At 37.3% G+C, this 57,671-nt stretch carries 48 protein-coding genes and 4 riboswitches (1 of these 52 running past the window's edge); of the genes, 11 read left to right on the forward strand and 37 right to left on the reverse strand.

Translation table 11 applies throughout. The annotated features are described in order from the left end of the window. Positions 1-372: 372 nt before the first annotated feature. From ACIQXW_RS22870 to ACIQXW_RS22910, 9 genes are all read right to left on the reverse strand, one after another. Positions 373-1,677: an NCS2 family permease gene (locus ACIQXW_RS22870; RefSeq protein WP_340822202.1), complete on the reverse strand. Its 1,305-nt coding sequence runs from the start codon at positions 1,675-1,677 to the stop codon at positions 373-375. Between the two features lie 131 nt (positions 1,678-1,808). After that, positions 1,809-1,910: riboswitch (purine riboswitch) on the reverse strand. A gap of 366 nt (positions 1,911-2,276) precedes the next feature. Continuing rightward, a complete protein-coding gene (locus ACIQXW_RS22875) occupies positions 2,277-2,945 on the reverse strand; it encodes an MOSC domain-containing protein (RefSeq protein WP_402765845.1) in 669 nt (222 codons plus the stop codon). A 236-nt stretch (positions 2,946-3,181) separates the two neighbouring features. Beyond that, the gene (gene guaA / locus ACIQXW_RS22880) at positions 3,182-4,735 is read right to left on the reverse strand and encodes a glutamine-hydrolyzing GMP synthase (protein WP_340822185.1); all 1,554 of its coding nucleotides are present in this window, start codon (positions 4,733-4,735) and stop codon (positions 3,182-3,184) included. Between the two features lie 155 nt (positions 4,736-4,890). After that, a riboswitch (purine riboswitch) is annotated at positions 4,891-4,992 on the reverse strand. 35 nt (positions 4,993-5,027) lie between these two features. Then, entirely contained in the window at positions 5,028-7,235 is a 2,208-nt protein-coding gene (locus ACIQXW_RS22885) for a transglutaminase TgpA family protein (RefSeq protein ID WP_402765849.1), read from the reverse strand. After that, a complete protein-coding gene (locus ACIQXW_RS22890) occupies positions 7,232-8,413 on the reverse strand; it encodes a DUF58 domain-containing protein (protein WP_340822181.1) in 1,182 nt (393 codons plus the stop codon). The genes ACIQXW_RS22885 and ACIQXW_RS22890 overlap by 4 nt, the downstream gene beginning before the upstream one ends. Further along, positions 8,410-9,354: an AAA family ATPase gene (locus ACIQXW_RS22895; protein WP_340822179.1), complete on the reverse strand. Its 945-nt coding sequence runs from the start codon at positions 9,352-9,354 to the stop codon at positions 8,410-8,412. The genes ACIQXW_RS22890 and ACIQXW_RS22895 overlap by 4 nt, the downstream gene beginning before the upstream one ends. 399 nt (positions 9,355-9,753) lie before the next feature. Further along, positions 9,754-10,074, reverse strand: coding sequence for an NAD synthetase (locus ACIQXW_RS22900; RefSeq protein WP_340822178.1), 321 nt, complete (start codon positions 10,072-10,074; stop codon positions 9,754-9,756). A gap of 157 nt (positions 10,075-10,231) precedes the next feature. Then, positions 10,232-11,056, reverse strand: a complete 825-nt coding sequence (nadE, locus tag ACIQXW_RS22905) for an ammonia-dependent NAD(+) synthetase (protein ID WP_340822176.1) — start codon at positions 11,054-11,056, stop codon at positions 10,232-10,234. Positions 11,057-11,071: 15 nt separating this feature from the next. Further along, a complete protein-coding gene (locus ACIQXW_RS22910; RefSeq protein WP_401022362.1) occupies positions 11,072-12,541 on the reverse strand; it encodes a nicotinate phosphoribosyltransferase in 1,470 nt (489 codons plus the stop codon). A 312-nt stretch (positions 12,542-12,853) separates the two neighbouring features. On the opposite strand from ACIQXW_RS22910, the gene ACIQXW_RS22915 reads away from it, so the two are divergent. Beyond that, positions 12,854-13,195, forward strand: coding sequence for a P-II family nitrogen regulator (locus ACIQXW_RS22915; RefSeq protein ID WP_340822172.1), 342 nt, complete (start codon positions 12,854-12,856; stop codon positions 13,193-13,195). Positions 13,196-13,208: 13 nt separating this feature from the next. Next, positions 13,209-14,504: an ammonium transporter gene (locus tag ACIQXW_RS22920; RefSeq protein ID WP_340822171.1), complete on the forward strand. Its 1,296-nt coding sequence runs from the start codon at positions 13,209-13,211 to the stop codon at positions 14,502-14,504. A gap of 106 nt (positions 14,505-14,610) precedes the next feature. Here the strand turns inward: ACIQXW_RS22920 and ACIQXW_RS22925 are convergent, their stop codons facing one another. Next, complete coding sequence (locus ACIQXW_RS22925; protein WP_402765855.1) at positions 14,611-15,114, reverse strand: methylated-DNA--[protein]-cysteine S-methyltransferase; 504 nt, start codon at positions 15,112-15,114, stop codon at positions 14,611-14,613. A gap of 121 nt (positions 15,115-15,235) precedes the next feature. Between ACIQXW_RS22925 and ACIQXW_RS22930 the strand changes: the two genes are divergently transcribed. The 3 genes from ACIQXW_RS22930 (at position 15,236) to ACIQXW_RS22940 (ending at position 17,766) form a co-directional block, all read left to right on the forward strand. Next, positions 15,236-15,967, forward strand: coding sequence for an ABC transporter ATP-binding protein (locus ACIQXW_RS22930; RefSeq protein WP_340822169.1), 732 nt, complete (start codon positions 15,236-15,238; stop codon positions 15,965-15,967). Next, positions 15,964-16,716, forward strand: coding sequence for an ABC transporter permease (locus ACIQXW_RS22935; protein ID WP_340822167.1), 753 nt, complete (start codon positions 15,964-15,966; stop codon positions 16,714-16,716). The genes ACIQXW_RS22930 and ACIQXW_RS22935 overlap by 4 nt, the downstream gene beginning before the upstream one ends. Before the next feature lie 75 nt (positions 16,717-16,791). Then, on the forward strand, positions 16,792-17,766 hold the full coding sequence (locus ACIQXW_RS22940) for a proline dehydrogenase family protein (RefSeq protein ID WP_340822165.1): 975 nt from the start codon (positions 16,792-16,794) through the stop codon (positions 17,764-17,766). Between the two features lie 233 nt (positions 17,767-17,999). Here ACIQXW_RS22940 and ACIQXW_RS22945 read toward each other — a convergent pair whose 3' ends face one another. From ACIQXW_RS22945 to ACIQXW_RS22995, 11 genes are all read right to left on the reverse strand, one after another. Further along, a complete protein-coding gene (locus ACIQXW_RS22945) occupies positions 18,000-18,716 on the reverse strand; it encodes a 3-ketoacyl-ACP reductase (RefSeq protein WP_402765860.1) in 717 nt (238 codons plus the stop codon). An 86-nt stretch (positions 18,717-18,802) separates the two neighbouring features. Then, positions 18,803-19,408 (reverse strand): response regulator, encoded by a 606-nt coding sequence (locus ACIQXW_RS22950; RefSeq protein WP_340822163.1) that lies wholly within the window; start codon positions 19,406-19,408, stop codon positions 18,803-18,805. A gap of 15 nt (positions 19,409-19,423) precedes the next feature. After that, on the reverse strand, positions 19,424-20,569 hold the full coding sequence (locus ACIQXW_RS22955) for a sensor histidine kinase (RefSeq protein WP_445669072.1): 1,146 nt from the start codon (positions 20,567-20,569) through the stop codon (positions 19,424-19,426). Positions 20,570-20,718: 149 nt separating this feature from the next. After that, positions 20,719-21,750: a Delta(5) desaturase DesA gene (desA, locus tag ACIQXW_RS22960; protein ID WP_340822162.1), complete on the reverse strand. Its 1,032-nt coding sequence runs from the start codon at positions 21,748-21,750 to the stop codon at positions 20,719-20,721. A 175-nt stretch (positions 21,751-21,925) separates the two neighbouring features. Beyond that, positions 21,926-22,426, reverse strand: coding sequence for a GNAT family N-acetyltransferase (locus ACIQXW_RS22965; RefSeq protein ID WP_402765864.1), 501 nt, complete (start codon positions 22,424-22,426; stop codon positions 21,926-21,928). Between the two features lie 226 nt (positions 22,427-22,652). Then, positions 22,653-26,084, reverse strand: coding sequence for a methionine synthase (gene metH / locus ACIQXW_RS22970; protein ID WP_402765867.1), 3,432 nt, complete (start codon positions 26,082-26,084; stop codon positions 22,653-22,655). After that, positions 26,077-27,924, reverse strand: coding sequence for a bifunctional homocysteine S-methyltransferase/methylenetetrahydrofolate reductase (locus tag ACIQXW_RS22975; protein ID WP_340822159.1), 1,848 nt, complete (start codon positions 27,922-27,924; stop codon positions 26,077-26,079). Before ACIQXW_RS22975 ends, metH begins: the two co-directional genes overlap by 8 nt. A gap of 90 nt (positions 27,925-28,014) precedes the next feature. After that, positions 28,015-28,114, reverse strand: a riboswitch (SAM riboswitch). A gap of 125 nt (positions 28,115-28,239) precedes the next feature. After that, positions 28,240-29,628: a protoporphyrinogen oxidase gene (hemG, locus tag ACIQXW_RS22980; RefSeq protein WP_402765870.1), complete on the reverse strand. Its 1,389-nt coding sequence runs from the start codon at positions 29,626-29,628 to the stop codon at positions 28,240-28,242. A gap of 304 nt (positions 29,629-29,932) precedes the next feature. Beyond that, positions 29,933-31,222, reverse strand: a complete 1,290-nt coding sequence (locus ACIQXW_RS22985; RefSeq protein WP_340822155.1) for a protoglobin domain-containing protein — start codon at positions 31,220-31,222, stop codon at positions 29,933-29,935. A gap of 673 nt (positions 31,223-31,895) precedes the next feature. Then, positions 31,896-33,182 (reverse strand): SEL1-like repeat protein, encoded by a 1,287-nt coding sequence (locus ACIQXW_RS22990; protein WP_402765874.1) that lies wholly within the window; start codon positions 33,180-33,182, stop codon positions 31,896-31,898. Positions 33,183-33,255: 73 nt separating this feature from the next. Continuing rightward, the gene (locus ACIQXW_RS22995) at positions 33,256-34,269 is read right to left on the reverse strand and encodes a YdcF family protein (RefSeq protein WP_402765877.1); all 1,014 of its coding nucleotides are present in this window, start codon (positions 34,267-34,269) and stop codon (positions 33,256-33,258) included. Between the two features lie 186 nt (positions 34,270-34,455). Between ACIQXW_RS22995 and ACIQXW_RS23000 the strand changes: the two genes are divergently transcribed. Both ACIQXW_RS23000 and ACIQXW_RS23005 read left to right on the forward strand, forming a co-directional pair. Then, complete coding sequence (locus ACIQXW_RS23000) at positions 34,456-34,929, forward strand: hypothetical protein (protein ID WP_340822152.1); 474 nt, start codon at positions 34,456-34,458, stop codon at positions 34,927-34,929. Further along, entirely contained in the window at positions 34,917-35,204 is a 288-nt protein-coding gene (locus tag ACIQXW_RS23005) for a DUF2653 family protein (RefSeq protein WP_402765880.1), read from the forward strand. Before ACIQXW_RS23000 ends, ACIQXW_RS23005 begins: the two co-directional genes overlap by 13 nt. Before the next feature lie 133 nt (positions 35,205-35,337). On the opposite strand, the gene ACIQXW_RS23010 is transcribed toward ACIQXW_RS23005, so the two are convergent. The 5 genes from ACIQXW_RS23010 to ACIQXW_RS23030 all read right to left on the reverse strand — a co-directional run bounded on the left by ACIQXW_RS23010 (position 35,338) and on the right by ACIQXW_RS23030 (position 40,814). After that, positions 35,338-36,957, reverse strand: coding sequence for an S-layer homology domain-containing protein (locus ACIQXW_RS23010; RefSeq protein WP_402765882.1), 1,620 nt, complete (start codon positions 36,955-36,957; stop codon positions 35,338-35,340). Positions 36,958-37,070: 113 nt separating this feature from the next. Beyond that, positions 37,071-38,240 (reverse strand): endonuclease Q family protein, encoded by a 1,170-nt coding sequence (locus ACIQXW_RS23015; RefSeq protein ID WP_402765885.1) that lies wholly within the window; start codon positions 38,238-38,240, stop codon positions 37,071-37,073. Positions 38,241-38,308: 68 nt separating this feature from the next. Then, the gene (locus tag ACIQXW_RS23020) at positions 38,309-38,479 is read right to left on the reverse strand and encodes a hypothetical protein (RefSeq protein ID WP_340822147.1); all 171 of its coding nucleotides are present in this window, start codon (positions 38,477-38,479) and stop codon (positions 38,309-38,311) included. Positions 38,480-38,980: 501 nt separating this feature from the next. After that, positions 38,981-39,763 (reverse strand): heme ABC transporter ATP-binding protein, encoded by a 783-nt coding sequence (locus ACIQXW_RS23025; RefSeq protein WP_402765888.1) that lies wholly within the window; start codon positions 39,761-39,763, stop codon positions 38,981-38,983. Positions 39,764-39,767: 4 nt separating this feature from the next. Continuing rightward, entirely contained in the window at positions 39,768-40,814 is a 1,047-nt protein-coding gene (locus ACIQXW_RS23030; RefSeq protein WP_402765891.1) for a FecCD family ABC transporter permease, read from the reverse strand. A 148-nt stretch (positions 40,815-40,962) separates the two neighbouring features. Continuing rightward, positions 40,963-41,155, reverse strand: a riboswitch (cobalamin riboswitch). Positions 41,156-41,332: 177 nt separating this feature from the next. Between ACIQXW_RS23030 and ACIQXW_RS23035 the strand changes: the two genes are divergently transcribed. Further along, positions 41,333-41,914 (forward strand): YdhK family protein, encoded by a 582-nt coding sequence (locus tag ACIQXW_RS23035; protein ID WP_340822143.1) that lies wholly within the window; start codon positions 41,333-41,335, stop codon positions 41,912-41,914. A 37-nt stretch (positions 41,915-41,951) separates the two neighbouring features. Here the strand turns inward: ACIQXW_RS23035 and ACIQXW_RS23040 are convergent, their stop codons facing one another. The 11 genes from ACIQXW_RS23040 to ACIQXW_RS23090 all read right to left on the reverse strand — a co-directional run bounded on the left by ACIQXW_RS23040 (position 41,952) and on the right by ACIQXW_RS23090 (position 54,514). Continuing rightward, positions 41,952-42,635, reverse strand: coding sequence for a response regulator transcription factor (locus tag ACIQXW_RS23040; protein WP_401022326.1), 684 nt, complete (start codon positions 42,633-42,635; stop codon positions 41,952-41,954). A 6-nt stretch (positions 42,636-42,641) separates the two neighbouring features. Beyond that, positions 42,642-44,006: a sensor histidine kinase gene (locus tag ACIQXW_RS23045; protein WP_402765896.1), complete on the reverse strand. Its 1,365-nt coding sequence runs from the start codon at positions 44,004-44,006 to the stop codon at positions 42,642-42,644. Positions 44,007-44,828: 822 nt separating this feature from the next. Continuing rightward, positions 44,829-45,371, reverse strand: a complete 543-nt coding sequence (locus tag ACIQXW_RS23050) for an NADPH-dependent FMN reductase (RefSeq protein ID WP_340822139.1) — start codon at positions 45,369-45,371, stop codon at positions 44,829-44,831. A gap of 63 nt (positions 45,372-45,434) precedes the next feature. Next, positions 45,435-46,052 carry a nitroreductase family protein gene (locus tag ACIQXW_RS23055; RefSeq protein ID WP_340822138.1) on the reverse strand — a complete coding sequence of 206 codons (618 nt, stop codon included), beginning with the start codon at positions 46,050-46,052 and terminating at the stop codon, positions 45,435-45,437. A gap of 65 nt (positions 46,053-46,117) precedes the next feature. Next, positions 46,118-47,101: a ring-cleaving dioxygenase gene (locus tag ACIQXW_RS23060; protein WP_402765901.1), complete on the reverse strand. Its 984-nt coding sequence runs from the start codon at positions 47,099-47,101 to the stop codon at positions 46,118-46,120. A 50-nt stretch (positions 47,102-47,151) separates the two neighbouring features. After that, the gene (locus ACIQXW_RS23065) at positions 47,152-47,586 is read right to left on the reverse strand and encodes a MarR family winged helix-turn-helix transcriptional regulator (protein WP_340822136.1); all 435 of its coding nucleotides are present in this window, start codon (positions 47,584-47,586) and stop codon (positions 47,152-47,154) included. Positions 47,587-47,757: 171 nt separating this feature from the next. Continuing rightward, the gene (locus tag ACIQXW_RS23070) at positions 47,758-48,228 is read right to left on the reverse strand and encodes a YusW family protein (protein WP_401022314.1); all 471 of its coding nucleotides are present in this window, start codon (positions 48,226-48,228) and stop codon (positions 47,758-47,760) included. Positions 48,229-48,356: 128 nt separating this feature from the next. Further along, positions 48,357-50,579 carry a YcdB/YcdC domain-containing protein gene (locus ACIQXW_RS23075; RefSeq protein ID WP_402765905.1) on the reverse strand — a complete coding sequence of 741 codons (2,223 nt, stop codon included), beginning with the start codon at positions 50,577-50,579 and terminating at the stop codon, positions 48,357-48,359. 123 nt (positions 50,580-50,702) lie between these two features. Further along, complete coding sequence (locus ACIQXW_RS23080) at positions 50,703-52,025, reverse strand: LysM peptidoglycan-binding domain-containing protein (protein WP_401022311.1); 1,323 nt, start codon at positions 52,023-52,025, stop codon at positions 50,703-50,705. A gap of 424 nt (positions 52,026-52,449) precedes the next feature. Further along, positions 52,450-53,184 carry a hypothetical protein gene (locus tag ACIQXW_RS23085; protein WP_340822130.1) on the reverse strand — a complete coding sequence of 245 codons (735 nt, stop codon included), beginning with the start codon at positions 53,182-53,184 and terminating at the stop codon, positions 52,450-52,452. Beyond that, positions 53,177-54,514, reverse strand: coding sequence for an AAA family ATPase (locus tag ACIQXW_RS23090; RefSeq protein ID WP_402765909.1), 1,338 nt, complete (start codon positions 54,512-54,514; stop codon positions 53,177-53,179). The genes ACIQXW_RS23085 and ACIQXW_RS23090 overlap by 8 nt, the downstream gene beginning before the upstream one ends. A 167-nt stretch (positions 54,515-54,681) precedes the next feature. Between ACIQXW_RS23090 and ACIQXW_RS23095 the strand changes: the two genes are divergently transcribed. The 3 genes from ACIQXW_RS23095 to ACIQXW_RS23105 form a co-directional block, all read left to right on the forward strand. After that, entirely contained in the window at positions 54,682-55,161 is a 480-nt protein-coding gene (locus tag ACIQXW_RS23095; protein WP_402765912.1) for a hypothetical protein, read from the forward strand. 508 nt (positions 55,162-55,669) lie between these two features. After that, positions 55,670-57,418 (forward strand): methyl-accepting chemotaxis protein, encoded by a 1,749-nt coding sequence (locus ACIQXW_RS23100; RefSeq protein WP_401022303.1) that lies wholly within the window; start codon positions 55,670-55,672, stop codon positions 57,416-57,418. Positions 57,419-57,570: 152 nt separating this feature from the next. Continuing rightward, positions 57,571-57,671: the start of an amino acid adenylation domain-containing protein gene (locus ACIQXW_RS23105; RefSeq protein WP_402765916.1), read on the forward strand. Its footprint extends 3,067 nt past the window's final position; only the first 101 of its 3,168 coding nucleotides appear in the window; the start codon lies at positions 57,571-57,573; the stop codon falls past the right edge of the window.

Genomic DNA, 57,671 nt, shown 5'->3' on the forward strand with positions numbered 1-57,671 from the left:
TGATGTCCAAAATTTTGTTTCGTTCACTAACGAAGTTAGCTAGTAAAAACTATATTGATTACGTTTTGCTTGTTCAGTTTTCAAGGTTCATTTTGCTAGCTACTTAATAAGTAACTTTTTATAATTTAACATACATTCAATATGATGTCAACTATTATTTTCTTTCTGTATGTTGTTCGATTGTTTCGTAACAACGTGTTTAAATATATCATCTCACATTATAGTTTGCAAGTGTTTAATTGAAATAAAACTATTCAGTCAATAGTATGATAGTAGTTTCTTCTATATTATTAAGTGCCAGGCACTCAAACAATTTTAAATGAAAAAAGCTCCACTTAGTTTTCACTAAGCAGAGCCCATTTCGGCCTTACATTATCGAACCCAGATAAAGTACGCAAGGAATACGAAGAATAATCCGTACATCATTGGGTGAATTTCTTTTTTACGACCTGCTAAAAGCATTGTTACTGGGTAGAATACGAAACCAATTGCGATCCCTGTTGCAATGGAATAGCCAAGAGGCATCATTAAAACAGTGAAGAACGCCGGAACTGCAATTTCGAATTTATCCCATTCAATTAAACGTAGTGACGAAACCATTAACACACCGACGATAACAAGTGCTGGTGCTGTTACAGCTGAAGTAACAACCGCAAGTAATGGTGAGAAGAATAGTGCTACTATAAATAATACAGCAGTAACAACTGCAGCAAAACCTGAACGAGCACCTGCTGCTACACCAGAAGTTGATTCTACATAAGCAGTAGTTGTTGAAGTACCAAATAAAGAACCAATTGTTGTTGCTAGTGCATCTGCCATAAGTGCACGGCTTGCACGTGGTAATTTATCGTCTTTTACTAATCCAGCTTGTGTTGCCACAGCCATTAATGTGCCGGCTGTATCGAAAAAGTCAACGAATAAAAATGTTAATACAACAACTAAAAATTTAACGTTTATTAACGAACCGAAGTCATGAATAATTGGGTTAAGTGCAACCATAAATGTTGAATCTACACTTGGGATCGATGCTACAACAGCTTCAGGTGGTGCAATAACACCCGTAATCATACCAACGATTGCTGTAATAACCATTCCTAAGAAAATACCGACGCTACGGAATTTAAGGATTAGGATAATTGAAATAATAATGCCGAATACTGCTAAAAGAGTTGAACCTGTAAATGCTCCTAATGTTACTAAAGTTGCTGGACTATCAACTACAATGCCAGCTCCTTGTAACCCTACAAATGTAATAAATAAACCAATACCAGCTGACACAGCATATTTAAGTTGTGCTGGAATTGCATTAATAACTGTTTCACGAATACCTGTTAATGAAAGGATAATAAATATAATCCCCGAGAAGAACACACCTGTTAAACCAGTTTGCCAAGGAATGCCATACGTCCCTACTACCGTGAAGGCAAAGAATGCATTTAACCCCATACCTGGCGCCAATGAGATTGGGAATTTAGCGAAAATACCCATAATCAAAGAACCGACTGCTGCTGCTAATGCTGTTGCCACGAAAACAGCACCTTTATCCATTCCCGCACTTTCCAGAATCCCTGGGTTAACAGCTAAAATGTATGCCATAGCTAGGAATGTTGTAATACCGCCAATTATTTCGCGGCGATAATTAGTACCTAATTCATCGAACATGAAATATTTTTTCATTTTAAAAATATCCTCCGTATTGTCGTCTTCAATATCGAAAACAAAAAAGACACGCTGACTATTCTACTAGTCGCATGTCTACGATACATTTCATCACTAATAATGTGTGAAATAAATTAGTTATTATACATCCGTATAAAAACTAAAATCGTAGTCAAGTTATTTACGGTAACTTGGTAGAAACTCACGGGCCATATTCCCGACATTATACGACGACTTATTTACTTTACAATCGTAATATATCATTTCGTTTTTTAGATTTCAACCCCATTTCCGAACATTTCTTATAAAAAAAATACGAAAGTTCGTGTAAAATACGGTATTATTGTTCTGATTTTGTAAAAACAGCGTAAAAAAACAGGAAAAATACTAACTTATACAAGTTGCTTTTCCTGTTTTTTATTTAAGATTAAAGGCTATAATCGACCATTTTGCATTTGTTTTGAAAAAGTGAGCTTTTCAAATGTATGTAAATATGTCAAAGGCTTTTATATCTAATTACTCACTAACTCCTACACAATAAGAAGTACTTAGGCAATAAATACGAAACCACCGAACATATTACGTAAGAGCTCCGATTCTCATTTCCATCATTATCCTTACTTCACTACTCGACTCTCTAATAATTGAATTCTTTTTTCTAATTTTTGTTTCCAATCCATCGCTAATGCATCTACTGCTTGAATACGTTTCATCGCAAGTGCGTTGTTGTTTTCAAAATATACTTCATTGCAATGTAAAACCGATATACGAGCAGGGTGTCTTTCAACTAGTTCAATTTTTGAGTCTGCACATATTGTTCCCTCACATAGTACACGTGCTAGGAAGCCTGTATAACCTGTTTCAATTAATCGTTTAAGTAATGTGTCAGCCTTTGTATATTTATCAATCGTACTACACGGAATACGTCCTTGCGTAATTTGAATGACTGCATCACCAATTTTATAAATATCTCCAATACAAACATCCGCTTCAAGCATATTTGTTACCGTTAAGTTCTCACCGAATGCTGCTGCTGGCAATGCCTTACCAAGTTCCTTTTCCCATTGTTCGTAATGCTCCGCAGGATATAGACAAACAGCGCGATCAGGTCCACCATGATGCTTTTTATCTGCCACATCATCCCCCTCAAATCCACGAGTAGCTAAATAAACTTCGTGCACTTTCCGTTTTGCAATCCCTGTAATCATTGATCGCCCTTTACTATAGTCCAATTCTTTCGGCATACCAACAGCAAGTGTATAAATCGTCGCTATACTTTTCTCCATTTTAATCCCCCTAAATTAAACAACAGCGTAATCATTTTACATAAATTCAGTTTACTATATCCAACGCTTTGCCAGCAATTTTGCCCTCACTACGTTAGTTTATATCATTTAAATCTTTCCAGTTAAAAATGACCAGAAAAGTTCTATTGTTACGTCACTTGGTGCACATCAGACAACTAAAAAAAGCCCTAAAAACCCTATGTTACTAAGGCTTTTAGGACTCTTGCTATTAGCTATTATTCCCACTCAATTGTTGCTGGTGGCTTAGAAGTAATATCATACAGCACGCGGTTTACGTGTTTTACTTCGTTTACTAGGCGTACAGAAATTTTTTCTAGAACATCCCAAGGGATACGTGCCCAGTCAGAAGTCATACCGTCGATAGACGTTACTGCACGGATACCGATTGCGTAGTCATACGTACGAGCATCGCCCATTACACCTACTGAACGGATATCAGGTAATACCGTGAAGTATTGCCAAACGTCGCGTTCAAGGCCAGCTTTTGCGATTTCTTCACGTAAGATGAAGTCAGATTCACGAACAATTTCAAGTTTTTCTTCTGTTACTTCACCAAGTACACGAATACCTAAACCAGGACCTGGGAATGGTTGACGCCAAACGATTTTTTCGTCAAGACCAAGCTCTAAGCCAAGTGCACGAACTTCGTCTTTAAATAATGTTTTTAATGGCTCAATCAATTTGAACTGCATGTCTTCTGGAAGACCACCTACGTTATGGTGAGATTTAATTGTTTGAGCAGTAGAAGTACCAGATTCAATGATGTCTGTATATAAAGTTCCTTGTGCAAGGAAATCCATACCTTCTAGTTTTGAAGCTTCTTCATCGAACACGTAAATAAACTCGTTACCGATAATTTTACGTTTTTTCTCTGGATCAGACACACCTGCAAGTTTGTCCATGAAGCGTTGACGTGCATCAATCTTAATTAGGTTCATATCGAAATCTTCCGTGAAAGTTTTCATAACCTGTTCAACTTCACCTTTACGGTTTAAGTTGTGGTCTACGAACATACATGTAAGTTGATCACCAATTGCTTTGTGAATAAGTACTGCAACAACAGAAGAGTCTACTCCGCCTGAAAGTGCACATAATACTTTTTTATCGCCAACAATTTCGCGAATTTTTGCGATTTCAATTTCGATAAAGTTTGCCATTGACCAATCGCCTTTAGCACCACAAATATCGAATACGAATTGACGTAGTAAATCATTACCGTATACAGAGTGACGAACTTCTGGGTGGAATTGTACTGCATATAATTTACGTTCTACGTTTGCCATAGCAGCAATAGGGCATGATGCACTTGTTGCGATGATTTCAAAGCCAGCAGGTACTTCTGTTACGTGGTCGCCATGGCTCATCCAGACGATTTGTTCTGTTGGTAATTCACCGAATAATTTATTTGTAGCAGTCACTTGAATTTCCGCTTTACCGTATTCACGTGTTTCAGCGCCTTCAACTTTACCGCCTTGAGTATAAGCCATTAATTGCATACCATAGCAAATACCTAGGATTGGTAAGCCTAATTCAAAAATGGCTTGATCTACATGGAAAGCATTCTCATCATAAACTGAGTTAGGACCGCCAGAAAAGATGATACCTGTTGCGTTCATTTCTTTAATTTCTTCTGCTGTAATCGTATGTGGATGTAATTCACTGAAGACACCGAACTCACGAATACGACGCGTAATTAATTGGTTAAATTGGCTACCGAAGTCTAGAACGACGATTTTTTCTTGCTCTTTTAATAAAGGGCTTGCTGACAATATTTCCACCTCTTCTTGTATTTTTAAAGGACGTTTTCATAGGTTCAAAGAAAAACGCGTATGAAAGTAAAAAAACTTCCTACGCGTCCATAAGTTCATGATTTATAAAGGGGAATGCGTAACAAAGAAAAGTGATTTATAAAAACTCCTCACCTAACCAAAACATTCACCTTCATAGAGAAATCATTTACGGTGATTTCGTAGAAACATCCGAACCCTATTTTCGAACTTATATGAAAGCCATCCTAATCATATATAATTTTTTTCATTTTACTCTTTGTGCCCATTAAAATCAACTGATAGTGCGATTGATTAAATATTCCCAACTTTCTCTCAGTTTAACGTAGTCAACATTCTGCGTATTCTTGCTATAAATATGTTGCTCGTATATCGCTGTTAACTTCCGCATTTCTTCCGTTTCTAAAGCGGCATCCACCCGTTCAGCAAACACTCGTAATGTCTCGCCATCTTTTCGACGTAAGCCAATACGTACTAATTGTTTCGTTAATGCCTGATAAGATGAATCAAAGCTCGTCCAATCCGCTTCTCTTTTACGATAGGCACGCACATGCATTTTAGGAATCCATGTTTTTCGTTGTACAAATAATGTCACACCAATAATTATTAGCAGAACAATGAGTGCCAACCAAACATATTTTAATGTTTTTATCCACGTCCATACACTATCAAAACTAAATGCTGACTGGGTAGTTGTTTTCTTAGTTGGTTGGTCTTTCTTTTGTTGTTGCTCTGTTTTTTCTTCTGGTTGCAGTTCCTGTTCTTGCTGAGGAACATCTCGTTGCAAATCATAATTGATATTAACATTCCCAGAAAATCCAATTGTAGGTTCAAATTCTATCCAGCCTGTACCTGGAACATACGCCTCTACCCATGAATGCGCATTATCATTTGTTATCGTATATTTACGATAACCATCAGATACTCCACCTGCATTACCTGGTGCAAAACCCTTCACCCAACGGGCAGGAATACCAATAGTCCGAAGCATTACGACCATTGATGTAGAGAAATTATCACAGTACCCTACTTTCGTATCGAACAGAAATTGATCTACATAATCTTGATTTTCCGAAGGGTAGGCGGCAGCTGTTTTATCATAACTAAAGTCACCTTTTGAAAAATACCCTTCTATCGCCTTTATTTTTTCATATATCGATGTTTTATTGCGCGTAATATCAATTGCTAAATCTTGTACTCGCTGCGGAAGCGTATCTGGTAATTGTAAGAAACGATTATAGGAACTATCTAATGTTTCTAACATAGCTGGCTCTGACGTCTGAAGTTGTTGCAAGCTATAATTTGGTTCACTATAAGATATCGTGTAACTTGACAGTAATTTATTACTACCATTACTCATAGTTACTAATTCACCACTTGGTTGTTTCGTTACTATTTTTTCCGTTTGTCCATCCTGTACATATAATGTTGGCTCCTCTGCAGAAACGGACAGCATACCATACGTTTGAATTAAAAATGGCATAGGTACAGCCATTTCCATCTGTATTTGGCGTTCATTCTGCGTTGGTCCAACAGGCAGAGAAGTAAAGATCGGGGTATCATTTTCAAAAACTGCTTCCCCTATATATTCACCAGACAATACCCAACCTTTTGATGTATACGTATCTTTTGTATCTATACGCCAATAATGACGGTCGCGGGAAGTTGCAGTGAAAATTAATGTATTATCGCCTTTATACGGGCCACCTAATCTACTATCATCATCACTATAGCCAACTGTTTTTTGACCATCTCCCACGCCACCTTGTCCTGTAACACCTTTAATAAACGGCACTGGATCGACCCACGTAGGCCCTGCTTTTGGTAAAAAGAATGCTACCATACTAACGAGTGCCACCGAAATTAACATCGGTAATATAATTTTCCACTTTCTAACTAAATCACTTGGCGCATCAACTTGGAGTCTTAATCGTTTTAAGAAAAGTACACCAGTCATAATAAGACCCAGTACTACTACTTTAATAATAGCCGGTTTTCCATTATATTCGCTGAAAGTATCAAGAGTAGCGATGAAAAATACAGTTAGTACGAAGAAATAGAAAATATTATGATGCACCGTAATCCAATGGTGAATTAAATATATTAACATCCAGATCAATGCCAAAAACAGTACTGTTCTAAATGCATCTGATACTTGTCCGAAATTCCCTGAAAAAATATTCACCATATTCAATGTCACTTCATTCACTAAAAATGGAATAGTGTGACCTGAGAAAAATGGGTTCTCGCTATAAACAAATATAACGAACCATGTAATGTAGCCTAACTTGACAAGCCCCGACAATAACGGCCGAACTTTAAATAGGCACAGTACTAGTGCTAAGCCAATAAAAATTAAAAACAAATGACTTACACCTGTATTTGTTAATTGCATTACTGGTATTAACCACTCACGTAATATAAAGAAAATAATGAGATAAGCTATAGCCAATTCAATAAAACTTTCTAGTGATTTTTTCACGGCTTCATCACCTCCGTGAACAAGTGGTAATAATCTGTTGGGTCTACATACACGACTTGAATATGTTTATAACGCTTTATTACATCAGACTGTGTTTCTGTCTGTTGTGTCACAACAAAACAAATACAGCTTTTCACCGAATTACCTAAAGTATGTAATAGTTCATCTGATATATCACTCGTAACATATAAAAGTGTTGCAACACGCTGAAAAACTTGTTGATCGCGTAATTGGAATTGTGCATTTTCAAGAGGTTTTACACTAGCTAAATGTTGCATCACTCGATCTAGTTGCTTTTCCCCTTGAATGGAAGTGAACACTTTCGTCTTCGTGCCTGTTGACACAAAAGAAATTTCTCCACGACCTTGCACTATTGCTTTAAACATCGAAGCTACCAACTCAATTTTCTCTTCAAATAATGGAGAAGCACCTTCATCAAGCATTAACAGAAGTTCCTGAGATTGACGATCCTCAAACTCCTTCGACTGTAGCGTTTGCGTTTTTGCAAAAGACTTCCAATGAATCCACGAAAAGCGGTCCCCTGGTACATATTCGCGTAAACCAATAGCCATTGATGTGTCTTTCACAATGGAATAAGGAGCCATCATAGACCCAACATCTAATTTCGCTTGCAATGTAGCATATTTCATATCATGCACTCTTGGATAGACAAGAACTGTTTGTTCTTTTTCTATCTGAATGCGTTTTTTTGCCCATCCGAAAAAATCATAGAAGATTATATTTGCACCTAAATATTGATGTTCACCGCGCGGTAAGCTTTCAAGAGTATAACTCCAATTAAAAACCTTTTTAAAGCCTACAAATTTGATAGCGTCTTTCTCCTGTACCTTTGACTGAACTAGCATCGTGCTGCCAACAAGCTCTTCTACTAGCATATATGCAAATGGAAATCGTGTTTTTCTTTCAACACTAATTGTTACGTTAACGGATTGTCCGCTTTCAACACGGGAAGGCTCAATTTTCCGCTCTATACGGTAAATGTCCTCCCTAACAAGTTGAAAAATAAAGGCGTATAGCAAAAATGGACTCACTGTGAAAAATACAAACCAGCTTACAAAACCGCCTTGAAACATTGCATAGCAAAACGTAATAAGCATTAGAAAGCTCACTAATAGAAAATGTTTACTTTTCTCAAAAAGAGCACGCCACTTCTTCATTTCTCTGCAAACCTCTTTGTTGGCACAGGGGTTTTCGCCAAAATACGCTCAATAATTTCCTCTGCTGTTACATCATCATAGCGTGCATCTGGCTTAAGTACTAATCGGTGACTAAAAACATATGGCGCCAAATGTTGAACATCATCTGGTATTACATAGCTACGCCCTTTCATAAACGCATACGCCTGCGATGCCTTCATCAAAGCAATTGTTGCGCGAGGACTAACCCCTAAATACACATAGTTATTCTCTCTCGTTTGAGAAGCCAGCTCAACCATGTAGTTTTTTACGGAGTCTTCGACATACACACCTTGCACAAGCTCCTGTAATTCAATTAATTGCGCAAGCGTAAGTACAGCATCAATTTTTTCAATGGACTTACCGTTTTCTGCACGTCGTAATATTTCTACTTCCTGTCCTCTAGTTGGATAGCCCATTTTTATTTTCAGTAAAAAACGATCGAGCTGCGCCTCTGGCAGTGGATACGTCCCCTCATGTTCAATCGGATTTTGCGTAGCCATAACGAAAAATGGCTGGTTAATTTCAAGTGTATTGCCGTCTATTGTAATTGACGCTTCCTCCATTGCCTCAAGTAACGCTGATTGTGTTTTAGGTGATGTTCTATTAATTTCATCAGCTAATACTACATCACCCATAATTGGTCCTGGTCGAAATTCAAATTCCATTGTTTTAGGGTTATAAATAGAAACACCTACAACATCTGATGGCAGTAAATCTGGTGTAAACTGAATACGTTTAAACTGAGCATCGAATGATTTGGCAAGTGCACGCACCATCATTGTCTTACCCACTCCAGGCACATCTTCAAGTAATACATGACCTTGGGCAAGCAAAGCGACGATACTAAGTTCAGCAACCTCCCTCTTCCCAATCATTACTTTTTCTATATTTTCTAATACCATTTGTATTTGTAAATTCATAAAACAAAATCCCTCCCATTTCCACAAACCAATTATTTGAATTGCACGATAATTTTAGTTTAAGCATATCGAAAACTGCAATGTAACACAATCAATGTGCCATTAGCCGTCGCATACACGAATTATATATTAAATCTACGAGAGTATTCCCCTTGTATTTACCTCAAAAAATAGCTTATTTGAAGTTTTTTATAAAACAAGCCTATCTAGTAGTATAACGGTTCATTTACAAAAAAGTTACAAATTTTAATTTTTTAGCCATGAATTTAATGAGTCAAAAGAACTAATTACATTACTGATGACTTACCGATAACTTAAAGGGAATCAATAGAGCAATGTTTAGTAATATCCAGTAGCAAAAAACCCTATACCAAGTTTGGTATAGGGTTTAATTTTACTTTATATGGAAGTTCGGTAACTATTGTGGCGCTTCTTTAGCTTGCTAAGACGGCTCAGCTTTCCAGCTGTTTCATTTAGTTCATTATGAATTTGTACGTTGCCTTCACTATCAACAAAAGTAGCCTCAATTTTATTGTGACGTTGTTGTTGAATTTGTCTCTTCTTATTTAGTAGTTTTTTATCTTTAATTTTTTGAATACTTTTTTTAAATCGTTGCTGTGCGTTATGGCTAAAGTCATGACTAAGATCACCAGCATGTAAATACTGTTGTTCATTACGAAAAGTACTATTTGTCGTCGCACTTACACTAGAAGTCCTCATAATTAGTTACCCTCCTTTTTATTTTACTACGTTTATAGGTATTTATATCGACATTATATGCAAAAAATTAAGCAAACAGAACCAAAATACATAAAAAAGAATAGAATTGTTAAAAAAGTTTCTATCACTTTTTTGTACAACTCTATTCTCACAGGCTTTATTTCCAAAAATCATCAAAAATTGTGATAGGCATATGACGTTTATGTTGAGATCGCAAATAGTGCTGCTCTAGTGTTTCACGAGCATCCTTGGGAATTTCCTTCCCTTCTAAATAATCATCAATTTGCTCATATGTTAAACCAAGTGCCACTTCGTCTGGTAGAGACGGGCGGTTTTCCTCCAAGTCTGCTGTCGGCACTTTCAAATACAGATGCTCAGGGCAATCAAGCGCAGCTAACAATTGTTTTCCCTGACGCTTGTTAAGACGGAAAATAGGCATTAAATCTGCCCCACCATCACCAAACTTTGTATAGAAACCTGTAATTGCCTCTGCTGCATGGTCTGTTCCTAAAACGACTGCACTATTCATAGCAGCAATAGAAAATTGCACTTTCATGCGCTCACGTGCTTTTTCATTCCCTTTTACAAAATCGCTAAGTGTAACACCGGCATTTTCTAAAGCACGTACACTGGCATCGACTGCTTCCTTAATATTCACTGTGTAAGTATTCGTAGGCTTAATAAAATCAATAGCGTCCTGACAGTCCTGTTCATCCATTTGAACACCATATGGCAAACGCACTGCCCAAAATGAATATTTCTCCTCGCCCGCTTCAGCATTTAACTCATCAATAGCTAGTTGTGCTAATTTCCCAGTTAAAGTAGAATCTTGTCCACCAGATATACCAAGCACAAATCCTTTTACAAAGCTATATCGACGTGCATATGCCTTTAAAAAATCAATGGATTTACGAATTTCTTCCTGTGCATCAATTGTTGGCAAAACGCTTAATTCTTTAATTATTTGTTGTTGTAATGCCATAACATTCTCCACTCCTTAACCTTTCACAATTCGATTAACCATTTCGCGCACTTCTTCTATATTGCGCATTTTATTGTCCCAGCATTTTTGACTTAAATCGACTGGATATTCTTCTGGATTCATCGCACGTTTGTATTCATCCCATAACAATTCTAAATTTTCAGCTGCATAATTGCGCATGTCTACCAACGACGGGTTTTGATAAATTATTTCCCCTTTATTAATCACATGCTGATGTAAGTTTTTCGCCTCAAAATTCGTCACGAATTTTGACACAAATGTATGCACAGGGTGGAACATTTTTATGCGTTCTTCGGATTGAGGGTCTTCATCGTGCATTGTAATGTAATCGCCCTCTGATTTACCATTTTTTAAGTCGATAATACGATAAACATTTTTCAAACCTGGTGTTGAAACCTTTTCCGCATTCGCAGATATTTTAATCGTATCTTCCAACTGACCTTCTTCATTTTCAATAGCTACCATTTTATAGACAGCTCCTAATGCAGGCTGATCATAAGCTGTAATGACCTTTGTTCCAATTCCCCACATATCTACGCGCGCGCCTTGTGCCTTTAAGTTCAAAATTGTGTATTCATCTAAATCATTCGAAACAACAATTTTCGCATCAGGGAAGCCCGCTTCATCGAGCATACGACGTGCTTCTTTTGATAAGAAAGCAATATCTCCACTATCTAGACGAATACCTATAAAATTAATTTTATCCCCTAGTTCTTTTGCCACTTTGATCGCTGTCGGTACACCAGATTTCAACGTGTTATAAGTGTCCACTAAAAACACACAATTACGATGACGTTTAGCATAGGCGTGGAATGCATCATAATCATTTTTATATGCTTGCACAAGCGCATGAGCATGCGTACCAGCTACTGGTATGTTAAATAGTTTACCCGCACGAACATTACTTGTGGAAGCAAATCCGCCTATAAAGGCTGCACGAGTTCCCCAAATTGCTGCATCCATTTCATGGGCACGGCGTGTACCAAATTCCATAGCCATTTCATCTTTTACGATTTGCTTAATACGACTTGCCTTAGTAGCAATTAGCGTTTGGTAATTCACAATATTCAAAAGAGCTGTCTCAATTAGCTGAGCTTCCACTAAAGGTGCCTCAATGCGTACAATTGGTTCGTTTGCAAAAACGAGTTCCCCTTCCACCATTGAATACATATCACCTGTAAAGCGAATATTTTTTAAATAATCAATGAAATCTTCTTTATAGCCAACTTCTTCACGTAAATATTCAATATCTGACTCACTAAAACGAAAGTCTCGTAAAAACTCAAGCATGCGTTCCAATCCGGCAAATATGGCATAGCCATTACCAAATGGTAATTTTCTGAAATATAACTCAAAAACCGCTTTTCTATTATGTATACCATCAGCCCAATAAGACTCTGCCATATTGATTTGGTATAAATCTGTGTGTAGCGCTAGGCTATCATCAGCATAGTTTGATCTCATAGGAAATCCCTTCTTCCACTATCATTGTTAGTCTTAGTATACACTATATACCCAAAATCTTGCGTTTTACACGTTTTCCTTCCTATGTTAGGTTTTCTAACATGAATATTCAGAAAATTTAGAACCGTTCATAATTTAGACACAAATTTTAGTACCGCTTTCATTCCTTTAATAATTAGCTTTTTAGTAATCTATTACGGAAAATGAAATATATGATGTCATAAAACCTAACATGTAATTCAAAAAAACAATTGCGCCGTTTAACAGCTCCCTATAGTATGTAAATTAAATTTACGCAAGGAGCTGGTGTGAGTGAAAAAAATCGAGGCAATTATTCGTCCAGAGGTATTTGGGGTTGTACGAGACGGACTTGCAAAGGTTGGTATTGCAGGTTTAAGTATTTCTGAAATCGCTGGCTGTGGTCGTCAATTAGGTCATACAGGTTTGTTTCGTGGAAATGCTTACGAAATTGAGTTTTTACCAAAATTAAAACTTGAAATGATTATCGACGACGAAAAAGTAGAACCGATTGTGGAGGTTTTATTACGTGATGCTGCAACTGGTAAGGTTGGAGACGGAAAAATATTTATTTATCCAGTAGAACAGGCAATTCGTATCCGTACTAAAGAAGTCGGATCAATTGCTGTAGATTAAGGGGGAGATAGCTATGGAAGACGTTATATTATCTGTAAATTTAGTTTGGGTTATGCTTGGTACAATTTTAGTTTTCTTCATGCATGCAGGATTTGCAATGGTAGAAGCAGGTTTCACACGTTCTAAAAATGCCGTAAACATTATTATGAAAAACTTCTTAACTATATCGCTTGGAGGAATTGTTTATTTTCTATGTGGCTATGCAATAATGTTTGGCGACACAGCTGGGGGCATCTTCGGAACGAGTGGATTCGCTTTAAACGGTGTAGATGACCTCTCCTTCTTTATTTTCCAAACGATGTTTGCTGCAACAGGTGCGACAATCTTATCTGGTGCCGTAGCAGAACGAACAAATATTTTTGCTTATATCGGTGTAATTATACTTATGACATTACTCGTTTATCCTGTTGTTGGGCATTGGATTTGGAGCGGTCAAGGCTGGTTAACTGATTTAGGCTTTATCGATTTTGCCGGTTCTACAGTTGTCCATTTAACAGGTGCTGTAGCTGCCTTTGTAGCTGCAATAATGATTGGGCCACGTCTAGGTAAATACGAAAATGGCCGCGTCAACGTTATTACTGGTCATAGCATTCCACTTGGCGCATTAGGCGTGTTTCTACTGTGGTTTGGCTGGTTCGGTTTTAATGGTGCCTCTACGTTAGCTGCAGATCCTACCCTCGTTCCAAAGGTAATTGCCAATACATTTTTCGCAGCTTCTGCAGGCGTTGTTGCTACTGCATTTTATACAAAATTCCGCTATGGTCACATTGATGGCTCACTAACTCTCAACGGTGCGTTAGCAGGGCTCGTAGGTATTACAGCCGGTGCAGCGAACGTCAGCATTATCGGTTCACTCATTATTGGTTTAATTGCAGCACCCTTATTAGTAGAAGGTGTCCGCTTTATTGAATGGAAATTAAAAGTAGATGATCCTGTAGGCGCAATTGCAGTTCATGGTATTTGTGGCATTTGGGGCACACTTGCGGTCGGTTTATTTGACATTAGCGGTCAAGGGCTATTCTACGGTGGTGGCCTAAGTTTACTAGGCATTCAAGCAATAGGTGTAATTGCGACAATCGCTTGGGTTGGCGTTTCCGTCTCAGCGGGTCTATTTATCATTAAAGCATTTATCCCTTTACGTGTGTCAGTAGAAGAAGAAATCACAGGCCTAGATGTTATCGAACATGGTACACCCGCTTATGAATATCAAGAAGTTTTTAAAAGCTCTGCTATTAATGGTGAAACATTTGCACACCGTCTAACTCACTTTGGTAAAACTCAAACGAGTGTCACAGAAGAACATGTCTAGATATTAAAATGATTGCACCTATGAAAAAATTACAAAAATCTGCTGGATGTCCCTAGTGAAGTTATGGGAATCCAGCAGTTTTTTTGTTGCAGCACTGCTTAAATATTTATTCAGCTCTTTCTAATTCAAGTAAAAATTCTTTCATTGTTAGCCCACTACGGAAACCTGTCAGCTTACCGTTTTTTCCGATGACACGATGACACGGAATAATTGCCAATATAGGGTTGGCACCTATTGCACTGCCTACAGCTCTTACCGCCTTTGGATTACCAATTCGCTCCGCAATTGCAGAATACGTTGTCGTCGTTCCATACGGCAACTCTTTCAACGCATCCCATACAGCTAGCTGAAATGATGTTCCTTTCACATGTATAGGTAAATTAAATTCAGTAAGCTCTCCATTAAAATAAGCTGTAAATTGCTCAACATACGGCGTTAATTTTTCTTTATTTTCTTCAAAACTGTAGCCCTTAAACGGCTTTTGAGCCCATTTTTCCACTTCTTCAAACGCTGTATTCGGTGTTCCTATATATACAAGACCTTCATCTGAAGCAATAATATACATATCACCTTGTGCGTATGTTAGTGTATCTACATATAAAACATTCATTATTCCATTCTCCTTACTTGTTTTCATTAGAAGTTTTCTTTAAATAAGGTAAAATAACTGTAGCGTCGAATCATTTCATATGAAAGTTATTTACCTATAATCTTAAAGGAGGTTCAACGACATGACAACGTTATTTGAGCCCGCTATCCACCTTCAACAAGTGAGTTTTTCAGCTAACGATAAGAACATTTTAAAATTAATTACTGGTTCATTCCCAAAAGGAAAAATTACAACACTTGTTGGTCCATCCGGTGCTGGCAAAACAACATTACTGAAAATGTTTAACGGCCTACTCTCACCGACAGATGGCCTTATCTTAATTGATAATCAGCCGATTGCTTCCTATGAGCCTACCACTTTAAGAAAACATGTAGGAATCGCTCTTCAGGCAGCACCCATGATTAACGGAACCGTATTTGACAATTTGGCACTTCCACTTGTTTTACAAGGAAAACAACTTTCACAGCAAGATGCATTCCGCTATTTACTGGACGTTGGCCTTGATGAAAGTTTTTTACATCGCTCCATCAATAAGCTATCTGGTGGGCAACGTCAAAAGGTTTCAATTGCGCGCACTCTAATCAACCAATCTTCTATATTATTGTTAGATGAAATTACTTCTGCATTAGATCGTCAATCCGCACAAGATATCGAAACACTCATTGTGAAATTAAACAAAAAATATGATGTCACGATAATATGGATTACACATAATTTACAGCAGGCATTAACGATTGGGCATTATACATGGGTCATGATGGGAGGAGAGCTGATTGAAACAGGAGAAAGTTCGTTATTAAAAGCTCCTAGTAATCCGAGAGTCGCTGAATTTGTACAGGGGGTAAACTCATGACTTACACATCGCTTTCGCTGACATTAATTTTCGTATTAATTCCGCTATTACTTTCAAAAACGTTTAAACTAGGCCTTGAAAAAGACACCGTTATTGCAACAATTCGTTCTATTATTCAATTACTTGCAGTCGGCTATATTTTAAAATTCGTTTTTGAAGCTGGAAGTTTTATTTATATATTTCTAATGGTAGCATTAATGATTTTAGTTGCAGCGTTTAATGCCCGTAAAAATGGTAAAGGAATTAAGGGAATCACTTGGAAAATAATAATTACGCTTGTTGTGGTGGAAATTGTCACACAAGGTGTTTTACTTGGCTTCGGTATTGTCCCTAGCACCGCACAGTATATTATCCCTATTAGTGGTATGTTAATTGGCAACACAATGGTATTATCCATTTTATTTTTAAATCGTTTCACTGCAGAAATTACAAGTCACCAAAACGAAATCGAACTCATTTTATCTCTAGGAGGCACACCTAAACAAGCAATTCATCGCCAACTAATCAATGCCATTAAAGCAAGTATGATTCCTACCATTGAAAGCCAAAAAACTATTGGACTTGTACAATTACCAGGTATGATGAGCGGTCAAATTATCGGTGGTGCAGACCCTATCCAAGCAGTTCAATTTCAACTTTTAATAATTTTCGCGCTATTAACAACCGCAACATTATCGAGCATAATGATAGGCTTTTTAAGCTATCCTGTGCTTTTCAACGAGAGATTACAGATGTTGGAAATGAAATAATTGTTTTCGTGATATCATGACATTCTCTATAAATATGTTATACTAGTAAGAAAAATGCAGTGAGGAGAATGACCCATGTTATTACGCGATTTTTTCATCCAATTATCTGAAAACCAACTATTAAATAGTGCTGCTAAAAAATACGGCTTAAAATTAGGTGCCCAAAGTGTGGTGGCTGGTACAAATATAGAAGAAACGATTGCAAGCATCAAAGAATTAAACGCACATAATATCTCTTGCACAGTGGATAATCTAGGGGAGTTTGTTGCGAATGAAGAGGAAGCTACAAAAGCTAAGGATCAAATCCTCGCTGTCATTGAAGCTATTCATGAAAACAATGTTGATGCACATATTTCGTTAAAGCCTTCTCAATTAGGCTTAGACATTGATGTTGATTTTTGCTACGACAATTTATATGAGATTGTAGAAAAAGCAGCAGCCTATGATATTTTTGTAAACTTTGATATGGAAAATTACGGCCGTCTACAAACATCATTTGATATGGTAGAAGAGCTTTCAAAAACATTCAATAATGTCGGTACTGTTATTCAATCATACTTTTACCGAGCAAAAGACGATCTTGAGAAATTTAAAAACTACCGTTTACGTATCGTAAAAGGTGCATATAAAGAGCCTGTGGAAGTAGCCTTCCAAGATAAGCTAGATATTGATTTAAACTATATCGAACTAATTGAATACCATTTATTACATGGTAAATTTACATCGATTGCTACACATGACCATAACGTCATTGCACACGTAAAGCGCTTTGTTGCTGATAACAATATTCCATTTGATAAATTTGAATTCCAAATGTTATATGGCTTCCGTACAGATATGCAAAAAGAACTTGCGAAAGAAGGCTATAACTTCTGTGTCTACGTTCCATTTGGCGAAGATTGGTACGGTTACTTTATGCGTCGCTTAGCGGAGCGTCCTCAAAATCTTAACCTTGTGACAAAACAAGTATTTACGAAGAAAACGAATACAGTTCTTGCTGTAGCAGCTGGTGCATTCGTTCTTGGTCGCTTAACAAAGCGCAAAAAGTAATAAAAAGAAGTTGGGACATAACTATTAAAATTTTAAGCAGATAATACCAGTTGATGGTAGCGAAGGCGGTGACTCCTGCGGAAACGCACGCAAGCGTAAGACGCAACAAGTCGCGCGTTAGCGAGGGTTGCGGCTTACGTGTGTGCCCGCCGTAGCGAACATCAACGGCATAGCAAAAAAGTGTTAGATTGATGGCAGTCAATCTAACACTTTTTCTGTTGGACATCTACTTTTTAAGGGTTTGTTGACCATAGACCTGCATGTTTTAAAACAACACGCGGATGTAATTTTAATTGAGCTACCATTAAGTCTGCTAAATCTTCTGCTTGCATGACTTTTTCCGGATTGCCATCAGTTAATTGTAATTCTACTGCCATATCAGTTGCAACAGTACTTGGTGTTAACGTTACAACACGAATATTATGTTTTCGAACTTCTAACATTAATGATTCACTCATGCCAATAACAGCCGCTTTCGATGCACTATATGCACTCGTAATCGGGGCACCTTTTTGACCTGCTGTAGATGAAATATTAATAATATCCCCTGACTCACGTTCAATCATTTCTGGTAGGACGGCACGTGTTGTGTAATAAACACCTTTAACATTTACATCTACAATATTCGTCCAATCTTCAGGTGTAAGTTCTAAAAACTTACCGAATTTCGAAATCCCCGCATTATTTACTAAAATATCGATTGGTCCTAACTCAGCTCGAATACTTTCTACAGCCGTTGTGATGGATTGCAAATTTGCTACATCAGCTGTAGCAATCGCGACTTTTACATCATATGCCTTTAGTTGTTTTTCAACTTGTTGTAAATTCTCTAATGTACGACCCACTAGCCCAACGTTGATGCCCTCTTTTGCAAAGGCGATGGCTGTTGCACGGCCAATACCACGACCGGCTCCAGTAATTAAAGCCGTTTTACCAGTAATAGTTTGCATATATCTTGCTCCCTTTTGAATAGTGATAGATAAAATCTATGTTTTTTAGCATACCTATTCGCCAATCAAAAGTACATTCAGAAGACTTACTTATTCCATCCTTTTTCCTTAAAGCGTGCAATAGCCTCAATACGGTTCCCGACATGGAGCTTCTCTAATATTGTTGAAATATAATTGCGCACAGTACCTGCCGATAAAAATAACTCCGCTGCAATTTCTTTTGTTGTTTTACCTTCTGCTACAAGTGTTAACACCTGACTTTCACGCTCAGTTAGTGGATTTTCACTATCGTCCTCGTAAACAAAATCAACAAGTTCAGGTGCGTAAATTCGTTTGCCATCTACGATTGTCCGAATAGCACTCACCAATTCCTCGATAGGACTATCCTTTAATAAGTAACCTCGGACACCTGCTTTTCTTGCTCGTTCGAAATAACCAGGTCTAGCAAATGTAGTTAATATAATTACTTTACAGTCTGAGCTCTGCAATTCTTCAGCCGCATCAAGTCCAGTTTTCACTGGCATTTCAATATCCATAATACAAATATCAGGCTGATGCTCTTCTACAAGCGCCAATGCTTCCTCACCATTTTTTGCTAACCCGACGACCTCCATATCTTCCTCCATACTAAGTAAGGAACGAAGTGCGCCTAATAGCATCCCCTGATCTTCAGCAATTACAATTCGTATCAAGCCATAACCCTCTTTCTATAGGTTCTTCAAATTTTCTTTAACTTTTTGATGTGTAATAGTCACCGGTATAGATACCGTTAAAGTAGTGCCATTTTCACTTTCTATTTTAAATGAACCATTTATAAACTCTAAGCGTTCATGCATCCCTTTTAAGCCATTACCTGACTTCAATGCTTGTTTTTTCGTAATCCCCTGTCCGTTGTCACGAACAACTAAGTGTACTTCTTTAAAATTTTGATGGAAGGCAATTTCACATTTAGTTGCTCCGCTATGCTTTACAATGTTCGTTACCGCTTCCTTTAAACACATAGATAAAACATTTTCCACGAGAGGTGGAACTTGCAATGATTCCTTATCTCCCTCAAAAACAAATTCCATCTCTGCCGCTTTTAAAATTTGAGAAATACGCATAAGCTCGTCTTCAAATCTAGTTGTCCGCATATCTGACACCAATTCTCGTACCTCTTTTAAGGCAATACTAGCTGTTTGACGAATATCCTTAATTTCAATTAAAGCTTGCTGTGGATCACGAGCAATCAGTCTCGAGGCTAAGTCGCTTTTCAAACCAATCATTGACAACTTTTGACCAAGCGTATCATGTAAATCACGTGCAATACGTTGTCGTTCCTCAAAGACAATTAATTCAGCTATTCGTTCATTTGCAGTTTCTAGTTGACCTTCTAAATTTTCACGCTTATTTTTCGAATAAATCGTTAAAGGTAGAAGTACTACTGCTAATATCGTTAGTACGACAAAAGGTAGCTGCGATAAAAATAAATGTAGCTCTACAAAGAAGCCAACTCCTGTAGAAATCACTGTAAAACCGATATGGAGCCCATACATTATGTAAAAGCCAACAGGTCTACGGATATTGCCTATGAAAAAGGCCGTAAAAATCGATAAATACACATAACCATACAATATAGTTAAAATAATATTAATGACCATTTCAAAGCTAATCCACATATACACTAGTCCGTTTTTAGAGTTCACAGAAAATCGATAAAAAATAAAATAGAGCATTAAAAAAGTTATCCCAATTGATATTTCAATGTACGATGATTTTCTGAATATAAAGAAAAACGGTAGAAAACAAAAAATAACCCATAAATAAACACTGAGCATAGGACTATTCGGAATGATACTATGCCATTTCTTCATCATAATCTCACGCTCTTTCCTACTTTTCCCTACATTATAACAAGAAAAGAATATTTGCGCCTTCACTTGCTATCCTGTAACTATCAAACGGACATATCCTTATTTATATAAAACAGCCATCCCAAAAAGAGATGGCTGGCTGTATTCTACTAAGCAGCAATACTGCCTTTCGCTTTTCGTTTTATAATTTCATTTACATCTTTAAAAGTTACAAATTTGCCAAGATCTTCATCGTATAATTTATAGCGTAAAGATTCTAAGCTTGTACGCAATGTAATTGTAGTAGCAGAGTGCAATGGCGGTGTTTCATTATGTGCTTTTTCAAGATTATAGTTCGGTACACGCGGTGCTAAATGGTGCACGTGGTGGAAGCCGATATTGCCTGTTGCCCATTGTAATAGCTTCGGTAGTTTATAGTACGAACTGCCTTCAACAGCAGCTTTTACATAATCCCACTCTGAATCGTGCTCGAAGTAAGAATCCTCGTACGTATGTTGAATATAAAATAACCAAATGCCAAGGGAACCAGCGACAAATAAAGTAACGCCTTGAACTAATAAAAATGCTTGCCAACCCATAGCGTAAATAAGACCTACACAGATACCTAAAATAATTATATTTGTTACGTAAGTGTTCGTGCGTTCCTTTTGTTTTGCATCTTTTCGGTTAAAACGATTCAAAATTAACACCATGTATAACGGCCCTAAGCCGAACATTACAAGTGGATTACGGTAAAAACGATACCATAAACGTTGACCTTTAGAACATTGTAAATATTCCTCTACTGTCATCATATCAATATCACCAATACCACGCTTATCTAAGTTCGAGCTTGTTGCGTGGTGGATTGTATGCTCACGCTTCCATTTTTCATATGGGAAAGATGTAATTACCCCAGTTACTAAGCCAACCCAGTCGTTTGCTTTTTTACTTTTGAAAAATGAACCGTGGGTACAATCATGGAAAATGATAAATGTTCTAACGACAAATCCAGCAGAAATAATACTTAAACCAGCAGTTAACCATGGCGAAACATCCACTAACATATAACCAGCAACCCATAGGACAATTAACGGAACAATTGTATTGACCATTTGAAAAATACTTTTACCTGTATCTGATTTCGCAAATGGCGCTACATCTTGGCGCAATTTCTTCGTTTTTTCTTTATCTGTTGCCATTCCCTTTTCCCTCGTTTCCTTTTGCTTATGACCTCATCATAAAACAAGAGTATAACTAGCAACAGACGCAAACATCATGAAAAGCGCATGACATTTGTCATACGCATCAACGATAGCCAAGTAAGATTTTTACTCCCCACTACGCATACGTTTTTATCATTAAAGCCCATTCACACTACTTTTGTGGTCCAGGTAAATGTAGTTGATAGAATACTAAATCCAACCATTCGTCAAATTTATAACCAGCATTTTTAATTGTTCCTGCATATTCAAAGCCTAGCTTCTCATGCGCCTTTATGCTTCCTATATTTTCTCCGTCAATACCAGCAACTAACGTTTTAACACCTTGCTCCTGTGCAAGCTTAATCAACTGATGCATTAACTTCGTTGCGATGCCTTTCTTATAATGGTCCTTGTGCACATATACCGAATGCTCCATCGTACACTTATAACCGGGGTAAGGACGGAACTGACTGTAATTTGCAAAACCTGCGACTACTCCGTTTTCTACATAGACTAGCAATGGATTACCAGCTGCTTTTTGCTCTTGAAACCATTGTTTCTTTTCTTCTAACGATTGTATCTCATACCTATACACTGCTTTACTCGTTAATATAATGTCATTGTAAATAACTAAAACCTCTGGCAAATCTTTTTCTTCCATAAATCGAATCATCCTATTCACGTCCTCACCATAAAAGAAATAGACCCCACCGATAACGGCAGGGTTGTACCTAATGCAACTATTTAATTTGCCTCACCACAAAGGGCATATTGGGCTTTGATTGGTCATACAATCACACCATTTCAATATCCGCAACACACCCCTCATAGACGTAGACGTTCACTTTATTAAGTTGGCATTAAACCTTCTCCATAAAGATAAGCCTTTTTTATCTATATTACACGTTAAAATATCTTGCATCTGGATGTGCAAAAACAATCGCAGATACGGATGCTTCTGGCTCCATCATAAAGCCTTCTGTTAAATGAACCCCAATGTCCTCCGGCTTTAATAAGCCAAATAATTTCTCTTGGTCTTCCAAGTTCGGGCAGGCAGGATAGCCAAATGAGAAACGTTGCCCTTGGTATTTCGCGGCAAAACGGTCGCGCATTGTGAAATCTGTATTATCAGGGAAGCCCCATTGGTCACGAATTTCTTGATGCATACGCTCTGCAAAGCCTTCTGCAAGCTCAAGAGCTGTTGATTGAAGGGCATGACTTTCAAGGAATTTTCCTTCCTCTTTTAACTGACGAGCTGTCGCCATAACACCTTGACCAGCAGTTACAACCATCAGTGCAATATAATCCATCTCTCCGCTATCTACTGTTTTCAAGAAATCAGCTAAACACATAAACGGTTCAACCTGCTGACGCGGGAAGGTAAAACGTTCAATTTCCGTTTTACTATCTGACGGATCATAAACGACAACATCATCTCCATCAGCTTGCGCTGGGAAGAACTGATACAAGCCTGAAGGTTTTAATAGGTCACTTTGTAAATAACCATCGACTAGTTGTTTTAGTTCTGTTGCCCGTTCATCTCCTGCATCAAGCAATTGCTGAACTTGTCCTTTTAGGCCTAAGTGGTGACCAATCAATGTTCGCATATTCACATATGGATATAAATGTGACACGGAATAATCCTTTTTCACATGACGACGAACATCCGCAGGCAGGAACACAGTCGCATCTTTTACTGTACGTACAGGCTTCACAGTAATTTCTTTCGCAGGTCGCGCTGCACGTTTCTCATCAGCCTCTAACCGTTTTTGACGTGAGTCTGCTATTTCAGCTAAAAAGTTTTCTCGCGTCTCTGTACCCATTAAACGATTTACTTGCTCTAGCCCCTGCATCGCATCTTTTGAGTAAATAACAGGACCTTCATATTCGTTTGCAATTTTCGTTTCAGTAAAGCGACGAGACAACGCTGCGCCTCCTACTAATATAGGAACATTAATACCTGCTGCTTTAAAGTCCTGGGCAGTGATAACCATCTGCTGAGCAGATTTAACAAGTAATCCCGACAGACCGATAAAATCAGGCTTTTCCTTGCGAATAGCCTCTATTAACTGTGATGGCGTTACTTTAATGCCTAAATCAACCACTTTATATCCGTTATTACTTAAAATAATATCTACGAGATTTTTACCAATATCATGCACATCGCCTTTTACAGTAGCAAGCACCATTTTCCCTTTACCAGAGCTGTCCTCATTTTTCTCCATAAATTGCTCAAGATGCGCTACAGCCGCCTTCATAACACCTGCTGATTGTAATACTTCCGCTACGATAAGCTGATTATCATTGAATAAGCGACCAACCTCAGCCATCCCTTCCATCAATGGTCCATTAATAATATCAAGCGGTGCGTCAAAAATTTCACGAGCGGCATCAAGATCTTCAATAAGCCCTTCTTTAGTACCTTCTAAAATATAATAAGCTAAGCGTCCTTCCACTGTTTTCGGAATATCTGCTTCAGTTTTCTCTTTCTTTTTATCACGATAAAAATCAGTAAATACCGCTAATGTTTCATCATTTGTATTGAATAATAGGTCATTTGCAAGCTTAATTTCCTCTTCAGGAATTGATGCATAACGCTCTAACTTCTCTGTGTTGACAATCGCGTAATCCAAGCCTGCCTGTGTACAGTGATATAAATAGACAGCATTCAATACTTCACGACCAACTGGTGGTAAGCCGAAGGAAATATTACTTACGCCAAGAACCGTTAACGTGCGAGGCAGTTTTTCTTTAATAAGACGAATGCCCTCGATTGTTTCAAGTGCTGAACCAATATATTGTTCATCCCCTGTACCAACTGGGAACATTAGCGGATCAAAAATAATATCCTCTGGAGCTAAGCCCCATTTCTCTATTAATAATTGATAAGAACGCTCGGCAATTTCTAGTTTACGATGGCGATCTACTGCCATCCCTTGCTCATCAATCGTACCGACAACTAAAGAGCCACCATATTTTTTCACTAATGGCATTACGGCGTCAAAACGTTCTTCGCCATCCTCTAGATTAATAGAATTGATAATGGCTTTACCTTGTGAAAATTTCAGCGCTTCCTCAATTACTTTCTCATCTGTAGAATCAATTACAAGCGGTACTTTTACTTTTTTAACAACTTCCTGCATAAAGCCACGCATATCCTCTAATTCATCACGATCTGGGTTCGCTAAGCAAATATCTATAACATGTGCCCCATTTTTCACTTGTGCACGTGCGATTTCTGCCGCTTCCTCATATTTACCGTCAATAATTAAATTTTTGAATTTTCGGGAGCCAATAACGTTCGTTCGCTCCCCAATAAATAGCGGACGCATCGAATCATCGTATACTAAAGGTTCAATACCAGATACAACATGACCATGTGTACTTTCCGGTAATTGACGCGGCTTTTCATCCTTCAGCACTTCTCGGATTGCCGCAATATGTGCTGGTGTTGTTCCACAACAGCCGCCAACAATATTAAGCCAGCCTTTTTCAGCAAAACCTTTTAATTTTTGAGATAAAGTTTCTGGAGATTCATGATAACAACCTTCCTCATCTGGCAAACCAGCATTTGGATAACAGCTAATATAGCCGGTAGAAAGCTCCGCTAACGAACGAATATGATCTGTCATAAACTCTGGACCTGTCGCACAGTTTAAGCCGACAGATAACGGCTTAATATGCTCAATTGATATGTAAAAGGCATCAATCGTTTGCCCTGCTAGCGTTGTGCCCATTGGCTCAATCGTGCCTGAAATCATAACAGGTAGTTCTTTTCCAGTTTCCTCAAACGCACGTGATACCCCCAGTGTCCCCGCTTTTACATTTAGCATATCCTGACTTGTTTCAAGAAGCAGTACGTCTGAGCCCGCTTCGATTAGTGCCTTTGCCTGTACATAAAAGTTTTCTTCAAGTTCATCAAAGGTAATACCGCCAGTTACTGATAACGTTTTTGTCGTTGGACCCATTGCTCCCGCAACAAAACGGGGCCACTCTGGAGTAGAAAACTCATCCACTACTTTGCGCGCAATTTCTACCGCACGTTTATTAATTTCTTCTGCCTTAGACCCAAGGCTATATTCATTTAATACGAGAGGCGTACCTCCAAACGTATTTGTACAAATAATATCCGCACCAGCCTCTAAATATTTACGGTGAACTTTTTCAAGCACATCAGGTCTAGTTAATACAAGATTCTCGTTACAACCATCAAGCTCCTCGCCACCAAAATCTTCTGCTGATAAGTTTTCATTTTGAAGCATTGTACCCATTGCGCCATCCAGAATTAATATTCGTTTCTCTAGTTGCTCTTCAATCAAGTGCTTAGCCATCTATACTTACCCCTTTTTTCTGTTCATCCAATTGCTCAATAAATTTCATTAACTCTAGCGTCATATCATAGCGTAAAAACGGTGTAATTAAGTAAATACCATTGAAATACTCTGCAGCTACTTCTACTAACTCTTTAGCAATTGCAATCCCTTCTAATGTTGAACGTTCCTTATCTTCACCACATGCCTTCATGCGTGACAGTGCATCGTCAGATAGTTTGATACCTGGTACTTCATGGTGTAAAAACTCAGCGCTCTTATAGCTCGTTACTGGCATAATACCAATATAAATTGGTGCATCTAAATGCTTTGTTGCCTCATAAATTTCAATGATTTTTTCTTTCGTATAAACTGGTTGAGAAATAAAGTAATCCGCACCATGCTCTATTTTTTTCTCTAGTCGAGCTACTGCTCGGTCTAGTACACGTACATTTGGGTTAAATGCTGCCGCTACAGAAAAGTTTGCCTTTTTACGAAGTGGCTTTCCGGAAAATGAAATACCGTCATTTAACTGTTTAATCAGCTGGATTAGCTCCATAGAAGATACATCATAAACGCTTGTGGCTCCTGGGAAATCACCTACCTTAGTCGGATCTCCAGTAACCGCTAAAATATCATGAATGCCAAGTGCATTTAAGCCCATTAAATGTGACTGTAATCCAATTAAATTACGGTCACGGCACGTTATATGCGTTAACGGTCGGACACCGTGCGTTTCCTTCAATAACGCACCCATTGCCACATTACTAATGCGGGGCGATGCAAGTGAATTATCTGCCATCATCACTACATCAGCGCCTGCTTCATATAATTTTTTCGCACCTTGAATAAAGCCGTCAATTTCTAAATGCCTCGGTGTGTCTAACTCCACGATAACCGAACGCTCGCGCTTTACCTTCGCGTGCAATGGCTCATACGTCGCAGGCTCTGCTTCACGTACAACCTGTACTTTTTCAGGCTTTGCTAACTTTTCTTCAATAGGTGTTAACTCTTCTAAATATTTTTTCGCTGCTGCTATGTGCTTTGGTGTTGTACCACAGCAACCACCGATTAAACGAACACCTTGGTCAACCAGTGCAACTGCGGCACGACCAAAATAATCAGCTTCTGACTCATATACGACACGCCCATCCTCTAAATCTAGCAAGGATGCATTTGGATATGCAGACATAAATGCTTTTTCAGGAAGCTCAACTCCTTCAAATGCTTGAATTGTATGATGCGGTCCTAAACGACAATTTACGCCTACTACATCTGCACCAAGAGCCTCTAACTCGTGCAATGCTTGATTTAATGCCATTCCATTTTGTAACACGCCCGGTTCATGCATCGACACCTGCGCAATAATTGGTAGCTTTGTTTTGGCACGTAACATTTTCAACGTTGCGCTTAACTCTTCGAAATCATAATACGTTTCAAGTAAAAGGCCATCTGGATTGCCTGCAAGTAACACATTTGCTTGCTCTTCAACTGTCGATAAAATTTCCTCTAACGTTGCATCACTTTTACGAATACCACGGATGCCTCCAATTGTGCCTAACACAAATTGTCCGCCATCTGCTGCAGCACGTTTCGCAATCGTGATTGCAGCTTCATTAAACTGCTGAACTCGCGATTCTAAACCGTAGCGTGCTAATTTAATCGCATTAGCACCGTAAGTATTTGTCTGAATCACATCTGCACCAGCAGCAATATATTCTTTATGGATTTTTTCAATTAACTTCGGTCTCTGTACATTCATTTCTTCATGGCAGTACTCCAAGCCGTAGCCATATAATACAGTACCAATAGCACCATCTGCAGTTAATACATGTGATTTTAACTTTTCTAGCAATCCCATAAAACGTAACCCTCACTTTCCTTGTATCCAAAAATATAAAAAGCCTTCTTTTAAAAAAAGAAGGCTTTAACGAATCGTAATTGTTTTTCCTTCTCATCTTCGACCAAAAAGGTCTTCTGGATTTAGCACCTGACATTAGTTGGTTGCTGAAGCTTCATAGGGCCAGTCCCTCGGCTTCTCTCGATAAGAATGTAGTATGAATTTTTCAAATAATTAAAAGAATCATATCGTTTACAGGCGATAGAGTCAAGACTATTTCACTTAACAAAGGAGATTTCTCCAGAAAAATATAAAATTTCCGCATTTGTTTTACCGTTATACTAGTTTTTCTCCAAGCTCTTCGCCTATTTTTTTACCATTTTGAATACAAGCACCAATGCCTACTCCGAAATAAGAACAGCCTGCAATCGATAAATTTGGATACCTTTCTGCAAGCTCAGCTGTTAAGCCCTTCAATGCCTCATGATGTGCTAAATCGTATTTTGGCATTTGATCAATCCATTTCGCAACATTAACTACAGTTGGCTTTTCATCAATCCCTAAACTTTTCTTTACATCGTCTAATGCGACAGCAGCTAGTTCTTCATCTGTCATCTTACGTAATTTTTCATACGCAGGATTGATGCTCTTATAAAAGAGTCGTACAAGCAATTTACTATTAGCAGATGTATGCTTCCATTTTCGACTTGTCCAAGTTGCTGCATTGCATTGGACATTTGAATTATGTGACACAATAAAACCCGTTCCATCTGCTGGTAGCACTGCATCCGGTACATCAAAACCTAAGTAAATTGTTATTGCAGAAGCTGTAGTAAATTCCTTAAAATAATGATCTAACGATGGGTCCTGTAATAAGCTTTGCACCGCTTCATTGGGCAACGCTAGAACAACGTGATTAGCCTCAAGCTTTCTACTATTTGCTAATGTAATTGTATATTGCCCTTCATGTTTCTTTACACTTGTTGTTGCTACACCTTTAATAATTTCTACTTCTGTTAACGTTTCTTCAAGGCGGTCAATTAGAGATGATAAGCCTTTTTTAAACGAAATAAACTTTTTATTGGAAGCTTTCATAAATTGTTCGCGATTTGCATCAAACCCCTTGATGATGCTACCGTATTCATTTTTATAATCGATTAAGTACGGCAATGTAGAAGCAATCGAAAGTTGATGTAGGTCACCAGAATATACTCCTGCTAATACTGGCGCTATTTGATTTTGCACAAGCTCTTCACCTAAGTAATACGTTAAAAACTCGCCTATTGAGCTTTCTTTCGTAAAACCTTTATTAGGCATCGTTAAGTCCTGTAATGCGATTTGCTTACCAGCTTCTGATACAAGCGTACTTGCTTCCAGAGATGCTAAACTCATAGGAATACCGAATGTTGAATCAGCTGGTATTGCATGTAATTCGTCGTTTGTATAGATATAAGATACACCTGTTTCGTTGTACACTAGCTCCTGTTCAAAGTTAAGCTCCTGTACTAGCTCCATAACGCCTTTATGACGAGCTACAATTGAATCAGCGCCCGTTTCCATTATAAAACCATGGTCATATGCGGAGTATAGCTTTCCACCTAAGTATGCATTTTTTTCAACAAGTACTAGGTTTACATCTATTTTTTTCTCCAATACTTGACGTTGTAGATAATGCATCGTACATAAACCTGTAATCCCGCCACCCAATACAACTATTGTTTCCATGAAGATCGCCCCTAATTTCTTTATTTATCTCCTATTAGTATAAACTGTTTTTGCAAACATTTACGTTCAACCCATTACAAATTTAGCAAAAATGAGGCAATCAAAAAATAAATAGCCATTGATTGCGCTACGGGTAAATTGTTTGAGTGCCTGGCACCCTTAATAAAAATCCACTTCGTTTTCCGTAAAGGAGGGCAAGAGCACAAAGACAATAACTCCTATCCTACCTGCGGAAAGCAAAGCGGATTGTAAATTAATTTTTTATTTAGAGGACATTTAAGCCCCATTTTATAAAATCATTAAATTAGTTTAAGTTTTGGGCAACATTCGCTAATTTATCTGCTGAATTTGTAACTTCATTAAATGCAAGTCCAAGCTCATTAAGAATCTCAGCCACAGCGAGCACTTCTTTTTCCATGCGATCATTTTGACACTTAGCTTGTGTCATAGCATCTAAAATTTTGTTAAATTGCCCCTCAGTTTGCGTCATGTTTTCCTCACCTGACGCAACTTCTTCCTGAATATGACTAAGTGTGTGAGCAAGCTTATCCGTTCGCTCCGTCGTCTTTTCTAATAATTTAGCTACGGATGTGACAGATTCCTTTGTTTGACTAGATAATTTACGAACTTCATCGGCTACTACACTAAAGCCTTTCCCCGCTTCTCCAGCACGAGCTGCTTCAATAGCTGCATTTAAAGCTAATAAATTTGTTTGATTTGCAATGTTCGTCACAACATTCATAATCGCTTCCATTTCCTTAGACATTTCTGTCAATTGCTTAATATTGTCTGTAATATCATCTACTGATTGAATAATGTTACTCATATTTTTTGATTGATGTTGTAGACGTTCCCGACCTTCAATCGCCTGACTTTCAGCTAGCGTACTGACCTGCAATGATCTTTTCGCCAATTCCTTAATTTCATGTGATTGATTATTTAATTGATGGAATGAGGCGTTTGTTTCTTCAGAAATTGCAGCAAGCCCCTCTGAAGATTCCACGATTTTTCTCTCAACTGCCTCTTTCTCACGTTCTACATTTTCCTTTAGTCGTTCGACTGTACTTTCAAAAGCCTCTAATACAAGCTGCTGCTCAAAATTAGAAATTTTAGAGATTGCACGAATTGTATTAAATTGGTCCATAGGGTGTTCTACATGTTTTTCTACCAAGTCAATAAATGAAATGGCTAAATCTTGGAAAGCACAAATATACCATTGTGTTCTAAGGCCTATATGTACATGTACTTTTGCGATACTTACTCGTCTTTTATAAAACTCTTCATCTATTGTACCGTTAAACATTTCAATAATATGACGGCGCAATGTGACCTTCAACTTATCTACAGAACTATGTTTATTAATAATATCTACTAAACTTTGCTCAGTTCCAATCATTCCATAAAATCGGTCTACGATTTGATTTATGTTGTCCTCAACAAATGGTTTAAAAGCCTTTAAATATTGTAAATCTAGTTTGGTCAAATTTAACATTTCAATCTGCTTCACCAATGTTCGTGAGTTCGGAACATCCATTGTCACTGAGTATTGTTGTAAATCTAATGGCATTGCCTTTTTCTGTTTTTGAAAAATCACACTTTTCCCTCTTTCATATACATGTTCTTTTGAAGAGCTGAGCATAATCTATTTCCGTTTACCCAAATATATTTATAAATATACGAAAAAATACCACGACCGCTAATAAATTAACAAGAAAATAATATAACAAAATAACATCATAATAATCAATAATTCATTAATTTTACATTTTAAAATTACTCATTTACAATATACACTTTAAATATAATTGTCAATTTATATTAACCTATTTTTTACCATTTATCATTATAATATTTATTACTAAACCAAAAAGTTATCCATCATGGAAATGTGATAAAATTACTAATTCAACATTTTCCGTTAGCTATATCTACGGTCTTTTTACTAATTAAAGAATATTGTTTGAATTACTACGAGCATAATTAAGTAGCAGCAATTTCACTATCTATCATTTATTCATTCCAAAGAGGTCAATCAACCTAAAAAAACAGCTAAAAACAGTTCTAAAAGACCAATACCGAGATAGTTAATAAATAGTTCTAAATAATCACAATAATCATTGACCAATTATGCAAAGATTTAATCCATTGCGTCCTTATTTCTTTGTAATGTCGTATAAGCATTATTTTCTTTATAACAGCAAAAAACCCGCAATGGCTAGTTTATAGCTAACCATTACGGGTAATTCCAGTATAACAACAGTCGGAATTTACAAATTATCTATCTCCTCAAGTAATTGAGACGCTTCTTCAATCCCTGCTTCTGCAGCAAGTCCATACCATTTCTTTGCCTCTTTAATATTTCGTGGTATACCTTCACCTTTATTGTAAATGTGGCCAAGTTGTAATTTTGCTTCAGGATCTCCTTGAAGTGCCGCTTGCTTGAACCAATGAATACCTTTTTCAATATTGCGGATTCCCGTTAACCCCTTGCTCCAAATAAAGCCCAAATCATAAAATGCATCTACATGATATTGTTCAGCAGCTCTTTCAAACCAATATAAACCTCGATTTACATCACGAGTTTGCCCTAAATGACCTTCTAAATAGATTCCACCAAGCCTGTATTCCGCTTCAACATAGCCTGCCTCAGCCGCTTTTTTATAGAAGTTAAATGCCAGCTGTTCATCTATCGCAATCCCTAGCCCTTGCTCATGCATAATACCTAATGTAAACATTGCCTCAGCCACACCTTGTGTTGCGGCAACATCAAACCATTTCTTTGCAAGTACCATATTTTCTTGTACACTTTCCCCATTAAAATACATATCAGCTAAGTTATTGGCTGCATCTGCATGCCCTTGATTTGCAGCAGCTTCATACAATTGGAACGCCCGATCATAATTCTCGTCTACACCAATACCCTCAAAATAATAGTTAGCAAGTGCATATTGAGCATTTGCACTACCTTGTTTTGCTGCTAGTTCAAACCATTTTATCGATTTTTCGGGTTGGAAAGGTGTATCATCGTTTGTACTATAATATTCTCCTAGCTCAAACTGGGCATCTGCATCTTGTTCTTCAATTGCTGCTTTGTATAAATCAATGATTTCTTCATGATCTAAATCTTCTTCTTCAAATAGTTCGACCGCTTCGTCCTGTTTCATAACATACCATTCCAGTATATCGAGAACATCATCCACAACTTCTGTTGTATAAGCTAACTTCTCTAAAGAAGTAATTTGCCATATTAAAATATAAATAGGGAGTGGTATTGCCTCACGCAATAAGTCATCGTATTCTGCTAACAGTGTTAAAACATTATCTTGTACTGTTTGTGTTTGCTCTGGATGTACAATTTGCAAGTGACGTTGTTGTTTTTTTCTTAACAATCCTTGAATAACTTGATATAACATTTTTTGCAAGGTCGTCAGTTGTACTTCATCCAAATTGAGTAAAGATAAATTTTGTGCAAACCATGTATTCTGTATATGTGTTAGCTGTTGTAAGGACTCCGTTCGTTCCTTATTTTGCTTTGCTAAAAATTGCCCATACATTTGTTTTCCCCCCTTGCACACTATGTAAAAAAACTGCCTTGCTACTATTATATGGAAGGCAGTTCAAGAATGGTTACACATATGCTCTTAACATGAGTCCTATTAATAATGTAATGACGAAAAAGACCGTTACATGTACCCATTTATACATTTCTAATAAACCGATAAATTCCCGAGTAAAAGCGTTAGGTATATAATACAACGCTGTTTTAGAACCTACACCTTGTGCATCTAGCTTTGCCCTTCTAGCATAAATGCTTGCGCGGAATACGTGGAAGTTATTCGTAACAAAAAGGGAACGATATTTCCTTCCTTGCGCATGCGCATCCATAGTTGCTTTTGAGAAAGCCATATTCTGTTCTGTATTTGTTGATCTATCTTCCATCAATATTTTGCGATGCGGTATTTGGTATTCATCTATTATATATGTTTCCATCGCAAACGCTTCTGAAACTTTTTCATCACTTCCACGCCCACCCGAGACGATAATAAAGGGACGTTCCCCATATTTTTTATATTGCTTAACAGCTTCATCTAAACGACTTGCTAGCAGAGGGGGAACTTTGTCACCGATAAGGCCCGATCCGAGCACAATAATATAACGAGGCTCGTATGTTAACGGTGTAAAATGATAAATAATAGCGTAGACCATCACACTTGTATATAAAAATACTGTATAAGCAAAAATCAAAAATGCATAAAAGAAAAGAATATGCCAAAATCCATTTTCGATATTTGTAAAAAATATAAAGACATATCCAATCATCATTAATAGGAAAGCCAATCCAAATACAGCTAATAATAAATTTCGAATTCTTCGTCCTTCTTTTTCAAGTAGGATTTTGCTATTGAAAAACATCGCGATAGATAATAACAACATTATACTAGGGATAATACCAAACAACGTCATTATGCCCATCTTGGACACAATGCCTTGTTCGTTAATGAATAATGCATAACGTGTTGTTATTCCTACAAATAAATTCAAGCCTATTAATCCTAAAACTACAGCATTAAAGAATCGCCTTTTTTCCGTAATATATAGCATTAAAAATACTGAAATCAATAATGTCATTGTTGGTAGCATTACATTTACCCCTTTCCTTCCTTACTATTCCCCATTCAGCAGTATATTGACACTACTTGTTCATATATTGCAAATTTCCTAAATTACAGGTAGTGAATATTTTATTTTTCACTATAGTTCATGTAAAATTACTATTAAGAACTAGTTTATGACAAAATATAAAATTATATTGGAGGAATGTAAGTAATGAAAAAAATTATTGCTGCTCTTTTCGCAGCGACACTTATGTTTGCGTCAGTTGGTGCAACATTATTAATTTCGGACACACCGACTGCTGAAGCGAAATCTTATAAGTCAGGTAAAAAAGGCTTCTCAAACAATAACAATAGTTCAAATATCCAAAAATCTCAGGATAAATCTAAAGACCAAAATAATGCTACAACAAATAAAAATAATACTACGTCTACAAACAAAACAGATACTACTGCGAAAAAAGGCGGCTTTTTCTCTGGTGGCCTAATGAAAGGCTTAATGCTAGGTGGTTTAGCAGGTCTATTATTCGGTAGTCTATTTAGTGGTCTAGGAATGCTTGGTAATATTTTAGGCTTATTAATCAACGTTGCTGCAATTGTTGTTATTGTGATGCTTGTCGTTAAAATTATCAATATGTTTAAAGATAAAAAACGTAAAGAACAGGAAGCTACACAATGGCACAAATAATTAACGAACAAGATATTATCAATGCGATTTGCCTATCACAGGCATATCATAAAAATCTTCGCCCAGAAGATGTACTTGTTGAGTTAACTTATGATGATGAATCAGGCTTCGGCGCAGAAGTTGAAACAAATGGTCAAATGGAAGTTTTAAATACTGCCGCTATGATTGGCGCTCTACGTGTATGGATAAAAGACGTTCTACACCAAGACCCTTTCTCAACAGGTATTGAGTTAATATTAGATGATGAAGAAGGCATTATTGCCAAACTATCATAGTTCTTAACAAAAAGAATAGCCGTTCAATAAATCTTACAGTCGATTTATTGAACGGCTTTTTTGTAGGATTCATGGCCGTAAATCTCAACTATATTGGCGACATTACATTACCCTCACGAACACTTGCTGTTGATTATTTTAATAGCTCACTAAAGTTAACAAAGATTTTAGCTGCATGACTACGCTTTGTTGGCGCTTCTGGAGAAAATTTTCCCTCACTCCCTATTACAATACCAAGCTCATATAGCATTGTGATAGCATTTTTCGTCTCTTCATTATAGCTATCTATATCTGTAAAGGGTGTACTACTTTTCGCAACATATGCTTGATTGAGCTGCTGATTATATGCGCGGTTAATCATTAATGCTAATTGCGCACGTGTAATTGGCTGACTCGGATTAAACTTGCCATCAGACCCTTTAATAAGCCCATGGGCGTAAGCTGCTGCAATTTCTGCTTGTGTTTCTGCATCGTAGCTTGCAATATCTATGAATGGAGCTTTGTCTTTCGTTGTTAAACCTAAACTTCTAACGAGCATTGCCGCTGCTTGGGCACGTGTTATATTTTGTTCAGGTCTAAATGTTCCATCCGCATAGCCCTTCAAAATGCCTGTTTCAGCTGCTTTTTGAATAAACTCCGTTGCCCAATGATTTTTTATATCTAGAAATTGTACTTTACTACCTGTTGTAAATGTTGCAGTTGGACTTTGAACACTTTCATTACCAGCCGCATCTAACGCTTTTATAGCAACTGTATAAGCAGTATTTTCTGTTAAACTATCGAGCGTTATCGTCATTTGATCAGCGTTAACTGTAGAGTAGAGCTTATCATTTACATAAACATTGTATTTCGTAACACCCTCATTATCTGTTGCTGCTTGCCAATTTACCTTTGCCGCTGTACTACTTTCAACATTGACTTGGATTGCAGAAGAGGCATCCCATAATGGGCTTGCTTTAATAATTGGTAAAAATGCTTGATTTGCTACAGCTAGATAGCCTGCTTCACTTAAATGAATGTTTTCTGGATTTGGTAAATAAGTTGGCACATCTTTAGCCACAACGTCGAAAGTCGGCACAAATATTGCACCTGCTTTTTCGGCAGTTGTTTTAATAGAAGCATTCATAACACCTAATAGCATTTTAAATTGTGTCTGCAGCTCTTCGCTATAATATGGGAAAGAATTATAGTAGCCCATAACATAAATTTGCACTTGCGGGTTCAGCTTTTTAATTTCCGCTAAAATGGCGGCTATATTACTTATCGCTTCTTGCGATGTTTTTAAAATGGCCGCAGTATCTATACCCGTTGTTGTTGCTTCTTTTAAAATAGGCAATAAATCATTCGCACCAGCAGTTAACGTAACTAGCTCCGCTTCCTGAATCGACGCTCTAAGCTTTGCACGATCATTTGTATAACCAAACCCAGTCACAGGTTTTTCTACGTCACCTTGTAAGTCTGCCAACACATTTTTCGTTGTATAGCCTGAATAGGCAAAGCCTTTATTATAAGATGTTAACAAACCCGCTTGTTGCAATGCCTGTGCAACAAAATCTGTATAACCAAGACCTATTGCTCCAACCTCATTCATGCCATGTGCCAATGAATCACCTAGCGCCACATAATCAGCTTGTACGACCCAGCTTGGCGCAATGTCATCTTGCTTATTCTCTGCACTTGCTCCTACAGGGACTATTAACTGTAAAGCTAGTACACTAGCAGCTAAAAAACGAAATTTCTTTGAAAATTGCATATTCCCACTCCTCCTGCACATCTAATAATTTCTAGTTTACTAGATTGAGGATAAAAATGGGAACATTAATAGTAAATACCTAAAATCGCCCTATATTCACCTAATGATTTACCCTATTCAGACTGGACCTTTCCGTAGACGCCTCCTCCACCAACTGCAATATTTAATTGTCCTGTTCTAGCTAAATCAATCATCTTTGCTATTTTAAGTGGCACAATTTCTGCAAGCTGCTCGGTTGTAATACGATGTAAAATTGTCATTTCAGTTCCAAATGCGTGAAGTAATCTTTCCATCATTTTCGGACCTAAACCTGGTATAAAATCAAGTGGTACTTGATGAATATACGGTGGTCTCTCACGTTCAGCACTATTCAAATCAGATAGTTCCATTATTCGAGTCGCAACGCCTTTCACGATTTGTGAACTTCCACACGACCTGCAAATTGTATCCCCATCGTTTAACTGCTTACCACATTTAGCGCATACTGTTTGATGGTATTTGCCAAGCAATGGGTTTAACCCATAATTAGCTATTACGCCTCGCCCATCCTGTTCATGGAGTGCCATCTTTAATTCGGTAAAATTAGCTGCCTTTAATCGTAGTTTTTGATATTCACGTGCAATTTTGCCAAGCGAATGAGCATCCGAATTAGTCACAAATGTATACCGCTGAATTTCCCGTATATTTTTTACCATATTGGTATCAGAGCTTAAACCAAGTTCTATAGCATCTATAAGCTGTGGATCAAACACTTCAGTTAAACTGTGGTGAACGCCTCTTCCAAATAAACTTTTAAATGGTGTAAAAACATGCGCTGGAATAAAAAGACCCCCTAATTCTCGAACTTTTTGTTGTAGCGCTTGTCCATCACAATAAATACGCTGTGAACTTAAATGAATGTTTTTCATAAAGCCTCTCATCCAATTCGAAAAATCCTCCATCACTGCGATAGTAGGAAAATAAGCTAGCACATGAATTGGACCATGACAGTTGCTATCATAAATCTCAATTTCCGAGCCTGGAATAAGCGTAGTTTCTTGAAACCGAAGGCCCCCTTCCGATAACTCTTCTAGTTCACCGCGTTTTATCATCATCTCCATCTCAGCAAGTACTTCTGGCGAATGACAATCAATTATGCCGATTATATCAAGCCCTTTTTTTGCACTAGCCATCTCTAAAATTCGCGATAATGTTAAAGTTTTACTTCCCGTAATCTTCACTGCTCGCCCACTCATTGTTCGTCCAATGTGAATATGTAAATCCGTATAATAGTCCTGAAACATGTATACAGCTCCTTTTGTTCGATTATAAAATGAAAAAACCTTACATTGCTGCAAGGCGTTTTCATTATTTAAGATGGATGGTTTTGATTTGTACTATTATCAGTGTCGTATGAACCTGAACCTTGATTTGGTGTTGCCGCTGCATCATAAGCAACTAAAGTAACACCAATTTTCTTTTCTAGCTCATTAATTTTTTCAAGCTGTGTGTGATCTAATTGTGCAAATTTAATCTCTTCCATATTCGTCACGCATCCTTTCAAAAGTAACGTTCCCCGAATATCTCACAACTATACAAAAATTAAACCGCAAAAATCTTCTGAATTGTTTTGGTGACTTTGTTTTGGTGACCGGCATTAGCATAGACCCTAACAAAAGCATCAGACTTCCTATATCATAAAAATCCACTTCGCTTTCCGCGGGCACATTGTAAGCCGCAACCGTCGCTGCGCGCCGCTTGTTGCGTCTTACGTTACGTGCGTTCCCGCAGGAGTCTGCGTGGATTTTTACTTGGTTAACCATAAAATTCAATACTTACACAGTAAATTATTTGTGTGACTGGTGCTCCGCATATACACCTAACAAAAGCTTCAGACTTCCTATATCGCAAAAATCCACTTCGCTTTCCGGCGGGCACATTGTAAGCCGCAGGAGTGTGCGTGGATTTTTACTTGGTTATTTATAAATACCCTACTTGCAATGCTTTATGCAAATTGTATCAGAATTGTTTGAGTGACTGGCACTTATGTAGTTTTTGTGAATTGCTCGGATACATATGTTAAATACGGTTTGCCTGTCAGCGGATGTGTTTGAATATCGGCGTATACTCCAAAAACATCACGAAGCAGTTTAGGCGTTAACACTTCTTCTGGTGTGCCGTAATGAACAATACTACCTTGTTGTAAAACATAAATTTGATCACAGTACATAGCAGCCATATTCAAATCATGTAAGGCTGCGACAACAGTCAAATGCAATGTTTGAATTAAGTCCATTAATTGTAATTGATGCTGAATGTCTAAATGATTAGTAGGCTCATCTAAAATAAGCACTTGCGCCTGTTGTGCTAGTGCACGTGCAACCATCACTCTCTTTTTTTCTCCTCCAGAAAGGGAACTAAAGCTGCGTGTTTCTAAATGGGCAATACCCGTTTGAGACAATGCCTCTTTCACTATTTTAAAGTCTTCCTTATCGTCCATTTCAAAAAGCTTCTTATGTGGCGTTCTTCCCATGCTCACTAAATCTTTCACTTTAAAATCGAATAAAACAGGTGTCTCCTGACTAACAACGGCTAATTTTTTTGCAATCGCTCTACTTGATTGCTGAAAAATATCTTCCTCATTCAATAATACTGTTCCACTTTCTGGCTTTAATAACCGATACATATTTTTCAATAGTGTCGACTTTCCACTACCATTAGGACCAATTAAACCGACAAATTGGTTTTCCTTTATTTGAATGCTTACTTCTTTTAATATGCGCTGATCATGAATGGAGAATGATACATGCTTCGCCTCTAATGTCATACCTTTAATCTCCTTCACCAAATGAATAATTGTTACGGCGTAGTAGCCAAATGAAAAATGGACCGCCACAAAAGGCTGTAATGATTCCAATTGGCATTTCTTCTGGAGCTATTATCACGCGGGCAATCGCATCTGCCCAAACTAAGAAAATTCCTCCTAATAATGCGCTAATAGGGATAACATATTTATAATTAGACCCCACTATTAATCGCACGATATGTGGAATTATTAAACCAACAAACCCAATGGAGCCACTTACTGCAACGAGCACACCTGTTAGTAATGATACAAGTAGTATCAATTGAATTCGAAATTGTTGAAGATTAACACCTAATGTGACCGCCGCTTCTTCCCCAAGTAGTAATAAATTTAAATTTCGATAATATAGCCATAACAAACTAAAAACGATGAAAAAGATAATAGCTGGAATGAATAAATTACTCCATTTTGCGCCCGCAAGACTTCCAAGCATCCAATACATAACGGCTTTTATTCCGCCCTCTTCCTTAGACATCATTAACATAAAATTTGAAGTAGCAGATAATATAAACGATACAGCCATTCCTGCTAGCAGCAAACGGAAAATAGAAATACGTCCCCCTACACGTGACAAGAAAAATACCAACACAATTGCTATAAAGGAGCCTAGAAAAGCAGCTACTGAAAGGGCGTACATACCTAAAAATGAAAAAGCGCCTAAAATGATGACAGCCGTGGCACCAACTGTCGCACCTGAAGAAATACCTAAAATATATGGATCTGCAATAGAATTACGGACAAGTGCTTGCACAGCTGCTCCAGCAATAGCTAATCCTGCTCCAACAATGGCTGCAAGCATGACACGTGGGACACGTATTTGCCATATAATAATTTCTTGTGAGCGGCTCCAATCAGGCTCTATCGTATTTGAGAAAATAGGAATTTTCGAGAAAATAACCTTCCATACATGTAGCGGTGTAATTGACACTGAGCCAATCATAATAGCAACCGTCATTGAAGCAATCAGTACTAAAAGAAGGGTCAATGAAAATAGCATAAATTTTTTATTCATTTGCTTATTAACTCCTTATCAATCTTGATAAATACGAAGCAATAAAAAAGGGTATTCTACGCACGAATGCATAGAAATACCCTAGGTTAAACAAAGTTGGAGAAGTATCCATCAATTGTCCGTAATTGCTTGCATCCTCGTGGGCATTACAGGTATGAACTAATTGGCAGGTCTCCTGGCTTCGATTCAACGTTACTATGATTGCCTTCCCATTCTAAAAACAGTGGCTACTACATCATAGAACTCCTCGTTACAGTTGCGGGACAGCGTCGGACTTACACCGACTTCCCTTTTAAGTGGCACTTGTTAACAAGCGTCACACCATTAGTTTCTGAAATTTTAAAATTATGACGATTCTATCATACATAATTATCGTAGTCTATAGCTTCTTTCATCTAGGAATCAATCTTTCCTCTTTTCAACTTCATACAAATGGATTTTGCACAAAACCTAATCCATAATTTCTGCACATTTACTTGTTACATTAAAGACAAATAAATAGTAAGGAGGAAATTCATATGGTATTAAAAAGAAATTTTTTCCTAGGCTTTATAGCAGCAATGGCTTTACTAATATTATCAGCTTGCTCTGACGATGCAGCGAAGACGGACTCTGCTAATGGTGACGCAATGGACCATAGTGCAGAAACAGGCCATGGAGAAGAGATGAATCATTCAAGCTCGGGTGAAGTTCCATCCACTTTAAAAACTGCTAAAAACCCTAAATTCCCTGTAGGCAGTACTGCTATTATTAAGGAAGGACATATGTCTGGGATGGCAGGCGCCGAAGCAACGATTGTTGGGGCATATGATACAACTGCCTATATTATCTCCTATGAACCGACTACTGGTGGAAAGAAAATAGAAAATCATAAATGGGTAATACATGAGGAATTAATAGATCCAGGTGTTGCCCCATTGTCTCCAGGCACTGAAGTCAAAACAGATGCTGCACATATGAAAGGCATGGAAAATGCTACTGTTCGCATTGATGACGCAGTACAAACGACCGTTTATATGATTGATTTTCCATTAACAACTACTGGTGAAGAAATGAAAAATCATAAATGGGTTACAGATAGTGAACTAACGTCAAAATAAAAACGAAACACCCTCTGTCATCAGAGGGTGTTTGTAATTACTTTTTGTCAGCAAGCTTATGCCATTTATAGCCGATTCCCCACACTGTCTGTAAGTAATCATCCACAGGAAAGCCACTTTTCCTTAGTTTTTCCCGTAAATTGCGGACATGCGAATCAATTGTTCGGTCTTCAATAGTACCGTTATATCCCCAAACTGTATTAATTAAATGCTCTCTTGAGAAAACTTTATTTTGATATTCAAGAAACAGCGCTAACATCGAAAATTCTTTCGGCGTTAAAAGAATAGCTTCTTGTTGAAAAGACAATTCAATAGATTCTTTATTTAATCGTAGCCCTTCAAAAAAAATGAAAGTTTCTTCAGTTTTTGTTCTTCTTAATACAGCATGTATGCGTGCTACTAACTCTTCCTCGTCAAAAGGCTTTAAAATGTAGTCGTCTGCTCCCAAATTTAAGCCTTTTATAATATCAGCCTGTTCCGCTTTTGCTGTTAGCATAATGACAGGTACATCCCAAAACTTCCTTATTTCCTGACAAGCTTGCCAACCATCCATATCTGGCATCATAATATCTAACAGCACTAAATCTACATGATTTTCTTCTAAATAGTCTAAAGCATCTCTAACCGATGACATCGCTATGCAATGAAAAGAAGGCTCTAAATAAAGCGTTAGTAACTCCAGCATCCTTGGTTCATCGTCAATTAATAATAATGTTTTCATTTGTTCCTACCCCTTAAATAATAATTCAAAAGTAGTCCCTTTGTTTTCCTCACTAACAACGGTTACTTCTCCTCCGTGTGCATGGACAAGCTCTCTAACAATAGCTAGACCTAATCCCATACCTCCATGTGCACGTGCACGAGATTTTTCAACCCTATAAAAACGTTCAAAAATATAAGGTAATTCCTTCTTCGGAATCCCCTTTCCAGTATCTTTAACAATGATTTTTATTAAGTTATTTTGCCTTTTTACTATAAAGAAAGTAGAATCTCCTGAGGAACAATAAGTTAATGCATTATTTAACAGATTCAAAATAATTTGCTCTAGCCTTACTGAATCGGCCATTAATGTTAATCCCTTTTCACATTGAACAAACAAGTGTATCTCTTTTTCCTGAAAAGCAGGTCTTAGCTTTACTTCGATACTTGCCACTAATTCATCCAATTGAAGACGTTCTTTGTTAATTACAAATGCGTTTTCATCCATTTTTGCTAAATCAAATAAGTCTTTAATTAACGTTGAGAGCCGATTCATTTCTTCAATAATAATGCCTAAATATTTTTGGCGATCCTGCTCCGTTAAATCTCGCTTGTAAAGAATATCTGAATAGCCTTTTATAAAGGTAATAGGTGTTCTTAGCTCATGCGCAATACTTGCTAAAAACTCCTTTCTTTCCTCTCTTAAATGATTTAAATCATCGGATAACTGTTGTATGGCATTCGCAAGATCGCTTAATTCATCTTTGCCATTAGTCGAAAGGGCGACAGTAAAATCTCCTTTATTCATTTTCAACGTCGCTTCCTTCATAGCCATTAATGGTTGGGCTAATTTTCGAGATAACACAATAATGACGGCAATCGTCACCAATGCTGAAACGAGGCCGACAATTAGAAAATGTTTGTTTAATCGTTCCATTAACGCATGGATGGAATCTGTATTTTGAAACATAAACACATAGCCAACAGTCTTTTGCTGTTTAAGAATAGGACTAATCGTTGCAATATATTTTTCATCCTGCCAATTTTTCTCTAATACCTGACCACTATAAGGCACCCTACCCTTGAGCTTCTTTAAATAAACGTGTATTTCAGGGTGTGAAGATGAAGCAGTTAAAATTGTTCCAACATTATCTGTGATGACAACGTCTGTATTTTCTCTTGATTCCATTAATAATATATGTGATAACGTCTCCTCATCGAAATTTTGCTCTAATATCGTTCGATGTGAATTACCAGTTGTCTGCAAGTTTATTAATTCTTCTTCAACACGCGAGTTAGTCAAAGAAACATGTAAAAAAAACATCATAAATGTTTCTATACAAAACAATGTAATAAAAAAGATTATTCCAAGCTTTAATGAAAGTTTTTTCATGCCTTAACCACCTATATTTCAAAATGATAACGTGTAAGTGTGAAGATTTTATGCAGAAGAAAGATACTTTTATAAATATTATAAAATAAAGACTTCACGCCCACTAATTTTTCATCATCATATGGCATTTATATACGTAGCAATCATAAAGAAACGTGCCAGGCACCCACACAAATAGAGGTGTCAGGCACCCGCACAATTCTGAAAACTTCAAGATGTTTATAACTAAGTAAAAATTCACGTAGACTCCTGCGGGAACGCACGCAATGTAAGACACAACAGACGGCGCGACAGCGACGGTTGTGGCTTACATCGTGCCCGCGGAAAGCGTAGTGGATTTTTACGATTGAGGAGCCGGTATTATGCTAGGAATATAAACGAGGTGTCAGGCACCCACACAATTCTGAAAACTCCAAGATGTTTATACCTTAGTAAAAATCCATGTAGACTCCTGCGGGAACGCAATGTAAGACACAACAGGCGGCGCGACAGCGACGGTTGTGCCTTACATCGTGCCCGCGGAAAGCGTAGTGGATATTTACGATTGAGGAGCCGGTATTATGCTAGGAATATAAACGAGGTGTCAGGCACCCACACAATTCTGAAAACTTCAAGATGTTTATAACTTAGTAAAAATCCACGTAGACTCCTGCGGGAACGCACGCAATGTAAGACACAACAGTCGGTGCGACAGCGACGGTTGTGGCTTACATCGTGCCCGCGGAAAGCGTAGTGGATTTTTACGATTGAGAAGCCGCTGATACTTGGGTCTTTATAAAAAAGAGCCAATAAGTATGTCGTATACTTATTGGCATCTTTTTATTAAATATATTTTTTAACCCAGTCTAAGAAGTTTTCAATTACTGTATCAAGGAATTTCACAGTACCTTCATCTGTTAAATTGCCTTCAGCATCAAATTTCGTGTGTACAGCACCGATATAGACATCATTACCACTAAGTAATGGAGAATTAATTCCAGGTGAGAATAAAATATCACGTAAATGTAATTGTGCTTTAACAGTACCTAAATTCCCCATTGATGCACCCATCATGAACGATGGTTTGCCAACCATTACTTTGTCTACACGAGATAGCCAGTCAATAGCGTTCACCATAACCCCTGGCACAGTTCCATTATATTCTGGTGTTAACCAAAGTACCGCATCAGCCGCTTTTACTTTTGCTTTAAAATCTAATACTGTTTGTGGTGCTTCATTTTCGATATCTTGATCATACATTGGTAAATCGCGTAAGCTCAATACTTCTAGTTCAAGCTTTTCTGTATAACGTTTTTGAATAAATTTTGCTAATTGCATATTATAAGATTCTTTACGGATACTACCTACGATTGCTACTACTTTCATGTTGTTTCCTCCTAAATGGTTACTGCCATTAATATTTGTTAAGCTATTTTATTTTATACCGCCCTAATAATAGGTTGCAAATTCTTCAACTGGTTTACGATACCCACGTAAGCGGTGACTACTTTCCTTTTCCTTGCCAATTGTCATCATTAAGACAATCTCATGTGTTGCTGGTACATTGAATAATGCGCGCATTTGTTGTTGATCAAAGCCAATCATCGGACATGTATCCCAGCCACGATTTTTTGCTGCTAACATAAAGAGCATAGCTGAAAGTGATGCGTTACGAATCGCGTCCTCCTTCATAAACTCCTCACCACGTTCTTCGTAAAACTTCGCATTATCATCAATGAGACCTTCAAGCTCATAGTTTGTAATAATGCCTAGATCAACCATCCCTTGACTAATGTGAGCCGTTTGCTTGTATGCTTCCTTATCGCCTAGTACTAAAATAACTCCGGAAGCTGAATGTACTTTATATTGTCCATATGCAGCCTCGCGAACTCTCTCTTTCAATTCTTGATCTAACACAACGATATATTCTGTATGTTGCAAGTTGAATGCTGAAGGTGCAAGCTTGACGTCCTCTAAAATCGGTCGGATATCCTCCTCCGTCATTACAACACCGTCTATAAAATTATTTGCCGATCGACGTTTATCAATTAACTTTGTAAATTCCATGTTGGCGTACTCCAATCATCCATTATGCTTTAGTAAAATTGTGTTCCTTAATAATAAATGACACCTTACTCATATTCTTTTTCAAATGAAACCGTACTTCTTACAGTATCAATTGGACGAACAAGCCCTTCAATTTGTGCACGTTTAGGCTCTAAGAAAGGCGGTAATGATAGTTTTTCCCCCAATGTTTCATAGGGCTCATCACCCATAAAACCAGGGCCGTCTGTCGCCCATTCAAATAAGATTTGTGGTGCTACACGTGCATATAGCGATTCAAAGAAGTGACGGTTAACATAACCAGATGTATTGAAACCAAAGCCTTCTAATCGTTCTGTCCACTCATTTAAAACAGCACGATCTTCTACGCGAAATGCTGCGTGATGCACAGTACCAAAACCTTGACGAGCTGCTGGCAGGATTGTGTTATATTCCACAACAATTTGTGCACCGTTGCCTCCCTCTCCGACCTCAAATAAGTGGAAGTCTCCTTCAGCTGCAATTTCTGTGAAGAGCATTACTTTTTCTAGCATTTCTTTGAAATAGTCAAAATTCGCAACACGCACAAATATTGGACCTAATCCTGTAATAGCGTATTCTAGTGGGATAGGACCATCTTGCCAAGGTGTACCTGTAGCAACTCCTTTGTTGTTTTCATCAGAAATTAGTTGATACTGCTGATCGTCAAAATCAACAAATGATAATGTTTGCTTGCCGAATTGTTCTTTTATGCCTGTATGTTTGACATTTAAGCGCTCAAATCGTTTTACCCAGTATGCTAATGCTGCATCTGTTGGCACTCGGAATGATGTTTTAGAAATTTCGTTTGTTCCATGTACACCTTTTGGTATGTTTGGGAAGTCAAAGAATGTCATATCTGTTCCAGCACTACCCTTGTCATCTGCAAAAAATAAGTGATATGTTTGAATATCGTCCTGATTTACTGTTTTTTTAACTAAACGCATGCCTAGTACATACGTGAAAAATTTATAATTTTCTTCTGCGCTACTTGTAATAGCAGTTACATGGTGAATTCCTTTTAGATGATTCATATTAAGTTCCTCCTATTTATCTCGAATTCGAGATATATGTTTAAAAAAATTTATTTATTAATGGCATTAAGACCGACCTTTTTCAAAGCTACATTCATTGTTTCCAACTCCTGTTGGTCTAATACTTCAAAAATTTCATTGATCTTTTGTTCATGGAGTGGAAAAATTCTATCCATTAAGACCTGTCCCTCATCTGTTAACAATGCATAGGTAACACGACGATCTTTAGGACAAGCACGTCGACAAACAAAACCTTTTTGCTCCAGCTTATCAATAACGTACGTAATACTACTACTTGCAATTAAAATTTTCTTACCAATTACTTGAATTGGCTGCTCGCCATGGTGGTACAAAAAATCCAATACCCCAAATTCAGTCTGGTTTAAATCATATTGAAGCAAATCTTTTTTTGTTGCATCCTGAATTGATTGATAAGCACGGAACATAATCGTAAAAGCTTTTAAACACCGATTTTCTTCCTTCATAAGATGCCCTCTTTCTATTTACCTCGAAATTGAATATCTTTAATTCGAGATAATAATATCACAGATATTCCCTAACAGCAATCATTTTTATTTAAATTAATATTATTAAATACAAAAATCTTTTTCAAAAGCTAAAAGCCCCTATACAAATTAGTGTATAGGGAGCTTCTATTATTTCAATCGTTTAAATTCTTTTTCTGTTCCATCAGCAAACTCTACTTCTACCTCAATCGATTGATAGTCATCTGTAATATTAAACACTTTAATGACTTGGTCAATTACTTCATCATTCGATGTTGTAGAATCGAAAGTTAGTTGCTTAAATAATGGTTCTAACTTCGTATAAGCCTCATCACCTTGAATTTTTTCATTATTGCGGTCATCTTCCAATTTAGCCTCTATACCGTTCTTTTTATTTTCATATTCAACCTCATATGATTCTGTTGCTGAATAATCAACGTCCAATGAAAATTCTATAAAGTTAAAGGGCACTTGATCCGTTACATTTTCACCAGCCTGTTGATTAGTGTTTTCCTCTGTTGGAGCATTCGTAGGTACATCCTTTACCTCATCCTTATTACAGCCATAAAGTAATCCAGCTGCTACTGAGAATACTAATAACATTTTATAATTACGCATCATGTTCCACTCCTTTTCTGTTAGTATTCTTCCCTAAAAAATCATGAAATAAACGAAAAAAGATATCTCCTTAAATTAGGAGATACCCTTTTTCTCATCTATTTAGATGGAAGACCGTCAATCAATTCGTATTAATAGAAGTAATTACGACCAGTATTATTTTCATGAATAGCACGAGCTAAGCGAAGTGTTGAAACAGCTAAATCTGCATAACTTACTTTTTCAGTTGCATTAAAGTTGTTTTGTTGTGCATCGATTAAGCCCATTGCACTTGCTAATGCTACGTAACCTGCATATGCTGGATCAATAGAACCTGCATCAGCGAAGTTCAACTTGTAAATGTCGTTATGCTTTGCAGCACTTTCTAAACGTAGTACACGAATAAACCATTCTGCAAGCTCTTGACGAGTCAATGTCGCATCGACAGCAAATTCATCTGCTGGTTGTAAAACGCCCATTCTTACTGCTTGTTCAACTATTGCATATAACGGATGTTTAGGATCAATATTATTAAACGATTGATATGTTTCTTCTTCATTTCCATATCCATAGTAGCCATATGTCAATGATTTAAGAATAATTTTTAACGCTTCACCCTTCGTTATAGCTGTATCAGCATTAAAGCTTGCTGGATCTTTCACTTCCAACACATTTTGTGCTAACAAGTAGTTTAATTCCTCTGCAGCTGTTGGGTGAGAAATTTGCGGTTTATTATTTGAATCATCGGCACTACTTACCCATTTGCCTGTTAGTGCATCAATTTGATTATATATGCTGCCCTCATATGAAGGTGCATACACTAAATCATAGTGATTGCTATCTTCTTTATCCTGTTTAGTGTACTGTAACTTCAGCTTTAACGCATCGCTAAATGTTTCCTTTGCCTTATCAGCTGAGACTACCTTACTTACAGATGGCCAGTTATCAATTTTTTGTTGATTAATGTTTAATCCACGTAATGAACCGTCTGTACCGACGCTCACATAAATTTCATCACCAACAACAGGAATTCCGTTTACAATACGCGGGAATGAGAAGCCATATTGGTTGCTATAATTATCATATCCATAATCATCTAAAGGTTTTGCATAGTTATGGATATAGGACGGAGCCCACTCTTTTAAGTAGTCAATAGCCTTCGCCAACGCAGCATCTTTCGTAATCTTTTCTGCTTTTTTATCTGTCAGCATGAAATCTCTACTGATGTCATAGTATTGTGTAATTTCACCAGTTGCCTTATTAATTTCAAATGAAGCACCAGAACCACCATTCTCATACATGTACATGTAATTTACAGAGTAAAGTGTTTCACCATTTTCATTTTCTCTTTCATCAACCATATCAATTTGTAGTTTTGCCTTATCAGGGTCCACTTTTAAGAAGGATTTTGCAAATTCCTCTACTTCTTCAACCGTCATACCAGGTTTTCTCGGATTAAGTTGTTCTGAAGATAGCTTTTCAACACCTTTTACGCTTGGTGCTTTTGCCACGAAGCCATTCGCTGTTTGCCATTGTCCTGTTAATGCATGTACACCATAGAAGCTTGATGTTGGCATATACACTAGCTTCACTTCACGCTTATCAGATGGATAGTTATAGTCTAAATAATAACGTAACTCTACAGCAAAGTTATCACGAACTTGTGCTAGAACATCTGCCTCGCTCTTTTTCTGTTCTACGCCATCGAACGTTGCCTTTTTAGATACATTTGAATTGCGATATACTTGTACAACTTCTCCATTAGCAAGTACACCAATAAAAATTGTGTGGTTACTAAGCGTTACACCGTTATGTGTCGGTGCATATGAGAATGAATAAGTAATTGGCTCTGATAATGGGCGAGTGTAATTAAATCCATAATCAAAATCATTTTCTTGTAATTTATAGTTTGCTGTATTCGGGAATTTCTTTAAGAAATCCTGTGCAATTTTTTGTGCGTCATCCTTCGAATATTTAGCAGGATATAGCGCATCTGCCACATTAGCTGGCTGGTAATAGAAGCTTTCAAGCTCTAAATCATCACCCATAAAAGTAATACTACCATACACATCTTTACCATTTACTGTTTTTTGGAAACTCAAATCATAACGGATTGTTTTATCATCGTTATAGTAATGTCCACGCCCCGTATAAAAATCATTATCTGTTAAAAAATTGAACTTTTCTGGGAAAAGCTCACGGAATTTTTTTATAAGTGTACTTTTTGTTACCTTTGTTTCTGTTGAGGCTACTTGAATCTCTATTCTCTCTGGAGAATCCTTAACATTAGCAGAAGCTTGTGCCATTGGAGAAAGTACTCCGACAGAAAATGCAGTAGACGTTAGAATAATCCCCAATTTTTTAAATTTACCCAAAATATCCCTCCTAAAATACAATTTACCTAATTATATATTATATTCCCAAAATAGGAAATAGTATTTACAGATTATTTCCAATAAGAAGAAAATAGATTGGGTATACCATTATCCCTATCAATGTCATTTCTTCACCACATTAAAATTTGAGTCTATCAATAACCAATTTTGCGGGAACGGTAGCCCAAGCTTCCAGTAACCTATGCCTCTAAGCTTGTACTGCTTAATTAAATTAAATTTCGCTTGAATCGACCGTGCATCTTCAAACCAGACTATGTGCGCTCTTCCTTGCTCATCATAATATTCAAAGAAAGGTGCTTGTGCATTCCAATCATATTGGATAGCTGCATTATATTTTTTGGCAATCTCAATAGCCCTTTGCGGACTTACAGCCTCTGCATATGGACCTCCTTGTACAAACGGCAGTGTCCAATCATAGCCATATAAGTTTTGTCCAAGCAATATTTTACTTGGTGGTATTTCTGATACAGCATATTTGACAACGGCCTCAACTTCGCGAATTGGCGAAACAGCCATAGGTGGTCCAGCAGAATAGCCCCATTCATAGGTCATCAGCAATACGAAGTCCACAATCTCCCCATGTGCTTTATAATCATGTGCTTCAATCCATGGCCCTTTTTGATTCGCACTTGTTTTTGGGGCAAGTGCTGTCGAAACCGTATAACCCTCTGCATGGAACCGCTCCACTGCTCTTCTTAAAAAATTGTTATACGCTTCCCGCTGATCAGGGGGCAAATTTTCAAAGTCAAAATGGATATCTTTTATGCTTTCTAAACGCCTTGCTTCTTTAAGAATATTGTCAAAAAGTAAATCTTGCACTGCCGTACTTTGGAAAATATCTCTTGCAAGGTCGCCACTAAATTGAAAGTTCTCCAAATTCGATACAACCATTGCAACAGCTGCTCCTGAGTCTTTCGTAATTTCAGACACACCGTTTTTTGGAGGTTGCTTCAATGTCCCGTCTCTCCGTGCTTCATAGCTAAATAAGGCAAGATAAGTTAAATAAGGAGATGCTTCTCGGGCTGAATTTAATAATGCTTCACTAACGGCTGTCCCTCTTGGCTCTAAATATGCCAATGTTTCTGCTCTCGTTTTCGGTGCTGGTGGAATATAAAGACGCAAACCAACTGATAAAGTCTGGTTTGGATTTATGCCATTGACCTGTGCAAGTGTTAAATAATTAATCCCAAAGCGTTGCCCTATAGACCATAAACTATCCCCAGGCTGTACATAATAAAAGCTACCGACGATTGGAATTACAAGTGCTTGGCCAACAACTAATCGATTAGGGTCTGGAATTTGATTGGCATCTACTATACTTTGAACCGTTGTGCCATACGCATTTGCAATTCCATATAAGGACTCTCCTGCTCGTACAACATGTATTTGAATGCGATTTGCCTCCTTTTTACGTAATGAAACCATAGCCATAAAGCTTATGATATAAAATAAGAAAACATGTCACCTTGAAGCAATCACATCTGTAGCGCAATCAATTTTTAGTACAAATAATTATAGAAGACTTTTGCCGTTGATTTCCTTTCCAGGCGCTCCCTTTCCGCCCGTTGACGTGAAGTGCCAGGCACTCAAACAATTTCTTTGCTATGAATGTAGACTTCTGCGACAACAGCTCACGTGTGCCCGTGGAAATCGCCCCCACGCAATAGAAATCAGCCGCAGTAGTATCATTTTTTATCCTTTTCATGGTCATAAAGTGGAAATTTCTTTGCCAACATTATTCGTTGATTTTCTTTCCAGGCGCTCCCTTTCCGACCGTAGCGAATATCAACAGCAGTTAGATGAAAAAAGGCGAAAAAACCTCTCAATTTTAATGAGAGGTTTTTGTATTTTATTTATGCGCATTGGACGTAATCATTTCAAATAACAATGGCACATTCGTACTGCGTTGCAAAGAATTACATTCCTTTGTTAAGTACGCCCAACTTTCTTTCATTTTTTCTCGGTAAGATAGTGCTGTATCTACATGCAGAAATTCCAAAAGATACTCTTTAATAGAGCCCGATAAGTTTTCCATAAATTCATCTGCTTTTAGCACTTTTTCCGTGGCGACTTCATTGCGCTCATTCCATAATACGTGCTCTAAATTCGTAGCAAAATAAAACAACTGATAAGGTACTTTTAATCGATCAATACTAAAATGGTCATTTGCAAGCAAAATCTTAACGTTATTAGCCTTCATTTCATTGCGCTGTTCAATTTGCTCTTTACGTCTCTCTGTTTTTACAAAAATGGCGTCCTCAGTATAATAGAGATTCTGTTCAATATCTGCATTGATTTTGACAAACTCTGGAGCGATAAAACAACCATCTGCATCCGTAATATGAATGACTGCCGATAAATCTTTCGCTAAAAACTTATACTTTTCTAGATAATTATGAATGACTCGGCTGACACTATTTTTAATATTGGGGATTCGCTTTTTCGCATCCCATTTCGTCAAAATATCCTCACGTTGCACATCAAAGCGGATGGTCGAATCGGCAAAATGCTCATCTAAAAAATCCTCTAAAATTATTTGCTCTGTTTGTCCTTCTACAATCACTAAAAGCACTTTTTTAGTCATGTTGCACACCAGCTTTTCTAAAAGCACGTTTAATTTTGAACGTTTTCGTTTCTTTATAAACCTCTTCATCCTGTCCACCTAGCTGTATAGCGCGTAAATAGACATCTCGTGCATTATTGACCTCTTTAATACCTTTTAGCTGCATATATCGGTAATTCTCATTCGTTGTTGTAAACCATAAGTTTTTAATGGCAAGCACCTCTAACACACGTAAATTGTGGGACGTAAAAATAAGTTGCCCTTTTCCGCCCTCATCAATCACTGTTAACAACTCGCCTAACAAATATTCAAAAACGCCAGAATCTAATTCATCGATCACAACACAAGCAGTTGGATTATTGTAAACAGCTATTAGTACACTAAGCACAGAAATAATTTTTAAAATCCCTTCTGATTCTGTTCGCAATGGCAATTCCCGATCACCCCGTTGCGATAGAAACTCAAATCGGATTCCCTTTTCACCATTATCTAATAATTGCTCTGTAATGACATGAATCTTAATAGTGAGTCCAGGAATAATAGTCGATAATACTTGATTGCTTTGCTCTATCACTTCACATAATACATTGAAAGCATTTTTAGGCAGTAATGCTGGCCCTTTCAAATCATATGGAATGGAGCCACGCGTTTTTTCAAGATGGATACTAAAGGGCATACTGCGTTCTTCAAATAAAGGCGCGATATTTTGATTGTTGATAACATGTAAATCTCGATTAAAATCAATCGCTAAATTATGAAGCAACTGCATTTCTAATTCTGACAGCTTTTCTTGTAGCAATGGCTTTAAATCTTTATGGAAGATAAATGACATATATTGTTTTCGCGCTAGTTGTTGAATAACAAGCGTTTTTATACGCATTTTTTCACTCATATCTCGTAAAAAGCTTTTTCGAATTTGAACGTCCTCATCTGAGACACTTACTAAAACTTTTGATCGTTTTCCTTTTTCATCTTCTCTATATGTGAGTCGCTCTGCAATAATATATAGCCGTTTTTCATCCTCACGCAATGTTACATAGTAGTTCACAAAAAATGTACCAAATTGATTGTCCACTAGAAATTCAAAATCAATAGTAGCAGTGTTTTCTCCTGCCATGATTAAACGCTTGTCTTGTAATGGTAATTTCACTTCAGCAATCCAACCAGAAATAATCGTCTTTAATAAGCTAAATGCATCAACAATCGTCGTTTTCCCAGAACCGTTTTGCCCATACACGCCAACAACATTCGCTTTCATAAGCGAAGCAAAATCCACTGCTAATGTTAGCTCACCATTTCGTACATTCCTTAAGTTTTGTACCTTTATTTTCTTAATTTTTATAATAGCCATCGAAACACCCTTTAAGTCTTTTCTTCTTATTATAATGAATATCGTTATATTTTATAACAATTTAAAATTTAATATCCTATACTTGTTTTTATATTGAGCCATTTGCCTATGACAAATACATTACGGGACATATGTTAGAGAAGAAAAATGAAGAAAGGTGTGTTTCATTGGTCAATCCTAGATTAGCTCCCGAAGATTTTAATCAACAGTTCCGACCCGGTATGAAAATATGGGTTACGCTCCCTACTGGCACATATTCAGGCACATTGATTCGAACATTTGGAAAAGACGGAAGAACAGCCGAAATTCAATTAGATTCTGGTCAAGTCATAACAGTTGATGTTAGCCAAATTACAGCAGCAGGGACAGGTTACCCTCCTGGTGGTGGCTCATATCCACCACCGTATCCACCTCCATACCCTCCACCATATCCGCAACCATATCCACCTCAACCGTACCCACCACAGCCATATCCACCACGTCCTTATCCGCCACAACCATATCCACCACGTCCATACCCACAACCGTTCCCGCCTATGCCATACCCTGGTGGACAATACCCTGGTGGTCAATTACCTGGTCTCCCACCCATACTACCTCCAGGCCTTCCCAACATTTTACCTGGCATCTTTGGTAACCCGAGATAATAAAAAAGGCTTTCCATAAGTTCAGTTATGAACGAGTGGAAAACCTTTTTTTATTTTCTTTTACACAAAGTATACACAACTTTTTTCAAACAATTGTAATAATATTTGTCTATAATAACATTTAGTAATTTTAAAAGTTGGTTACTAGAAACAAATTATACTATTATTAGTGTATTTTCTATTAATAATATGCCAGAACCTCGTTAATCCCTGTTATAAAAACACTATATTTTTAATTCGCACCTCGAAATTTCACAGTTGAAATAGTAGGATTTTTGGGTTGTGAATCGTATTTTTTGGCAGTATAGTTGTTTATGGTTAGGGGATGAATGGATTATTTTACTAACAATGAAATAATGATAAAAAGTATAGGAATGTACTTCTATATATGAAATTATCATGACGGTCAATTGTAACATTGTACTATTCCCATTACATTTGGCTTTCTCATTATCGGCCGTCCCTTTTTCACTTGAAATATGTTTTTTACAATTTTAGGAGGAAGAGTATGAAGAAAAGTAAGAAGCAGCAAATGTCAATTAGCAAGAAATTAACTTTCACAATGGTTAGTATTTTATTGCTATTTGGATTAGTTACTATGGGATTTTCCTATTATATAGTGAAAAACAGTAACTTAAAAGATATGGATGAATCCCTCTATGATAAAGGCATGATTTTATCAAAGACAATAGATCAAAAAGCATTGAAATCTGCACTGCAACAACCAAATGCTAATAATAATGATGTCGTTCGTTTAACAGAAGAAATGGATGCCATCAATGATAAATCAGATATTATTACCAATCTCTTTCTTATTACAGTAGATGGTGAAAATATTAATGCACCGGTTTTATCCTCAAGTGTTCTTGAAGTTGGGGCAGAATATAACCAAGATATGATCGCCATGGGTCTCTCTCCAGATTTCCTTGCAAGAATAAAAGAAGTTTTTGAAACAAAAGAGGCAACTGCTACAGAGATCTATAAAGATGAGTTTGGAAGCTATAAAACAGGGCTTACTCCGATATTAGATGACGATGGTTCAATGTTAGCTGCGTATGCCATTGACTATGATGTATCGATGGTAACTGCTAAAGCACTTTCGGAAGCAATGTGGGTTCTGTTAATTACTGTTTTATTCCTTATTGGGTCTTCCATCGTCGTTTACTCACTATTAAAAAAGAAGCTAACGCCTATCCAACAGCTATCCTTACAATCTAAAAAAGTTGCTGAAGGTAACTTGGAGCTAGAACCTTTACCTGTTCAATCAAATGATGAAATTGGCGTGCTAACAAATAATTTTAATGTAATGATTGGAAGTTTACAAACAGTCATTCAAAGCGCAACAAATGTTTCTTCACGTGTTTCAAATACTGCACAAGTTTTATCAAGTAATATGCAGGAAGCAACGGATTCTTATAATAGTGTAGCTTCATCGATGCAAGAAATAGCAAGTGTTGCGGATTTACAAGTTCAAAAGGCAAAAGAAAGTTCAGTTACGATTGAGGAAATGAGCATTGGTATTCAACGTATTGCCATGACATCTAATCAGATTTCTGAATCCTCTATTCTTGCATCTGAGGAAGCGGAAAAAGGTAACGATTCAACGAACAAATCTGTCGCTCAAATGAATGCAATTAGTAAAGCTGTAAATCAATCGGCATCATCTGTCAAAATGCTAGGTGAACACTCAAATAAAATCCAAGAGATCGTTGGTATTATTACAGGTATCGCTTCCCAAACAAATTTACTTGCATTAAATGCGGCGATAGAGGCTGCTCGTGCAGGTGAAGCAGGAAGTGGTTTTGCTGTAGTCGCTGACGAGGTGCGCAAGTTGGCAGAGCAATCAGAGGCATCAGCAAGAGAAATTTCTACGCTAATCTCGCGTATTCAACACGATACTAATGAATCAGTAAATGTCATGATACATGCGGTAGAGGAAGTGGACAATGGCTTAATAATGATCAATGATTCCGAAAAATCATTTGGCCAAATTTTAACTTCAATACATCATGTTACTGGTCAGATTCAAGAATTATCGGCTACTATTGAGGAAATGGCAGCTGGTATGGAAGAGGTTACATCAGCTGTTCAAGATATGGAACAATTCTCTGAAAATTCTAGAAACAATACAAGCACAGTAGCCGAAACATCTGCTACTCAGCTCAACACAGTGCAAAGAGTTTCAGAAGAAGCACAAGTATTAACAGATTTATCAGATGAATTATTAACTGTTGTAAAGACTTTTATTGTGAAATGATGTACTAAAAAAACCTTATAGCTTTATTAATCTCGTCGATGCTACAGCATCGGCGAGCCATTTATTCATGTCATTTCCTAGCAATAATATTTACTTCTAGTTGCACTAATTGGGCACTGCCCCTCTACTTTCAAAAATAGGAGTTGTGATGATTGAATAAAGAACTTAATTTACTTACGGCAGATTATCAAACGAACTATAATGAGCAACAAACCCTACCAGCTCATTGTACGCAATTGTTAACTGAAGCAGA

This window comes from Lysinibacillus sp. NPDC097162 (assembly GCF_044762185.1).
Taxonomy (GTDB): domain Bacteria; phylum Bacillota; class Bacilli; order Bacillales_A; family Planococcaceae; genus Lysinibacillus.

Coding starts and splice junctions, on each gene's coding strand:
- ACIQXW_RS23050 (WP_340822139.1), bottom strand. CDS start 45,371: ATGAAAGTAGTAGCAATCGTAGGTAGTATCCGTAAAGAATCTTATAAT.
- ACIQXW_RS22890 (WP_340822181.1), bottom strand. CDS start 8,413: ATGAAGAAGTGGCGTGCTCTTTTTGAGAAAAGTAAACATTTTCTATTA.
- ACIQXW_RS23045 (WP_402765896.1), bottom strand. CDS start 44,006: ATGAAAAAACTTTCATTAAAGCTTGGAATAATCTTTTTTATTACATTG.
- ACIQXW_RS22910 (WP_401022362.1), bottom strand. CDS start 12,541: ATGAGATCAAACTATGCTGATGATAGCCTAGCGCTACACACAGATTTA.
- metH (WP_402765867.1), bottom strand. CDS start 26,084: ATGGCTAAGCACTTGATTGAAGAGCAACTAGAGAAACGAATATTAATT.
- ACIQXW_RS22930 (WP_340822169.1), top strand. CDS start 15,236: ATGACAACGTTATTTGAGCCCGCTATCCACCTTCAACAAGTGAGTTTT.
- ACIQXW_RS22990 (WP_402765874.1), bottom strand. CDS start 33,182: ATGTATGGGCAATTTTTAGCAAAGCAAAATAAGGAACGAACGGAGTCC.
- ACIQXW_RS22945 (WP_402765860.1), bottom strand. CDS start 18,716: ATGCAAACTATTACTGGTAAAACGGCTTTAATTACTGGAGCCGGTCGT.
- ACIQXW_RS23025 (WP_402765888.1), bottom strand. CDS start 39,763: ATGACATTAGAGGCGAAGCATGTATCATTCTCCATTCATGATCAGCGC.
- ACIQXW_RS23055 (WP_340822138.1), bottom strand. CDS start 46,052: ATGGAATTTACAAAGTTAATTGATAAACGTCGATCGGCAAATAATTTT.
- ACIQXW_RS23090 (WP_402765909.1), bottom strand. CDS start 54,514: ATGGCTATTATAAAAATTAAGAAAATAAAGGTACAAAACTTAAGGAAT.
- ACIQXW_RS22965 (WP_402765864.1), bottom strand. CDS start 22,426: ATGATTCGATTTATGGAAGAAAAAGATTTGCCAGAGGTTTTAGTTATT.
- ACIQXW_RS22940 (WP_340822165.1), top strand. CDS start 16,792: ATGTTATTACGCGATTTTTTCATCCAATTATCTGAAAACCAACTATTA.
- ACIQXW_RS23020 (WP_340822147.1), bottom strand. CDS start 38,479: ATGGAAGAGATTAAATTTGCACAATTAGATCACACACAGCTTGAAAAA.
- ACIQXW_RS22875 (WP_402765845.1), bottom strand. CDS start 2,945: ATGGAGAAAAGTATAGCGACGATTTATACACTTGCTGTTGGTATGCCG.
- ACIQXW_RS22995 (WP_402765877.1), bottom strand. CDS start 34,269: ATGCTACCAACAATGACATTATTGATTTCAGTATTTTTAATGCTATAT.
- ACIQXW_RS22975 (WP_340822159.1), bottom strand. CDS start 27,924: ATGGGATTGCTAGAAAAGTTAAAATCACATGTATTAACTGCAGATGGT.
- ACIQXW_RS23030 (WP_402765891.1), bottom strand. CDS start 40,814: ATGAATAAAAAATTTATGCTATTTTCATTGACCCTTCTTTTAGTACTG.
- ACIQXW_RS23005 (WP_402765880.1), top strand. CDS start 34,917: ATGGCACAAATAATTAACGAACAAGATATTATCAATGCGATTTGCCTA.
- ACIQXW_RS23035 (WP_340822143.1), top strand. CDS start 41,333: ATGGTATTAAAAAGAAATTTTTTCCTAGGCTTTATAGCAGCAATGGCT.
- ACIQXW_RS23060 (WP_402765901.1), bottom strand. CDS start 47,101: ATGAATCATCTAAAAGGAATTCACCATGTAACTGCTATTACAAGTAGC.
- ACIQXW_RS22900 (WP_340822178.1), bottom strand. CDS start 10,074: ATGAGGACTTCTAGTGTAAGTGCGACGACAAATAGTACTTTTCGTAAT.
- ACIQXW_RS23080 (WP_401022311.1), bottom strand. CDS start 52,025: ATGGTTTCATTACGTAAAAAGGAGGCAAATCGCATTCAAATACATGTT.
- ACIQXW_RS22935 (WP_340822167.1), top strand. CDS start 15,964: ATGACTTACACATCGCTTTCGCTGACATTAATTTTCGTATTAATTCCG.
- ACIQXW_RS22895 (WP_340822179.1), bottom strand. CDS start 9,354: ATGAATTTACAAATACAAATGGTATTAGAAAATATAGAAAAAGTAATG.
- hemG (WP_402765870.1), bottom strand. CDS start 29,628: ATGGAAACAATAGTTGTATTGGGTGGCGGGATTACAGGTTTATGTACG.
- ACIQXW_RS23065 (WP_340822136.1), bottom strand. CDS start 47,586: ATGAAGGAAGAAAATCGGTGTTTAAAAGCTTTTACGATTATGTTCCGT.
- ACIQXW_RS23000 (WP_340822152.1), top strand. CDS start 34,456: ATGAAAAAAATTATTGCTGCTCTTTTCGCAGCGACACTTATGTTTGCG.
- ACIQXW_RS23010 (WP_402765882.1), bottom strand. CDS start 36,957: ATGCAATTTTCAAAGAAATTTCGTTTTTTAGCTGCTAGTGTACTAGCT.
- ACIQXW_RS22925 (WP_402765855.1), bottom strand. CDS start 15,114: ATGAATGTTTTATATGTAGATACACTAACATACGCACAAGGTGATATG.
- nadE (WP_340822176.1), bottom strand. CDS start 11,056: ATGGCATTACAACAACAAATAATTAAAGAATTAAGCGTTTTGCCAACA.
- ACIQXW_RS22870 (WP_340822202.1), bottom strand. CDS start 1,677: ATGAAAAAATATTTCATGTTCGATGAATTAGGTACTAATTATCGCCGC.
- ACIQXW_RS23040 (WP_401022326.1), bottom strand. CDS start 42,635: ATGAAAACATTATTATTAATTGACGATGAACCAAGGATGCTGGAGTTA.
- ACIQXW_RS23070 (WP_401022314.1), bottom strand. CDS start 48,228: ATGATGCGTAATTATAAAATGTTATTAGTATTCTCAGTAGCAGCTGGA.
- ACIQXW_RS22920 (WP_340822171.1), top strand. CDS start 13,209: ATGGAAGACGTTATATTATCTGTAAATTTAGTTTGGGTTATGCTTGGT.
- ACIQXW_RS22955 (WP_445669072.1), bottom strand. CDS start 20,569: ATGAAGAAATGGCATAGTATCATTCCGAATAGTCCTATGCTCAGTGTT.
- ACIQXW_RS23100 (WP_401022303.1), top strand. CDS start 55,670: ATGAAGAAAAGTAAGAAGCAGCAAATGTCAATTAGCAAGAAATTAACT.
- ACIQXW_RS23085 (WP_340822130.1), bottom strand. CDS start 53,184: ATGACTAAAAAAGTGCTTTTAGTGATTGTAGAAGGACAAACAGAGCAA.
- desA (WP_340822162.1), bottom strand. CDS start 21,750: ATGGCAACAGATAAAGAAAAAACGAAGAAATTGCGCCAAGATGTAGCG.
- ACIQXW_RS23015 (WP_402765885.1), bottom strand. CDS start 38,240: ATGTTTCAGGACTATTATACGGATTTACATATTCACATTGGACGAACA.